A 54,878-nucleotide genomic window follows, 5' to 3' on the forward strand; every position below is an offset into this window, starting at 1 on the left:
GGGGCCGTGGTCGCCTACCGCCAGCCGGCCCCTACGCCGGTCCGCGCCGCGCCGGCCTCCGAGCCTGCCCGTCTGCGGCAGCTCGCCGAGGCCGCCTTCGTCCAGACCCGGGCACCGGCGGCAGCGCCGCGCGCTCCGGCCCCGGCGCCGATCCCGCGCGCCCCGGCCAAGAAGGTCGCCAACGGCCATAACGATACCGGCTGGGAAGAGTTCTGAGCGGCGTAACCGCCCAACCCGAGATCGACCGGGGCCTGGACCGCGACGCGGTTCAGGCCCCGGTCATGTCGAGGCCAGTGCCGCGGGGCACCTAGCGGGGCAGTTCGGCCCTGATCATGGCATCGGTCTCGTCCGCATCGACCCGCCTCCGCTCGAACAGCGCTCTGGCGATGGCCTTCTGTGCAGCGAGCATACGGGGATCATACAGGATCGCGGTGGCGGCCCTTGCGCAACGGTCGCGAAAGGCCGCCTGGTCCTGCGGACGCAGGAAGGCGAGATAGGGCCGCATCTGCTCCAGGTCGTCATGGTGAGACTGGATCTCGCCTGGATACCATTTCAGGCCCTCGCCGGCGTTCCAGTAGATCATCTCGCCGCAATAGCCAGCTGAGAGGATCACCACCTCCACCTCGGCACGGACGGCATCCTCCTTCCGCCCGGGCTGGAAGCCGCGCTGGTAGGGCAGGAAACAGGTCTCGCCCGTGATGCCGTGAGGTGGGCGCAGCCAGGCATGAGTGATGTAGCGCCGGTGATGCCAGCCGACGACGATATGGCCGGCCTCGTGATGAGCGCAGGCGGCCCGGCGGATCTCGACCGGTATGGCGTCCAGGTCGATGTGCGCTCTCATGCCCTCTCCTGCCCCCTCGCGACCTCGGCGGCCGGCCTTGCCGTTTTGCCGCCGGGCGCGCCGACTCAAGCCAGTCAGGATCGAGATTTACGGCGGCGCGCGCCGCTTGCGAAGGCGGGACGCTGCGGCGGCCGGCGATGTCCGATTGGAGAGGGGCCTGCGATGGTATAAGGTGACGGCCAAAGGCTGCGCGGCTCCGTCGCCGGTCTGCCGGAAAGATCGCCTCCAGATGAGAGGGGAGATATCCGATGGCGCGTTGGACCGTGCTCGCCCTGTCGCTGCTTGCGACAGGTCCCCTTCCAGCCCAAGCGGCCGGAGACCCCGCCGCGGGCGAGAAGGTCTTCCTGAAATGTCGCGCCTGCCACCAGATCGGCGAGACGGCTAAAAACGGCGTCGGGCCGAAGCTGAACGGCCTGCTCGGTCGCCATTCCGGTTCGGTCGAAGGCTACAGCTATTCGGCCGCCAACAAGAATTCGGGGCTCATCTGGGACGAGGCCACGTTCCGCGATTACATCAAGGCGCCGCAAGCCAAGATCGTCGGCACCAAGATGGTGTTTCCGGGCCTCAAATCCGATACGGAAATCGACGACGTCCTCGCCTTCCTCAAACAGTTTGACGCCGACGGAAAGAAAACACAGCCGTAAAGTCGCATGATCTTAGATTGCGTTCATCCGGCCGTGGTCCGGCTTCAATTGACAACGATCGCGAGCAGGGCGACAACATTCGACGACTGAGACTGAAAGCCGCGAATGCATCGCGGCGGATGTGCGTGCTTACGACCCGATCGGTCATCCAGGCGAGCCGAGGTTCGGCGATGGCTAGGAGAAAGCAACGTTCGAAACCTGCGGGCGCGCTCAACCGAGCATGCGCCCCACGGCCTTCATGCGCCGCGTCCCCCCTCGTCATTCCCCCCCTTGTTCCCGGCGGGCTCCAGCGCAGGCCGGCCTGCTTTAACGTTCTCATGCCGGCTGGGAGTTCGTTCCCATAGCGTAGCGTCGCGACGCGGCCTCCGTGCCGCGACGATCCATGGTTTCCGTCCGTCACCGCCCCTGGGAAGGATGACAGAGGATGGCTATCGCGGTCGCACTGGCTCTGGTGGTCGTAGGCTCGGTGGTGTTCCACCTGGTGAGCCCGTGGTGGTGGACGCCGATTGCCTCCAATTGGGGCTATATCGACGACACCCTGATCATTACCTTCTGGATCACCGGCGTCGTCTTCGCCGCCGTGGTGCTCTTCATGGCCTATTGTGTGCTCCGCTTCCGCCATCGCGAGGGCCAGCGCGCCGCCTATGAGCCCGAGAACAAGCGGCTCGAGTGTTGGCTCGCGATCGGCACCGGCATCGGCGTCATCGCCATGCTGGCTCCCGGTCTCGTCGTCTGGAAACAGTTCGTCACGGTGCCGGACGATGCCGCGACCGTCGAGATCGTCGGCCAGCAATGGCAGTGGAGCTACCGCCTTCCCGGCGCCGACGGGCGGCTCGGTGCGACCGATGTCGCCCATGTCACCCCGGAGAATCCGCTGGGCCTCGCCCCGAACGATCCGCACGGCCAGGACGACGTGATCATCCAGGGCGACCAGCTGCATCTGCCGCTCGGCAAGCCAGTCAAGCTGCTGCTGCGCTCGCTCGATGTCCTGCACAATTTCTACGTGCCGGAGTTCCGCGCCAAGATGGACATGATCCCGGGCGTGGTGACCTATTACTGGCTGACGCCGACCCGCAACGGCACTTTCGAGGCGCTTTGCGCCGAACTCTGCAGCATCGGCCACGCCTTCATGCGCGGCGGCGTCGTGGTCGAGCCGGCCAGCAACTACCAGGCCTGGCTGCAGCAACAGAAAACCTTCGCCCAACTGCAAGCGCCATCGAGGACGCAGGCGAGGAACTAGGGAGGGGTCGGGGTCGGTCCCGCTGCGGGCCGCCCGATCCGACGAGGAGCGGAAGGATGCCCTGATGGCGGACGTGGCGCATGGCGTGGCCGGCCCGGCTCCCGCGGCGGAGCACGACGATGTCGAGCTCTATCACCCGAAGAGCTGGGTGACGAAGTACGTCTTCTCGCAGGACGCCAAGGTCATCGCCATCCAGTATTCGCTCACGGCGCTGGCGATCGGGCTGGTCGCACTCGTCCTGTCCTGGCTGATGCGGATGCAGCTCGCCTTTCCAGGCTTCCTCACCTTCATCGACGCGAATTTCTACTACCGGCTCATCACCATGCACGGGATGATCATGGTGATCTATCTCCTGACCGCGCTCTTCCTCGGCGGCTTCGGGAACTACCTGATTCCGCTGATGCTGGGCGCGCGGGACATGGTGTTCCCGTATGTGAACATGCTGAGCTTCTGGATCTATTTCCTCGCGGTCATGGTCCTCGTCGCCGGCTTCTTCGCGCCGGGCGGGCCGACAGGCGCGGGCTGGACGCTCTACCCACCGCAGGCGATCCTCGCCGCCACGCCCGGCCAGCAATGGGGCATCGTCATCATGCTGGCCTCGCTGATGCTCTTCATCATCGGCTTCACCATGGGCGGGCTCAACTATGTCGTGACCGTGCTGCAGGGGCGCTGCCGGGGCATGACCCTGATGCGCATGCCGCTGACGATCTGGGGCATCTTCACCGCGACCGTGATGGCGCTGCTGGCGTTCCCCGCGCTCTTCGTCGGCGCCGTGATGATGACGCTCGACCGGCTCGTCGGGACAAGCTTCTTCATGCCCTCGATCATCGCGATGGGCGAGCGACTGGCCCACAAGGGCGGCAGCCCGATCCTGTTCCAGCACCTGTTCTGGTTCTTCGGCCATCCGGAGGTCTACATCGTCGCGCTGCCGGCCTTCGGCATCGTCTCCGATCTGATCAGCACCCATGCCCGCAAGAACATCTTCGGCTACCGGATGATGGTCTGGGCGCTGGTCGCGATCGGGGCGCTCAGCTTCGTGGTCTGGGCGCACCACATGTATGTCAGCGGCATGCATCCGGCCTTCGGCTTCTTCTTCGCCACGACGACGCTGATCATCGCCATCCCGACCGCGATCAAGGTCTACAACTGGATCCTGACCCTCTGGCGCGGCGACATTCACCTGACGGTGCCGATGCTGTTCGCACTCGGCTTCATCGTCACCTTCGTCAATGGCGGTCTGACCGGGCTCTTCCTCGGCAATGTCGTGGTCGACGTGCCGCTCTCCGACACGATGTTCGTCGTCGCGCATTTTCACATGGTGATGGGGGTCGCGCCGATCCTCGTCGTCTTCGGCGCGATCTATCACTGGTATCCGAAGATCACCGGCCGGATGCTCAATGAGCCCCTCGGCAAGCTGCACTTCTGGGTCACCTTCCTCGGCGCCTACGCGATCTTCTTCCCGATGCATTACATCGGGCTGATGGGCGTGCCGCGGCGCTATCACGAGATGGGGGCGATGGCCTTCGTGCCGCCCTCGACCGTCGACCTGAACATCTTCATCACCGTGGTCGCGCTGATCGTCGGCGCGGCGCAACTCGTCTTCCTATTCAACCTGTTCTGGAGCCTGAGACGCGGCCGGCCCTCCGGCGGCAATCCCTGGCGCGCAACGACGCTCGAATGGCAGACGCCCGAGACGCCGCCCGCCCATGGCAACTGGGGCAAGGAGCTGCCGGTGGTCTATCGCTGGGCCTATGACTACAGCGTGCCGGGGGCCGCGCAGGACTTCCTGCCGCAGAACCAGCCGCCCGAGCCGGGAGTGACGGAGGGCGTGCGGGCATGATCGTGATCCTCACCTTCATGGTCGTGTTGGCGGGCTTCGGCGGCTGGTGGCTGCTGCGCCAGGGCCTGGCCAGCAAGCCCTGGCTCGAGGTTGGCATCCCCGGCGAGGCCGACTGGAGCGGCCCGGCGCCGCGCCCCACCGCCAGGCTCGGCCTCGCCGCCTTCCTCACTGTGGCCGGTTCGCTCTTCGCCCTGCTCGTCAGCGCCTATTTCATGCGGATGGGCATGGCGGATTGGCGCGCGCTGCCAATGCCGATCGTGCTGTGGTTCAGCACCGGCCTGCTGATGCTGAGCAGCCTCGCGCTGCAGACGACGGTCAGCGCCGCCCGCCGTAGCGAGCTCGACGGCATCCGCTCCGGACTGCTGGCGGCTGGGGTGTCGGCGCTGGCCTTCCTCGCCGGCCAGATGCTGGCCTGGCGCGAGCTTGCCGAGGCCGGCTATTTCGCCGCGTCGAACCCGGCCGGCGCCTTCTTCTGCTTGGTCACCGCGATCCACGGCCTGCACATGCTGGGCGGGCTCGTGGCGCTCTACCGCACGACGGTCAGAGCCTTCGCCATTCCGATGGGCAGCACGCCCCAGGCAATCGGCGCCCTGCGGCTCAGCGTCGAGCTCTGCGCCACATATTGGCACTTCCTGCTCGTGGTCTGGCTCGCGCTGTTTGCCCTGCTGATGCGCTGGGCGGACGAATTGATCGAGATCTGTCGGGGATTGCTGACTTAGATCCAGGGATTGAGAGCGATGAACGAGGTCCTGCCCTCCACCATGCATGGCGAAGCCGCTTCCTCCTCAGGCTTGCCCGGCCTCGTCTCGGACTGGTCGTCGGATCGGCGCGCGTTCAAGGACGTCTCCTGGGGGAAGGCCATGATGTGGGTCTTCCTGCTCAGCGACACCTTCGTCTTCGCCACCTTCCTGATATCCTACATGACCGCGCGGATGTCGACGATCGTGCCCTGGCCCAATCCGAGCGAGGTCTTCGCGCTCGAGATCGGCGGCCACCACCTGCCGCTGATCCTGATTGCGATCATGACCTTCGTTCTGATCAGCAGCAGCGGCACGATGGCGATGGCGGTCAATTTCGGCTACCGGCGCGACCGCCGGAAGACGGCGATCCTGATGCTGGCGACCGCCCTGCTCGGCGCGACCTTCGTCGGCATGCAGGCCTTCGAATGGAGCAAGCTGATCTCGGAAGGCGTCCGCCCCTGGGGCAACCCCTGGGGCGCGGAACAGTTCGGCGCGAGCTTCTTCATGATCACCGGCTTCCACGGCACCCATGTCACGATCGGCGTGATCTTTCTCCTCATCATCGCCCGCAAGGTCTGGCGCGGGGATTTCGACGACGGCCGGCGCGGCTTCTTCACCAGCCGCAGGGGGCGTTACGAGATCGTCGAGATCACCGGGCTGTACTGGCACTTCGTCGATCTCGTCTGGGTCTTCATCTTCGCGCTGTTCTATCTCTGGTGAGCGAGGCCGCCATGTCGCAACGGACGAGCCATTCCGACATCCAGCCAACCGTGCAGGCGGAAGCCCAGCACCATCCGATCAGGCTCTATCTCGTGGTCTGGATCTGGCTGTTCATCCTCAGCGCCTGCTCCTATCTGGTCGATTACTTCCATGTCGCCGGATTGCTGCGCTGGTCGCTGATCCTGATCTTCATGGCACTGAAGGCCGGGCTGATCATCGCCGTGTTCATGCACATGGCCTGGGAGCGGCTGGCGCTGAGCTACGCGATCCTGCTGCCGCCGACGGTGCTGCTGGTCTTCGTGGGCATCATGATCCTGGAATCCGACTACACGCTCCTGTCCCGCGTGACGTTCTTCACAGGCGGTTCGTGAGCCGGCGATGTTTCGGGAATGGCCATGACACCGCGGCGCGCCATATCGGCCGTCCGACCATGTCCGGAGAGTCTGCGTCCGTCAGAGGAGGGTTCGACCCATGGCTGCCAAGGAGCTGAAATTCTCGTCGGAAGCGCGCGACAAGATGCTGCGCGGCGTGGAGATCCTCGCCAATGCCGTCAAGGTCACCCTCGGCCCGAAAGGCCGCAACGTCGTGATCGAGAAGAGCTTCGGAGCCCCTCGCATCACCAAGGACGGTGTGGCGGTCGCCAGAGAGATCGAACTGTCCGACAAGTTCGAGAACATGGGCGCGCAGATGGTGCGCGAGGTCGCCGCGAAGCAGCATGACGCCGCCGGCGACGGCACCACGACCGCGACCGTGCTGGCCCATGCCATCGTCCGGGAGGGCGCCAAGGCGGTCGCCGCCGGCATGAACCCGATGGACCTGAAGCGTGGCATCGACATGGCCGTCGACGCCGTGGTCGCCGATTTCAGGAAGAACGCCAAGGCGGTAACGGCCAATAGCGAGATCGCCCAGATCGGCACCATCTCGGCCAATGGCGACACCGAGATCGGCCGGATGATCGCCGCCGCGATGAAGAAGGTCGGCAATGAAGGCGTGATCACTGTCGAGGAGGCCAGGACTGCGGAGACCGAGCTCGACATCGTCGAGGGCATGCAGTTCGACCGCGGCTACATCTCGCCCTACTTCATTACCGATGCGGAGAAGCTGCGCGTCGAGCTGGAAGACGCCTATGTCCTGATCCACGAGAAGAAGCTCTCCTCCCTGCAGACCCTGTTGCCGCTGCTCGAGGCGGCGATGCAGTCCGGCAAGCCGCTGCTGATCATCGCCGAGGACGTCGAGGGCGAGGCGCTGGCGACGCTCGTCGTCAACAAGCTGCGCGCGGGCCTGAAGATCGCCGCCGTCAAGGCACCAGGCTTCGGCGATCGCCGCAAGGCCATGCTCGAGGACATCGCGATCCTGACCGCCGGCCAGATGATCTCGGAAGACCTCGGCATCAAGCTCGACACCGTCTCGCTCCAGATGCTCGGCCGCGCCAAGAAGGTCTCGATCGAGAAGGAGACCACGACCATCGTCGGCGGGGCCGGCAAAAAGAAGGACATCGCGGACCGCGTCGCCCAGATCAAGGCGCAGATCGAAGAGACCTCGTCCGACTACGACCGCGAGAAACTCCAGGAGCGCCTGGCCAAGCTCGCCGGCGGCGTCGCGGTCATCCGCGTCGGCGGCGCGACCGAGGTCGAGGTCAAGGAGAAGAAGGATCGCGTCGACGACGCCATGCATGCGACGCGTGCAGCCGTCGAGGAAGGGATCCTGCCCGGGGGCGGCGTGCCGCTGCTGAGAGCGTTGCAGTCGCTCGGCAGCCTCAAGCCGGCCAATGGCGACCAAAAGACCGGTATCGACATCGTGCGCCGCGCCCTACAGGCCCCGGCACGGCAGATCATCGAGAATGCCGGCGGCGACAGCGCGGTCATCGTCGGCAAGCTCATCGAGGCCAACGACTACAACTGGGGCTACAATTCCGCGACGGGCGAGTATCAGGACCTGGTGGCGAACGGCGTGATCGACCCGGCCAAGGTCGTGCGTACCGCGCTCGAGGACGCCGCCTCGATCGCCTCGCTGCTGATCACCACCGAGGCGCTGGTCGCGGAACTGCCGAAGAAGGAAACGCCGCCGGCGATGCCGGGAGGCATGGACTACTAGCGCCCGCCGGTTCGATGGCGGAACCAGATCATCCGGCCTGATCACCGGACGGTCAGGATTTTTCGGCCTCCAACCCTTCAAGCAGGATCTGGAGCGCCGCCTCGGCTGCATGATCCGACCTGACCGTGTCGGGCCCCAGCAGGCCGTCCATCGTCAGGAGCGTGACGCCATGCAGATGCGCCCAGCCGGCGCTGGTCTGCTCGTAGACCTCTCTTCTGCGCAGCCAGCCGGTTCCCTGTCCCTCCTCGATCAGTTCGACAAGCACCGCCAGCGCCGCCTCGCCGCGCTCCTTGAGCCGCAGGCTGGCAGCAGCGCGTGCGTCCGCGCTGAACATCAGCCGATAGAGGTTCGGATTGGCCGTACCGAACCGCACATAGGCGCGCGACATTTCCAGGAATTGCTCCCGTAAGGTCGCCGGTGCCGGCGGGCGCGCGGCGAGCAGCGCAACGCGCAGCCGGTCCATCCCGATCAGCGCCAACTCCGCGAGCAGCGCCGCCTTGTCCGGGAAGTGCTTGTAGGAAGCGGTGTGGCTCACACCCGCCCGGCGCGCCAGCTCGCGCAAGGTGAACTGCCAGCCATTGTCCTCGGCCAGCATCTCCATGGCGGTGTCGAGCATGGCGCGCCGCAGGTCGCCGTGATGATAGCGTTTGGGTTCGTCGTTCATAGCGCAAAGTTAGCGGCGGAAACATATGTTGACAATAGTAACTTCATCGCCTATTTCGACTCGAAGTGACCACTGGTCACATTTTTGAACGAAAAGGAATGAACCATGCGATTGAACAACAAGACCGTGCTTGTCACCGGCGCCGCGAGCGGCATCGGTTACGCCATCACCCAGCTCTTCGCCGAACAGGGGGCGACCGTCTTCGCCAGCGATGTCAAGGCGCCGGCGCAGCCCTATGCCGACGGTATCCAGGCGCTTGATCTCGACGTCGCGAGCGAGGCGGCCTGGAAGGCGGCGGTCGACACGGTCGTCGCCAAAACCGGTCGGCTCGACGTTCTCGTCAACAATGCCGGCATCATCGCCTATGAGCCGCTGCACGAGCTCGGCATCGAGGCTTGGAACCGGATGATCGCGATCGACCAGACCGGCGTCTTCCTCGGCATGCGCGAGGCGGTGCGCGTGATGCGGCCGCGGAGGTCGGGCTCGATCATCAACATCTCCTCGATCTGGGGCAGCGCGGCGGTCGCCGGCGCGCACAGCTACCACGCCGCCAAGGGCGCGGTGCGCAACATGTCGAAGAATGCTGCGATCACCTATGTCGGCGACGGCATCCGCGTGAACTCGGTACATCCCGGCTTCATCGCGACGCCGCTGACCGACGCACAGGCGCCCGACCTCAACGAGGCCACCGTCGGTGCGACGCCGATGAAGCGCGCCGGGCAGCCGATCGAGATCGCCTATGGCGCGCTGTACCTGGCCTCCGACGAGTCCAGCTACGTGACCGGAACCGAGCTGGTGATCGACGGCGGCTATCTCGCGCAGTAATGACTGCCCACCCGGCCGGCCGCAGCCGGCCGGGTGGGGCCCGCACGACCTGCATGGCGACGGTCATCTCAGCTCGATCGTCGTCTCGACGACATGCTGCAGCGCCGGCTCGTCCTCCGAGGTCAGCGTCATCCGGAGGCGCAGCTTGCGCCCATCCGGCGCGCCCGCCCGCGCGACACGCTCGATCTCACGCTGCGAGGTGACCCCGACCTCCTTCAGGAACTTGCGGACAGCCATGTTGAAACGGTCCTCATCCATGATCGGTCTCCCAGGGTTGCCATCGGTTCGCCAAGTGCCGGCCGGGACCGGAGCGATCGGTTCCCAGCATCAGGCGTAGCGGCGGATCTCAGCGGCGATGTCGGGGCGATGCCGATCGAGCCATGCGGTCGCCCCGTTTCCATCGACGCGGCACTCGAACGTTGCCCAGGACGGGTCTTCCCGCGTCTCCATCTCCAGTCGATCCCGCGCGTAGCGGATCAGCTCGTGAAGCGCCTCATAGCCCGGGCGCGCCTCCAGGCCGTCCGCAACCCAGGGCACCGACCAATTCTTCCTGCTCAGCAAGACGATCGTGCGCGCATCGGCCGTCTCGAACCAGGGGGTCGCGTCGAATTCGACCTGCATTGCTTCATCGGCCGTGTGGCACTCCGCCCGGATCATGTTCCGCCCCTTCCCATGTCCCGCGCCGTCGCGCCGCCTGAGCGGCGTCAGGCGACCCGAAAAAGTCTGACCTCGTCGTCGATCCCCTTCAGGGAGCAGGGCCCGAACTCGACGAAGCGGATACCGGAGCCGGCGACGAGATCGCGCACCGTCGCCGAGACGAGCACCTCCCCGGCGCCGGCCAGCGACGACACCCGGGCCGCCGTGTTCACCGCGATGCCGGTGATGTCGTCGCCCTTGACCTCGACCTCCCCCGTATGCAGCCCGCTGCGCAGCTCGAGCCCAAGCGAGCGGACGGCATCGCCGATCGCCCCGGCGCAGCGGATGGCACGGGCCGGCCCGTCGAAGGTCACGACGAAGCCGTCGCCAAGCGTCTTGACCTCGCGCCCCCGGTAGCGGGCGATCTCCTGCCGCGCGATATGGTCGTGCCGCTCGATCAGACCCTTCCAGGCGTTGTCGCCCAGCTCGGCCAGGCGCCTGGTCGAGTCGACGATATCGGTGAAGAGCACCGTCGTCAGGACGCGGTCGCTCTCGACATGCGAGCGCGATCCGGTGAGGAACTCCTCGATCGCACCCGCCGCGGCATCGACGTCCGCAGCCCAGAGGACGTGGTCGTTCCCCGGCAGCTCGAGGTAGCGCGCGCCATTGATGCCCTGAGCGAGGTTCCTGCCGCCTTCGACATTGACGCGGGTATCGCCGACCCGATGCAGAACCAGCGTCGGGGTGCGGATGATCGGCAGGACGTGACGGACATCGATCTCGGTATTCATCCGCATCAGCGCGATCACGGCGGAGGGGCTAGCGCCCAGGCGCTCGAAGCGCGCCCACCAGGCGGTAAAGCGTTCGTCGCCGACCCTGCTCGGAGCGAAGGCCGCGAGGCTGGCGCCCGATCCCCAACGCTCGTCGACCCGGGTAACGAAAGCCTCGAAACGATCGGGCGGCAGGACGTAGGAGAAGAAGTGCGCGTAGGTGCCGTAGAGGGCGAGAGCCACACAGCGCTCGGGGTAGGTCGCGGCGAATAGCAGGCTCATCGCGCCGCCCTCCGATACGCCGAAGATCGCCGCGCGCTTGCTTCCGGCAGCGTCCATGACGGCGCGGACGTCGTCCATCCTTTCCTCGAGGGTGGGCAGGTTCCCGACCCTGTCCGAGAGACCGGTGCCGCGCTTGTCGAACAGGATCAACCGGCTGAAGCTGGCGAGGCGCATCAAAAAGTGCGTAAGGGTCGGCTCGTCCCAATAATGGTCGAGGTTCGAGATGAAGCCCGGCACGAAGACGAGATCGAGCGGCCCGTTCCCCAGGACCTGATAGGCGATCCGGACCTCTCCGCTCTTCGCATAGTGCGTCTCAGGCGGCATCGCGCCCTCCGACCTCGCCATGGGATGGTCGGAGACTGTGGTCCCGTTGCCCCGTGCAGGTCAATCAGCCCGGGCCGGAGCGCGCTCGCGCCTAGGCCTTGTCGAAGAGCCCGGCCGAAATCAGCTTCTCGTAGGCGGTGAAGACATGTTCCGGCACGGCTTGCGGGCCGTCCTCGCCATAAGCGTATCGCCGGCTCAGATAGCCGCGCGCGCCCATCAGCACATGGACGATGACCTCAAGCTCCTCGTCAGTGTAATCGCCGACCCGCCCCGGTCCCCGCGCGCGCTTGAGCAGCCTCACATAGGCGGTCGAGATGTTGTCGAGATGGTGCTGATAGCCGGTCGGCGCGTAGACCTCGGCCTCGTTCAGGATGCGGAGGAATTCCGGCGTCTCCTTCAGGAAGTCGAAGAAGGCGCGGAAGCGCGTCACCTCCCTCTCCACCTCTGAGTTCGCCTGGTCGATCCGCGTGCGGATGAAGGCGACCATCTGCTGGCCGATCACCGGCAGCAACTGGTCCAGCAGCTCCTGCCGGTTCTCGAAGTGATTGTAGAAGGTGCCCTGCGCCACGCCGGCAGCATCGGTGATGCGTGCGACCGAAGCGTCGGCATAGCCGTAGCGACCGACCATCTTGGCGGCGGCCCCGAACAGCCGACGCTTGACGTCGTCGTTCTTCTCGCTGCGCGTCAGTTTCACGGGGCGCTTGGCGGTCGCCGTCTTGGATGTGCTGATGACCATGCGCGTCAAAGGCTCGCTTGTCGTGACACTGCTTGAATTAAGACCGGAATTCGTCCCGGAGAAGTCTTTTCAGAATCTTTCCGGAGGGGTTTCGCGGCAGGCTTTCGCGAACGACGATGTCGCGCGGCGCCTTGAAGGCCGCCAACTTCGTCCGGCAATGACTCCGCAAGGCCTCCAGCGAGAGTGCGGCGCCGGGCTCAAGCACGACGAAAGCGACGGGCTTCTCGCCCCAGCGCTCGTCGGGGGCGCCGATGACCGCGACCTCGCGCACCTGCGGCAACTCGAAGATCACGCGCTCGACCTCCGACGAGGCGATGTTCTCGCCGCCCGAGATGATCATGTCCTTCAGCCGATCGGTCAGGAAGAGAAAGCCGTCGGCGTCGAGATAGCCCATATCGCCGCTGCGGAACCAGTCACCGTAGAAGGCCGCCTCGGTCTTGGCCGGATCGTTCCAGTAGCCGCGGGTGATCTTGGGTCCGCGCAGGCAGATCTCGCCGGGCTCGCCGGCCGGCAGCTCACGGCCCTGCTCGTCGCGGATCGCGATCTCGACATGCGCCAGCGCCCGCCCGACCGAGCCGATCTTCTCGATCTCGCGCCCGGCTTCCATCAGGGTGTCGCCGCTGCAGGTCTCAGTCAGCCCATAAGCGTCGATGTAGCGGGCCTTGGGGAAGCTCTCGCCGAAGCTGCGGATGCGGACTTCCGGCGTGCGCTCGCCGCCGCCGATGACCCAGCGCAGGCTGGTCAGGTCGAGCCCGCTCGCCGGCGCCGCCGCCAGCATGGCGCTGGTCATCACCGGTGCGAGCCAGGCACAATCGAGCCGCTCGCCGGCGATCGCAGCCAGCGCCGCCTCGGCGGAGAAATCGCGCAGGATGCAGAGCATGCCTCCGACCCAGAGCACTGCCATACCCGGCAAATCAAAGGCCCCGACATGGTAGAGCGGCCCGGTGACGAGCAGGCGGTTCCCGGCGTTCAGCCCGAGCGCGACGACATGGTCGCTGCACTTCCAGTAGAAGTTCTCATAGCTGTGCATCACTCCCTTCGGACGGTCTGTGGTGCCGGAGGTGTACATCAGCCGGTACAGATCGCCCGGCTTGCGCGGGACACGCGGCACGGGCGCCGCTCCGGGGCCGAGCCGCGTGCTGTCAGACTGGGCTGCCGCATCGAGCAGCACTGTGTCGGCGACCAATTCTGCGGCGCTCGCGAGTTCCTGATCCGCGATCAGCAGCTTGGCGCCTGAATTCTCGACGATGTAGCGGACCTCGTCCGCCGAGAGCCGGAAGTTGATCGGCAGGAACACGGCGCCGATATGCCCAACCGCAATCGCGATCTCGACGAACGCGGCGCTGTTCTTCATCAGCACCGCCACGACATCGCCTTCGCCGATGCCGCGCTCGCTGAGCCAGCCACCGGTCGTCGCAACCCGGCGAGCGAGCGCGGCGTAGCTGATCTGGGCATCGCCGAAAACGATCGCGATGCGCTCCGGCGTCCGACTGGCGTGGAAGTCGATGAAGCTCGAAAGATTGATCATTCCCGTCCGCTGCCCGTCCCGTATCCGCCCTTGCGCCAGCCCGTCGCGAGAGCCGGTCAGATCGTTTTCTGGTTTATGACTCGTAATTCATTTTTTTCTTGACGTCACCACCCGCCGTCACGACTATCGCCGGCAACAGGGCCGATGGAAACGACCGCGGCCAATAAGGCATGCCCACCGCACAGTCGGAAAGGGCCAGGCGGAACCAGGGAGAGAATGATGACCAAGACGTCGTGGACCTCGATGAACCGGCGCGGCTTCCTCGCCGCAGGAGCGGCCGCCGCAGGCACGGTCTCGATGCCCTGGGTGGCAAGCGCGCAGGCCAAGACCATCAAGGTCGGCTTCCCGACCATTCTGTCCGGGCGTGTCGCCCAGCTCGGCACCTCCTCGCGCAACGCCGCTCAGATGGAGGTCGAGAAGGTCAATGCCGCCGGCGGCATCGGCGGACGCGCGATCGAACTCGTTGTCCGCGACACCAAGGGCCAGCCGCAGGAAGCCGCTCGCGTCGCCCGCGAGCTGGTCAATTCGGACGGATGCGAGCTGCTGATCGACGCCGAAGCCTCGACCGGTGCCTTCGCCGTGCACGAGGTGGCACGCGATCTCGGCATCCTCTGCATCCACACCAATTCGGAAACCTCCTCGCTCAGCGCGGATCCCAAGCTCAAGCTGCCGAACGCCTTCCGCTGCGCCCGACAGGGCATCCACGACTCGGTCGTCGGCGGCACCTATGCGGCCGAAATCGCCAATGCGAAGAACCTGACGCGCTGGGCCACCTGCTCGCCGGACTATGCCTACGGGCGCGACACCACCGCCGAGTTCGTGATGTACCTGAAGCAGTTCGCGCCGAAGGTCGAGGTGATCAGCGAGGCCTGGCCGAAGATCTTCCAGCCCGACTACACCGAGGCCATCACCAAGATCCTGCAGGCCAAGCCGCAGGCGCTCTACTCCTGCCTCTGGGGCGGCGACCTGACCTCCTTCATCGACCAGGCCGCGATTTACGCGCTGTTCACTCAGATGCAGTTCTACGCCGTCAACATGGCCGACTACACGGCCCTGACCGCAGTCAAGAACCTGCCGGCCGGCATCCATTCGGGCAACCGCTACATCAAGACCTTCCCGGCCACGCCGGAGAACGCCGCCTGGGGCGACGCCTACAAGGCCAAGTATGGCGAGTTTCCGACGAACTGGGCCTGGCAGAACGCGCTGGGCGTCAACTTCCTCGCCGAGGCCGCGAAGAAGGCCAATTCGGCCGACGGCAAGAAGATCGCCGAGGCGCTGCGCGGCCTGACCATCAAGTCGCCCTTCGGCGCCGACGGCACGGTCACGATGCGCGCCGAGGACCAGACCATCGTCGGCTACGCCGTCGGCTGGGGCACGACCATCCCGAAGGAGCCCTATGTGCCGGAGATGAAGAGCGTGCCGTGGCAGCGCATCTTCGAGCTCGAGGCCGCATGGAAGAAGTCGAAGGGCTTCGCCTGAGACCTCGGCCGCGGCGGTGCCGACCGCCGCCTCCCCTCCCGCATCAGCCGGGCCGCGTTCTCACGCGGCCTGAACGCCCCTTGTCGATGAGCGCGCGATGGATCTCAACGCCCTGACCGAATGCCTGGTCTCGACCTCCTGCATGGTGACGCAGGTGACGAGCGGCTTCATCATCGGAATGCTGCTCTTCCTGGTCGCGATCGGGCTCACGCTCATCTTCGGCGTGATGAAGATCGTGAACTTCACGCATGGCGCGTTCTACATGATCGGCGCCTATCTCGCGATGACGGTGTTCCAGGCAACAGGCAGCTACACGCTGGCCCTGCTCGGCGCTGCCATCGGCGCCTGCCTGTTCGGCGTCGTGGTCGAGCGCTTCTTCATGCAGCGCATCTATGGCGGCAACGTCCTGATGCAGCTCCTGGTCTGCTACGCGCTCGTCCTCATCCTCGACGACCTCGTGCGCATCGTCTGGGGCCCCGAATTCAAGTCGATGGGCATGCCGGACGCCTTCCGCGTGCCGCCGCTCTTCATCCTGGGAGGCATCGTCCCGCCCTTCTACCTGTTCCTCATCGCGGCTGCGCTCGCCATTGCGGTCGTCGTCGGGCTCGCCATCGCCCGTACGCGCTTCGGCAAGACGATCCGGGCCGCGGCCCACAACCCGGCGATGGTCTCGGTGCTCGGCATCAACACCGGCCTGCTCTTCACCGGCGTCTTCGCGCTGGGCTGCCTCCTGGCCGGCCTCGCTGGCGGGCTGGCGGCGCCCGTGCGTTCGCTGACGCCGGGCATGGGCTTCTCCATCCTGATCGAGAGCTTCATCGTCACCGTCATCGGCGGCATGGGCTCGATCCTCGGCGCGCTGGTCGGAGCCGTGCTGATCGGCCTGATCCGCACCTTCGGCGCGCTGGGCTTCCCGCTTTTCACGGAGGCGTTGATGTACCTCGCCATGGCGGTCGTGCTGATCGTCAAGCCGTCGGGTCTGTTCGGTCGCGAGGCAGCCTGAGATGAAGAGCCCCGCCCTTCGCGACGTCCTCTTCGGCCTCGCCGCCTTCCTGGTCCTCGCTGCCCTGCCGCTCGTCACCACGAGCAGCGCCTTGATCGACTTCGTCATCCGCTGCGCTGCGCTCGGCCTGTTCGCGACCTCGCTGAACCTGCTGGTGGGCTATGGCGGGATGGTCTCCTTCGGCCACGGCCTGTTCTTCGGAATGGGCGCCTACAGCTTCGGCATCATCATGCAGCGGACGGGCATGCCGATCCCGCTCGCCATCCTCCTGACGATGGCAGTCGCAGCGCTGGTCGCGCTGGTCGTCGGCGCCATCTGCGTTCGCCTGAAGGAGATCTATTTTGCTTTCGTCACGCTAGCCTTCCAGATGCTGGTGCACAGCGTGATCATTGCCTGGACACCGGTCACCGGCGGCGACCAGGGCCTGCGCGGCGGCATTCCGCGGCCCTCCTTCCTCGGCAGCAACCTCGCCGACCAGAAGCAGCTCTATCTCTTCGCCGCCGCCCTGCTGGTGCTCGGGCTGCTGGCCATGCGCCACATCGTCTCCTCGCCCTTCGGCTACACGCTGCGCATGGTGCGCGACAACCCGACCCGCGCCGGCTTCCTCGGCGTCGACGTCTATCGCACGCGCCTCACCGCCTTCGTCCTGGCCGGTGTCTTCGCCAGCCTCGGCGGCGTCGTGATGAGCCTGTTCGTCTCGGGCGCCTATCCGGAGTTCGCCTTCTGGACGATGTCCGGCGAGGCGGTCTTCATCGTCATGCTCGGAGGCACCGCCGCCTTCCTCGGCCCGATGGTCGGCACCGTGCTGCTGCTCCTGCTGAACGACTTCGTGACCCGCATTGCGGAGCATCACGGGCTGGTCCTCGGAGCGGTGATCCTGCTCTTCGCGCTCGGCCTACGGAAGGGCTTGCTGGACTTCGTCCTGGATTGGCGCGCCGCGCGGCGGACCCGCGCCGAGGCGGTCGCCGGCACGGTCGTCGGCGCGGACAAGATGGAAAGGATTGCGACATGAGCGACGCGATGATCGCCGTCGTCACCGGCGGCGCCAGCGGCATCGGGGCGGCCTGCTGCCGCGACCTGGCCAGGCGTGGACACAAGGTCGTCGTGCTCGACCGCGACATAGCGAGGGCCGAGGCCGTCGCCGCCGAGATCGGCGGCCACGCCCTGTTCGGCGACGTCGGCGACGAGGCCGGGCTCAAGGCCGTCGCGGCTCGTATCGAGAGCGAGATCGGGCCGGTCGGGGTCGTCGTCAACAGCGCCGGCGTGCTGCAGCCGCCGCTGCGGCCGACCGAGCTGCCGATGTCGGTCTGGGACCATGTCGTCCATATCGACCAGCGCGGCACCTATCTCGGCTGCGTCGTCTTCGGTGCGGCGATGCTCGCGCGGCGCAGCGGCAGCATCGTCAACATCGCCTCGATCGCCGGTTCGCGCTCGATGGCTCTGCATGCCTATGCCCCGGCCAAGGCCGCGGTGATCTCGATCACGCGCTGCCTCGCCGCCGAATGGGGCCCGGCCGGCGTCCGCGTCAACTCGGTCTCGCCCGGCTTCACCCGGACGCCCGCCTTGCAGGAGGCGATCGACAAGGGCGAGCGCGACGTCACCAATCTCGTCGGCAGCGTGCCGATGGGCCGGCTGGTCGAGCCCGACGAGATCGCCCGCGTCGTCGGCTTCGTCGCATCGCCGGAAGCCTCGGCCCTTTCGGGCATCGACGTGCCCGTCGACTGCGGCTGGATGGCCGGAACCTCCTGGCACACCTATGGCGGCTTCCGCGATCCCGGGAACGGACCGCATGCTTGAGATCACCAACCTCGTGAAGTCCTTCGGCGGCGTCCGCGCCACCGACGACGTCACCATGACCTTCGCCACCGGCTCGCTCACGGCGATCATCGGCCCGAATGGCGCCGGCAAGAGCACCTTCTTCAACCTGCTCTCGGGCGCGTTCCGCCCCGACAGCGGCGACATCCGGCTCGACGGCCAGTCGATCATAGGCCTGAGTATCGGCGAGATCGTGCGGCGAGGCATCGGCCGGGCCTTCCAGGTCGCCAGCATCTTCCCGTCGCTGACCGTCGAGGAGACGATGCTGGCCGCGGTCAACGCGCATCACCGCCAGTCCGGCCGGCTCGGCGCGCGTTTTCCGCTGCCCTCGACGCGCGAGCATGCCGCCCACTGCATCGAGATGGTTGGGCTGACCGGCAAGCGCGACACGCTCTCGGCGAACCTCTCTCATGGCGACCAGAAGCTTCTCGACATCGCGCTGGCCCTCGTCCTCGAGCCGAAGGTACTGCTGCTCGACGAGCCGACCGCCGGAATGGGCCCCGAGGAGCGCTGGCGCGTGATCGAGAAGGTGCGCGAGCTCTGGGAGCGCCAGAAGATTACCGTCGTCTTCATCGAGCACGACATGGACATCGTCTTCCGGATCGCGCCCTCGATCCGCGTGCTGAGCTATGGCCGCGTCCTCGCCGAGGGCACGCCGCAGGAGATCCGCACCAACCCCGCTGTGATTGAGGCCTATCTCGGCACCGAGCATGAGGCCGCGGCATGAGCACCCGGACGGTCATCGAAGTCGCCGGCATCGACGTGTTCTACGGCGCGAGCCAGATCCTGTTCGGCGTCGATTTCGCCATCCAGGAAGGCCAGACCATGGCCCTGCTCGGGCGCAATGGCGCAGGCAAAAGCACCACGATGAAGGCCATCGCCGGCCTCGCCCCGCCGAAGCGCGGCACGGTCAAGCTGTTCGGCAACGACCGCACCCGCCAGAAGCCCTACGAGATGGCGCGCGCCGGTCTCGGCTTCGTGCCCGAGGACCGGCAGGTCTTCCCTGAGCACAGCGTCGAGGACAATCTCCTGATCGCGCGCAAGCCCGGGCCGGACGGGCGCGACGAATGGAGCCTGGAGCGGATCTACGAGGTCTTCCCGCTGCTGACGCCGCTGCGCCAGCGCATGGCGGGCAGGCTCTCCGGCGGCGAGCAGCAGATGCTGGCGATCGCGCGCATGCTGATGGGCAATCCGTCGGTGCTGCTGCTCGACGAGCCGAGCGAAGGCCTCGCCCCGATCATCGTGCAGCGCATCGGCGAACTGATCCGCACCTTGCGCAAGACCGGGGTCACGATCCTGATCGCCGAGCAGAACATGCATTTCTGCCTCGGCCTCGCCAGCGACGCGACCGTGATCGACAAGGGCCAGATCGTCTTCCGCGGCTCGATCGCGGACCTCAAGGCCAATGACGACGTTCGCCAGCGCTACCTCGCGCTCTGACCTTCGAGGGAGTCCTGCCATGCCGACACTCACCCAGGAAATCGCCCGCTTCGTCGCCGGGCTCGACGCGAAGACGCTTCCGGCCGAGATCGCCGACAAAGCGCGCGCCTGCCTCGTCAACGCACTGGGCATGGCCGTCAACGGCTTCGACACGCCGTATGCGCCGGTGGCGCGCAAGGCCGCTATCGCGCTCGACGGCGAAGTTCCGACCGGCGCGACGCTTTTCGGCGACGGCCGGAAGAGCACGATAGGCGCCGCCTGCCTCGCCAACAGCGCGCTGTTCCACGGCCGCGCCCAGGAGGACACCTGCGGCGCAGCCCATTTCGGCACCATCCTGATCCCGATGCTCCTCGCCATGACCGAGGCACGCGGCTATCCGCTGTCGCGGCTGATCCCGGCCCTCGTCGCCGGCTACGAGACCGGCGGGCTGTTCGAGAACGCTTTCGCCGGTAACACCACGCCCGCGGGGTTCCGCTCCTCGGCCACCTATGGCTGCATCGCGGCCGCAGCGGCGGCCGGCAAGCTGATGGAACTGGACGAGGGCCTGCTCGCCGCTGCGCTCGCCAATGCCGTGTCCTTCACCGGAGGCGTCCTACAATCCTTCGCCGACGGCACCGACGAATGGCGCTACCAGGTCGGCGTCGTCGCCCGCAACGGCCTGATCGCGGCCGAGCTGGCCGCAGCGGGCTCGGTCTCGGCGCCGCACGCCTTCGAGGGACGCGCCGGCTTCGTCCGCTGCTTTGCCGGCGCCGAGATCCCGGCCGACCTCGCCTCCCGCCTCGGCCACGACTGGTCGATCCTGCGCGTGACCTTCAAACCGTATCCAGTCTGCGCCTTCAACCAGACGCCGGTGACCGGCGCGCTGGCTCTGCGCGAGACGCTGACAGGCCGGGAGATAAAGGCCGTCCGAGTGCGGATGAACCCCTATGAGACCGGCTATGCCGGCATGGATGCGACCGGACCGTTCAGCTCGATCTCCGGCACGCTGATGAGCATCCCGTTCTGCATCGCGACGACGCTCCTTCGGGGCGTGCCGAGCACGCGGCACATGACGACCTATGACGACGCCACCGTGAACGGGTTGGTCGCGCGGATCACGTTGGTCACCGATCCCGCCGTCCCGATCCTCAGCGCCGTGATCGAGGCAGATACCGCCGAGGGCGACACGATCGTCCACGAGCAGCGCATGACGCCGGCCGACTACACCTTCGACCGCGCGACCTTGCGCGAATTGCTCACCCGGACTGGCGCCGAACAGGGCCTTCCCGCCGAGCTGTTCGAGCGCATCGAGAGCGCCGCCGATGCGCTCCCCGGCGGCCGGATCGAGGATTTCGTCGCGCTGTTCACGGCTATCGAACCGAGACGCGCTGCCGCCTGATCGCCCCTCCGGATCAGGCGGAGCAGTGCACGGCCGCACTCCGCCTTGAATAAAATGAATCATGACTCATAAATCATGTCATGCTAGTGTTGCCGCATCGGGATCGAGAGCGTCATGAGCGAGCAAGCAACATCGAGGACAGCGCGAGGCGGGGCCGGCACCGGCCATAACGCGGCAGCCGAACTGCTCGCGCTCTACCGCTCGCTCGTGCTGATCCGGCGCAGCGAGGAGCGGCTGAGCAAGATGTTCGCCGATGGCGAGGTGCCCGGCTTCATCCATCTCAGCATCGGGCAGGAGGCCGTCTCGGCCGGCGTCATGTCGGCGCTGACGCCGCAGGACACCATCGCCTCGACGCATCGCGGCCATGGCCACGCCATTGCCAAGGGCCTATCGCTCGACGGCTTCTTCGCCGAATTGCTGGCACGCGAGACCGGGCTCTGCCGCGGCCGCGGCGGCTCGATGCATGTGGCGGACATGTCGGTCGGCATGCTCGGCGCCAACGGCATCGTCGGCGCAGGCGCCTCCATCGCGCTCGGCAGTGCACTTGCGCACAAGACGCAGAAGAACGGCGCCATCGCGGTCGCCTTCTTTGGCGACGGGGCGCTTGCCGAAGGGCTGATGCATGAATGCCTGAACTTGGCGGCGCTGTGGAAGCTGCCACTGCTCTTCGTCTGCGAGAACAATGGCTGGGGCGAATTCCTGCCGACCTCGAAGCAGCTCGCCTTCAAGCTCGTCGACCTCGCCGCCGCCTATCGCATCCCGCATGTCTTGATCGACGGCAACGACGTCGCCGTCGTCGCCGAGCATGCGGCACGCATTGTCGCCGAGGTGCGCCATGACGGACCGCGCGTGCTCGAATGCATGACGACGCGTGTCCGCGGCCATTTCGAGGGCGACGCGCAGAAATACCGGGACGCGGATGAGATCGCAGCATTGAGTGCGCGCGATCCGCTCGCGGTCGCAGCCGGCCAGCTCAAGGCGCTCGGAGTCGGCGAAAGCGCGCTTGCCGAGATCGCCGACGAGATCGCCGCGCGGATCGAAGCGGCGGTGGAAGCGGCCCGCGCCGCACCGATGCCGAGCTTCGACGCGGCCAGGGCCGACGTCTACACCGGCGCAGTCGCCATGCAGGAGCGTGCCTGATGGCCGAGATGCGTTATCTGCGCGCGATCAACCAGGCGCTGGCCGATGCGATGGCGGCCGATCCGACGGTGATCCTGCTCGGCGAGGATGTCGGCGAGGCCGGCGGCTCCTTCGGCGTGAGCCGCGGCCTGCGCGACCGCTTCGGCGCCGAGCGGGTGCTCGACACGCCGATCTCGGAGGCGGCCCTTGCGGGTGCTGCCGTCGGCGCCGCGCTGAGCGGCCTGCGGCCGGTCGCAGAGATCATGTTCATGGATTTCACCACGCTGGTGATGGACGCGCTGGTGAACCAGGCGGCCAAGGCCCGCTTCATGTTCGGCGGCCAGCGCTCGGTGCCGATGGTGCTGCGCACGCCCCATGGCGGCGGGCTCGGCGCCGGCCCCCAGCATTCGCAATGCCTCGAAGCCTGGTTCGCCCATGTGCCGGGTCTCAAGGTCGTGTGCCCGTCCGACCCCGCCAGCGCCTATGGCCTGCTGCGCGCGGCCATCGCCGATCCGGATCCGGTCGTCTTCATCGAGCACAAGGCGCTCTATGCGATGAAGGGCGAGGTGCCGGACGCTCCGCCAATCCTTCCGCTCGGCCGCGCCGCCATCCTGCGCGAAGGCCGCGACGCCACGATCGTCGCCTATGGCGCCGCCGTCCACACTGCGCTGAGCGCAGCCGCGCAGCTCGCCGAGGAAGGCATCTCGGCCGAAATCGTCGACCTGCGCAGCATTCAGCCCTGGGACGAGGAAACCGTCCTGGCCTCCCTGTCCCGGACTCATCGGCTCGTCGTCGTGCATGAGGCGGTCGAGGCCTTCGGCGTCGGCGCCGAGATCGTCGCCCGCATGGCCGATATCGGCTTCGACGAGCTCGACGGGCCGATCCTGCGCGTCGCCGCGCCGTTCATGCCGGTGCCGTTCTCCAAGGGGCTCGAGACGGCCTACCTGCCCTCGCCGGAGCGCGTCGCCGCCGCCGTGCGCCGCACGCTCGCCTGAAGGAACCCGTCGTGACTGGAAAGCCCGAAATGTCGGACAGCATCCTCTACGAACGCCGCAACGCCGTGGCGCTGATCACGATCAACCGCCCCTCGACGCTGAACGCCCTCGACATGGCGACGCTGGCCGCGCTCGACGAGGCCGTCGTGCGCGCCGCTGCGGACGATCAGGTCCGGGTCATCGTCTTCACCGGGACGGGCGAGCGCGCCTTCGTCGCCGGCGGCGACATCGCCGATCTCGACAGCCGCCAGGGGCTGCCGCACTACCTCGAACTGGGCGAGCGCCTGCACAGCGTCTTCCGCCGGATCGAGACGCTGGACAAGCCGACCATCGCCGCCGTCAACGGCTGGGCGCTGGGCGGCGGCACCGAGCTTCTGCTCTGCATCGACATCCGCATCGCCGCAGCCTCCGCCAAGCTCGGCCTGCCGGAGATCAATCTCGGGCTCTTCCCGGGCGCCGGCGGCTCGCAGCGCCTGATCCGCCAGATCCCGCTCTGCAAGGCCAAGGAGCTGATGTTCACCGGCTCGCGCATCGATGCCGCCGAGGCGGAGAAGCTCGGTCTGATCAACCGCGTCGTGCCCGACGCCGAGGTACTGCCACAGGCTCTCGCGCTGGCCGAGACGATCGCGGCCAAGTCGCCGCTGGTGCTGAAGTTGCTCAAGCGCACGATGTCGGACGGGCTCGACATGCCGCTGCCCTCCTCGCTGCGCCATGAGCAGGCGATGATCGGCCTCGTGCTCGATACACAGGATGCCCATGAGGGCTGCCAAGCCTTCCTGCAGAAGCGCCCAGCCCAGTTCAAGGGGGCCTGAGATGAGCGCCTCTGCCGCGATCGTCATGCCCAAGCTCGGTCTGACCATGACCGAGGGCCTGCTCGCCTCGTGGCGGGTCGGAGCGGGCGACACGGTCGCGACCGGCGACGTGCTCTTCGTCATCGAGACCGAGAAGATCGCGACCGAGATCGAGGCGGAGCGCGCCGGCCGGATCGGCACAATCCTAGTCCCGGAGGGCGAGACCGTGCCGGTCGGCGCCACGCTCGCGACCTGGGCGGATGGCAAGGCGGCGCCCGCAATGGGCACGACGCCGGCGGCCGAGGTTCGACCACAGCCGGCCCCGGCCGCTGACCGGACGGCAGAGCCCGCGCGCGTCGGCATGGGCACGCGCCTCATCGCCACGCCTCTCGCCCGGCGCGTCGCTCGGCAGAACGGCATCGCGCTCGATCGCGTTGCCGGCTCGGGACCGCATGGCCGCATCAAGCTGAAGGATGTCGAGGCCGCGCTCGCCACTGCCCCGCCCGCCAGCGCCGCACCTCTTCGCAAGACCGACAGCCAGCGCCGGCCAGCCACGCCGATCGAGCAGGTGGTGGCGCGACGGCTCTCGCAGGCGAAGCAGACGATCCCGCATTTCTACGTGATGGCGGAGGCCGACATCACCGGCCTCTTGGCGATGCGGGAGGAGCTGAACGCAGCCGGCCTGCCGCAGCGCCTCAGCATCACCCATTTCATCATGGCGGCGGTGGGCCGTGCCTTGCTGGCCCAACCCGAGATCAATGCGGTCTGGGACGAGGGCGACATCGTCACGCTCGCCGGCAGCGATGTCGGCATCGCGGTGGATAGTCCGCGAGGACTTATGGTGCCGGTTCTGCGCGATGCAGGAGCCCGGCACCTCGACGCCGTCGCGTCCTCCTGCGCCGGGCTCGTGGTCAGGGCGCGCGATGGCCGCCTGACCGCAGCCGACTGCGAGGGCGGCGCGATCAGCGTCTCCAATGTCGGCATGTACGGGGCCTCGCACCTCGTCTCGATCATCAATCCCGGACAATCCGCGATCCTCGGCGTGGCGGCGGTGAAGCCCGTCTTCCGGCCGGATGCGCAAGGCCAGCCGACGCTTCGGCAGGAGCTCGGCCTCGTCCTGTCCTGCGACCACCGCGTCATCGACGGCGTGCGCGCCGCCCGCTTCCTCGACCTCGTCGTGAAGACGCTCGAACACCCATTGCCGCTGCTGCGCCAACCGGCGCCCCAAGGGAGCCAGACATGAATTTCGACCGCAGCGACGAGCAGACCATGCTCATCGAGACCGCGCGACGGGTCGGCGAAAAGTTCGGCCTCGACTACTGGCGCGAACTCGACGCCGAGAAGGCCTTTCCCTCGGCGATCTGGCAGGAGATCTGCGACGCCGGACTCTGCGGCATCGCGATCCCCGAGGAATATGGCGGGGCCGGCCTCGGCATGACCGAGGTCGCCATGGCGATCGAGGCGCTCTGTGCGGCCGGAGGCGGCTCGACGCTCAGCCAGATGTTCATGTGCAATCCCGTCTTCGGCGGCGTCACGATCAGCAATTTCGGCACCGAGGCGATGAAGCACGAATTGCTGCCAGCGCTCGTCGCCGGCCAGGCGATGTTCGCGATGGCCCTGACCGAGCCGGATGCGGGCACCAACTCGCTCGCCATCAAGACCTTCGCGAAGGCCGATGGCGATGGCTGGCGGATCAGCGGCCAGAAGATCTGGATCACGGCCGTGCCGCAGGCCAGCAAGATCCTGATCGTCGCCCGTACGAGGAAGCTCGAGGAGGTCAGCCGCAAGACCGACGGCATCAGCCTCTTCCTGATCGATGTCGAGCGCGAGGGACTGACCCATCAGGCGATCGACAAGGTCGGTACCAATACCCTGCCCTCCAGCTCCGTCTTTCTCGACAATGTCCGGGTCGAGCCGCATGAACTGGTCGGCACGCTCGACGGCGGCTTCCGCCAGCTGCTCGACGTCCTGAACACCGAGCGCATCGTCACCACCGCCGGCCTGGTCGCAACGGCCGAACTTTCGATCAGGCTCGCCGCCGACTACGCCCGTGAGCGCAAGGTCTTCAACAACGCCCCGATCGGCGCCTATCAGGGCATCCAGTTCCCGCTGGCCGAGGCGCAGATCCAGCTCGAATGCGCGCGGCTGATGAACCACAAGGCCGCGACGCTCTACGATCAGGGCAAGCCCTACGGCACCGAGGCCAACATGGCGAAGTACATGGCCGGGCACGCCGCCGGCCTCGCCACCGACCGCGCGATCCAGACCCTAGGCGGCATGGGCTACGCCAAGGAATACCATGTCGAGCGGCTGTGGAGGGACGCCCGGCTGTTCAGGGTCGCGCCCGTCTCCGAGGAGATGATCCTGAACTACGTCGCCCAGCACGATCTCGGCCTGCCGCGGTCCTATTGATGACGGCCGCCGTGCTCGCAGGCGAGGCGGCCCCCGCCCTGCCACTGCTGCTGCAACCGCTCGTCTTGCGCGGTTTGGAGCTCAGGAACCGCATCGTCGTCGCGCCGATGGCGACCTACAGCGCCGATGACGGGATGCCGAGCGACTTCCACCTCGTGCATCTCGGCCGCTTCGCGCTGGGAGGCGCCGGGCTGGTGATGACCGAGGCTACGGCCGTGACCGAGCAGGGCAAGATCACCCCCGGCTGCCTCGGTCTTTGGCGGGACGAGCAGATCGCGCCCTTCCGGCGCCTGACGGATTTCCTCCACGCGCAGGGTGCGGCGGCGGGAATCCAGCTCGGCCATAGCGGGGCGAAGGGCGCGAGCCAGCGGCCCTGGCACGGCTACGGCCCGCTCGGCGAGAGCGACCTTGCGGCACGTGGCGAGGTGCCGTGGCCGCTGGTTGCGGCGACAGACGAGGCTTTCGAGACCGGCTATCAGACGCCGACTGCCCTCGATGAGGCCGGCATGGAGGCCCTGATCGCTCAGTATTGCGCGGCTGCTCAGCGCGCGGAGGCCGCCGGCTTCGACGTGCTGGAGCTGCACTGCGCCCATGGCTATCTGCTGCACGGCTTTCTCTCGCCGCTCGGCAACAAGCGGGACGACCAGTATGGCGGCTCGCTCGAGAACCGCATGCGCTTCCCGCTGAGGCTCGCGCAGGCATTGCGGCAGGCCTGGCCCGGCGGCAGGCCGATGTTCGTCCGTGTCTCGGCGATCGACGGCGTCGACTATGGCTGGGACCTCGCGGATACGGTCGCCTTCGCCAAAGCGCTGAAAGGCGTCGGCGTCGACCTTGTCGACTGCTCGACCGGTGGCATGCGGGTGCCGCGCGAATACAGCCTGCCGGCCCGCGCGCCCGGCTTCCAGGTGCCGTTCTCGGACGGCGTCCGCAAACAGGCCGGCATCGCGACCATGGCAGTCGGCCTGATCCGGGACCCCGCGCAGGCGGAGGCTATCCTGCAGGCAGGAGCCGCAGACCTGATCGCACTCGGGCGCGAGATGCTGTTCGACCCCAACTGGGCGGCCAAGGCGACGGTCGCGCTGGCGGGCGAGACGGGCTGGAACACTTGGCCTCAGGCTTTCGGCTGGTGGCTCCAGCGCCGCGCCCGCCTCGACCGGCCGAAATCGGGAGCCTGAGCGATGCGCAAGATCGTGACCCTCGTGAAGCGGGCTCCGGGCCTCTCGGTGCTGGAGTTCCAGGGACGCTGGGCGCAGGACCACGGCCCGCTCGCCGCCGCTGCCCCCGGCGTGCGTCGCTATGTCCAGTCCCATGCGCTGGAAAAGGGCTACGCCAAGGGCGAGCTGCTGTTCGACGGGATCAGCGAAGCCTGGTTCGACGATGACGCTGCCGTCGCGACCTACGACGCAAGCGAGGCCGCCCGCCGGGTCGCAGCGGATCTGCTGCCACTCGTCGAGCCGTCACGGCTGGTGCGGATGGCCGTCGACGTCCATGTCATCAAGGACGGCCCGGTGCCGGAACCTGCCGTCAAGAACATCGAATTCGTCAACCGCCGATCCGGCATGCCCCTGGCGCCCTTCCGCGACTACTGGCGCTACGTGCACGGCCCGCTCGCCGCGACGATCCCCGTGCTGCGACGCTACGAGCAGAACCACCTCGCTCTGTCGCAATACGAGGCGGGCGAGCCGGTCTATGACGGGCTGGCGATCACCTGGTTCGAGTCCACCGCCGACATGAAGGCCGGTACGCTAACCTCGGAATATGTCGCGACCCGCGCCGACGAGCCGAACTTCCTGCCCGACGGCCATCTGCCGATCATCATCACCCGCGAGGTCTTCTTCGCCGGGTGATCGGGCCGGTGACGTCGCACCGCGCCCCTTCAGCGGTCGCGCGTACGCGGGTCCGAGGCGTCGCGCAGGGCATCGCCCAGCAGGTTCAGCGCCAGTACCGTCGCCAGGATGGCGAGGCTCGGGAAGACGGCGAGCCACCAGGCGTCGAGGATGTTCTCGAAGCCTTCGCGGATCATGCCGCCCCAGGTCGCAGCCGGCGGCGGGACGCCGAGGCCGATGAAGCTGAGCGAGGCTTCCGTGCGGATGGCCGAGGCGAGCCAGAGCGAGCTCATCACCACCACGTCAGAGAGCATGTTGGGCAGGATGTGCCGGAACATGATGCGCAGGGGACCGCAGCCATAGGAGCGGCTAGCCTCGACGAAATCGCGCTGGCGCAGCGTGATCGTCGGAGCGCGGGCGACGCGGGCGAAGGGCGCGACCTCGGTCACCGCGATGGCGATGATGAGGTTCTCGAGACTGGCGCCGAGCATGGCGGCGATCATCAGGCCGAGCAGCAGCGTCGGGAAGGCGAGCAGCACGTCAAGCACGCCCATGACGATCTGGTCGAAGAGCCCGCCGATATAGCCGGCGATGACGCCGATCGTCGTGCCGACCACCATCGCGATCAGGATCGCGACGAAGCCGACGAAGAGCGAGATGCGCGCGCCATAGATCAACCGCGAGAGCACGTCGCGCCCATAGGAGTCGGTGCCGAGCAAGAATTCGGCGGATGGCGGTTCGAGCCGCGCGACGATGTTCTGCTCGAGCGGATCGTGCGGCGCCAGCCAGGGCGCGAAGATGGCGACGAAGACGATCAGTGCCAGCAGGACGAGCCCAACCCACGCGATCTTGTTGTGACGGAAGGCGAGCCAGAGGCCGCCCGGCCGCATGTCGACGGTCGTGGAGGCGACGGCGCTCATGAGTACTTCACCCTCGGATCGACCAGGCCATAGGCGAGGTCGGTCAATGTGTTCACGACGATGACGCAGACCGCGAAGATGATCATCAGCCCCTGGAGCAGCGTGTAGTCGCGCGAGTTGAGCGCACCGATGATCAGCTTGCCCAGGCCCGGGCGGTTGAAGATGATCTCGGTCAGCACCGAATTGCCGATCAGCGTACCGAAATAGAGCCCGACCACGGTGATGATCGGAATCAGGCTGTTGCGCAGCGCATGCGTCACGATGAGCTGCCGGCGGGTCACGCCCTTGGCGCGCGCGGTGCGGATATAGTCCTCCGTCAGCACGCCGAGCATCGCCGCCCGCGTCACGCGCATCACATAGGCCGTCATGATGATGCCGAGGTTCAGGGCCGGTAACGCAAGGGCCCGCATCTGGGCGCCGAAATCGCCCGAGCCGCTGGTGTTGCCCAGAACCGGGAACCAGCCGAGCTGGATTGCGAAGACGATCAACATGAGGATGCCGGAGACGAAGGCCGGGAAGGACAGGCCGACCAGCGAGACGACGCGCGAGACATAGTCGACCCAACCATTGCGGCTGAGCGCGGCGGCGACTCCGAGCGGCAGGCCGAAGAGGAGTCCGATCGTGATCGCGGCGATCGTGAGTTCGATTGTCGACGGCAGGACCCGCAGGACTTCCGCTATGACGCTGTGGCCGGTGCTGAGCGACTGGCCGAGGTCGCCGGTCACGACCTTGCCGATGAAGGTGAGGTATTGGACATGCACCGGCTGGTCGAGGCCGAGCTTCTCGCGCAAGGCGGCAAGCGAGGCCGCGCTCGCCTGATCACCCAGGATCACCGAGGCGGCGTCGCCCGGCACCAGCCGCACCAGCACGAAGATCGCCGTCAGCATGACGAACAGCGTCGGTATGGCGAGCAGCAGCCGCCTCAGAACGAACCCCATCATGCCGCGACCCTCTCCTGCATCAGGCGCCCTGGCGCGAAGGCGGCGATCTCGCGGCGCGTCGTCCCCGCCGTCACGAGATCGGTCAGAATGGCGCCGACGACCGGGACGAGCTGGAAGCCGTGCCCGGAGAAGCCGAAGGCATGGAACAGGCCAGAGGCGTTCGGCGAGGCGCCGATGACCGGCAGGTGGTCTGATGTCTGCGCCTCGATGCCGGTCCAGCAGCGCGCGACACGAACCCCGCGCACGATCGGGAAGAGGTCGCTTGCCGCGCGAGCGCCCTTGGCGAGTTCGGTGAAGTTCACCGTACTGCTCTCACCCTCGACATCGGCGGCGCCCTGCAGGCCGCCGCCGATCACCAGCGTGCCTTGGTCGGACTGCTTGAAGGAGAGCGCTCGACCGACCACGCTGACGACGGGGGCAAGCAGCGGCGCGAGCCGTTCCGTCACCATCATCATCGAGGCGCGGACACCGAGCGCGATCTCGTCGCCGAAGAGCGCAGCCAGCCGGCCAGCCCAGGCGCCGGCGGCGTTGACCACGACCGGCGCGCGGAAGCGGCGCGCTCCGCAGGCAAGAAGCCAGCCCTCGCCCTGGCGTTCGACCGCCTCCACCCCGCAGCCCTCGGCGATGACGACGCCTTCGGCCTCGCAGGCGCGGCGGAAAGCGAGGATCGTGCGATGCGGGTCGGCCGCGCCATCGTTTCGCGCAATGAGTGCGCCAATGCAGTGAGGACTCAGCGCCGGCACGAGGCGGCGCAAATCGGCCGCGTCGATCATCTCCTCATGCTCGTAGCCGAGGGACCGCATTTTCGCCTCGCGCTGCATCAGGGCGGGCATGTGCTCGTCGCGTTCGGCGATGCGCATCTGGCCATGGGCATGGAAACCGCAATCATCGCCGACGATGCTGGCGATGCGGTGCCACATCGCCATGGCCTCGAGCGAGATCGGAACCTCGGCGATGTCGCGGTTGAGCGTGCGTACGCCGGCGGCCGTGGCGCCCGAGGCATGTCGCCCTGTCCAGCGCCGCTCGATCACCGCTACGCGCCGGCCGGCCCGAGCCAGATGCAGAGCGGCGGAAAGCCCGTGAAGACCGCCGCCAACCACCGCGACGTCGAACTCCTCGACGCTCATGCCGCCGGCGCCTGTTCGTCGAGGCTGGCGAGTTCGCCGAGCGTAACAGGCTTCAGCGGCGGGCGGATGCGGTAGAAGCCGACATCCTCGACGGGGCGGCCCTGCGCGGCAGCGACGATATGGGCCATGGTGTAGCCGCATTGGCGACCCTGGCAGGGCCCCATGCCGGCGCGGGTGAAGGCCTTGAGCTGGTTCGGGCCGGGCCGCCCCTGTACGGCGCGCGCGCGCAGCTCGCCGGCGGTGACCTCCTCACAGCGGCAGACCACCGTCTCGTCGGCCGGCGCGAAGACCTCTGGACGAGGCGCATAGAGAGCGTCGAGGAAGGGGCGCAGCGCGAGCGCGCGGGCGAGCGTCGCCCGTTCCCGCCCGGCGGTGTTCTCTGCCTCCGAGTCGCTCAGCTTGCCGAGCCTCGCCGCGATGCGCACCGCTGCGAGCCGGCCACGCGGCTCGGCCGCCTCGGCCCCGCCGATGCCGGCGCCGTCGCCCGCCACGAAGACGTTCGCCTGCGTGGTCTCTCCCCACGCATCGAGTTCCGGCACATAGCAATGCTGCGAAGCATTCCAGGTCACGCCGCAGCCGAGTGCGAGCGGGGCATGGATGTTCGGCACCACGCCCTCATGCACCAGCAGCACCTCCGCTGGCGCCGTGCCTTCGCGCCCCTCCGCAGTGCTGTAATGCAGACGCTGGAGCTTGCCGTCGCCTTCGGCACGGATCTCCGCGACATGGCGAATGATAGGGAAGCCTGCCCGTCCCAGCGAAAAAGACCAACCCAGCCCCTTGGCGAGATCGCCGAGCCGACCGAGAGCCTGGGGCAGATGCTTCAACGCGGATGTCATGCGGCCGCGCGGGGTCGTGTCGAGGAAGCCGGCGATCTTGCCGCCCGCGGCCAGGAGCTGCGTCATGTAGAGCAGCGGCAGCGGTCCGCAGCCGGCGATCCAGACCGGGCTCGACGGCACGGAATCCGCGGTCTTCAGCAGGATCTGCGCCGCGCCGACCGTCAGCACGCCGGGTAGAGTCCAGCCTGGGAACGGCACCGGCCGCTCCTGCGCACCGGTGGCGAGAATGATCGCGTCTGCCGTGACGCTGCGAGCCTTGCCGTCGCGCGTCAGGAAGGCACGGAAGCCGGGCTCGATCTGCCAGAGCTGGCTCTGCGGCTCGTACCCGGCGCCGCAGGCACGGAAGGCTGCGGCCCGCGCCGCGCCGGCGCCATAGGCTGCGCCGAGACGCGCCAGCCGCGGCGTGGCGGCGACAGTCTCGATGGCGCGCCAAATCTGGCCGCCAGGCGCGGGCTGGTCATCGATCACGCGGACGCTCAGCCCGTGCTTGCGGGCGGTCACGGCGGCCGCCATGCCGGCCGGGCCGGCGCCGACGATCAGCAGATCGGTGTGGGTCTGGCTCATGCCGAGAGGCTCCTGCGGCCCTGCTGGCGGGTGATGCGCATGCCGTCACGCACCGGCGTCAGGCAGCCCTGCACGGAGCCCTGCCCGTCGACCTCGACGAGGCATTCGAAGCAGACGCCCATCATGCAATACGGTGCGCGCGGGCTCTGCGAGACCGGCGTCGTACGGTTCCAGCCCTCGGCCTGGCGCAGCAGCACGGCGGCGACGCTCTCGCCGACTTCGGCGGCGACGGGGTGACCGTCGATGAGAATGGTGACGGCCGACGGCCCGGGATCATGCAGCTTGCGGAACATCGAAACGACTCTGGTGGAACGGTGACAATGAGTCGGGCAGTGCTCCGGCCGCGATGGCGCTGGCCAGAACCTCGGAATGGAACGCCGCCAGCGTCACGCCCGAATGGCAGAGGGCGACGAAGGCGCCCGGCCGCGTGAGCGACTGGGCATAGATCGGATAGCTGTCCGGCGTCATGATGCGCAGCCCAGCCCATTGCCGGACGAGGCGAACATCGGCGAGCGCAGGCACGATCCGCACCGTCTTGCGGCTGAGCCCGGCCGCGGCATCCGCCGTCGCCGAGACATCGAAGCCGCTGTTGTCCTTGGTCGCCCCGATCATCACCGTGCCTTCGCCGGTCTGGCGCAGCCCGCTCGCCGGCAGCGGCAGGAACGGCGCGAGACGCTCGGTGACCAGCACCTGCCCACGCTCCGGACGAACCGGCACGTCCAGCCCGACCTGACTGGCGAGGGCGGGCGAGCCGAGGCCCGCGGCAATGACGATGCGCGGCGCGACCAGCGTCTCACCCGCAAAATGTAGGCGGAACTCGCTCCCGGCTGCGTCGATGCGCTCGACCCGCGCCTTGTGGCGGATGCTGCCGCCATGGCGCAGCAGTGCGCCGTGGAGGGCGGCGAGCAGCCGCAGCGGATTGACGTGGCCGTCGCGCCGCCCGTAGCTCGCCCCCGAGACGTCAGGGCCGAGGCCGGCTCTGGGCATCAGCTTCTGAAGGGCCGCGCGGTCCAACATCTCCCAATCGGGCTCACCCTCGCCGCGCTGATTGTGCAGGCGCATCAGGTCGAGGCGGCGCTTCTCGAAGCCGTCCTCACCGAAGCAGAAGGCCAACCCGCCATTCTGCTCGTAGACGAGGTTCGTCTGCTCGGAGGCCTCGAGCTCGTCGCAGAAGCCGCGCCAGAGATCGATGCTGCGCCGGGTCAGGCCCTGATAGGCCGGCATGCCGGGCCCCTTGCCCTGCAACCAGACCAACCCGAAATTCGCCTGGGCCGCGCGGAAGTCGCCATCGTCGCCGTCGAGCAGCAGCACCTTCTCGCGCCGCTTCGCCAGCCCATAGGCGATGGCCGCCCCGACCGTGCCTCCCCCGATGACGATGATGTCCGGCCGCATGTGAATTTCCCTTGCCGGCTTTGACGTTAGGAGGGCTTATTGTATTTCGTCAAAGTCATCTTTTTCTCGGGTCTATTCCTCAGGGTTATGCGATGGTGCGGCGGCTCAACCTGCGTCAGGTCGAGGCCTTCAAGGCTGTGATCGAGTTCGGCACGGTGAGCCGCGCCGCCGAGATGATGAATGTCTCGCAGCCGGCGATGAGCAAGCTGATCGCCCATCTCGAGGAGGATACCGGCCTCAGGCTGTTCGACCGGATCAAGGGCCGGCTCGTGCTGACCCGGCGCGGCATGCGGCTCTACGAGGAAATCGACCGCATCTTCGCCGGCCTGCGCCAGGTCGAGAACGCGGTCGACGCGATCCGCCGCGACGAACAGAGCCGGCTGCTGATCGGCGTCATGCCCGCGCTGTCGGGGCCCTTCATCCAGCAGGCGACCACGCGCTTCCTGGCGAGCCAGCCCAACGTCTTCTGCTCGGTGCAGTCGCGCAGCTCGCAATGGATCGCCGACGGGCTCGTGACGCGAAAGCTCGATGTCGGACTGATCATCGTGCCGGTCGACAACCCCTACATCATCGCCGAGCCGCTGCTGGCGCGCCCGGTCGTCTGCGCGCTGCCGCTCGACCATCGCCTCGCGGGAAAGGACGTGATCACGCCAAAGGATCTCGATGGCGTGCCCTTCATCTCCTTCGAGCCCGAGAGCCATACGCACCGGCGCGTATCCCAATTGCTCGAAGGCCATGGCGTGGTGCCGAACGTGGTGATGAGCGTGAACGTGGCGCCGACCTTGTGCGAATTCGTCGCCGCCGGCGTCGGGGTTTCGCTGGTCCACCCGCTCATCGTCGGAGGCCTGAAGGACCGGGTGGCGATCCGCCCCTTCGAGCCCGCGCTCCAGCTCGACTTCCAGCTCTGCCGGATCCGCGACAGCCGCAATGCAAGGCTGGTCGATGCATTCCTCTCGAGCGCACGGGAGGCCGCTGCGGAGATCTCGCGAACGATCGTCAGCCCTGTCCGAGCCTGATCTCGGCAAGGGCCGCGAAAAAGGGCATATGATCGCCGGCACGCAGACGGCGTAGCGCGTCGAGCAAGCGTTCCTGCTGTGCCGGCGTCGCGACGATGCGGCTCGCGCGGCGCAGCTTGTCCTCCAGATCCTCCCATGACGGCGCGGCGGAGGCCTCTCCGCTTGGGGCGGTGACCGGCGAGACGAAGCTCTGCCCCGCCGCGCGGACGGTGACGCGCGACAGGGTCTCAGCCGGGAACCTGGCATCAAGTTCGGGGTCGAGCCGCAAAGCGACCTTCTCCGCGAGAGCGATCACATCGAGACGATCGACCGCCGAGTCGGCCAGCGGCATCAACGCCTCGATGCCGTCCAGCGCGACGAGGCCGAGGCAATAGGGAATCGAGAACTGGATGTCGGTGAAGCTCTGCGGGCGCGGCCGGTTGGCCAGCCTCAGTGCGCCGCTATAGGTCGCGACCTCGATCGCCTCGATATGGTGAGGATCGATCGCGTTCCGCGTCATCACCCCGAGCAGCGCCTCGACCGGCGCATGGCAATGCCGGCAGCAGGCCAGGAACTTCATGTAGTTGCGCGTGATGTAATGCTGTCGGCCGAGCCCATCGGCGAGGCCCTCGAGCCGGAAATGCTCGTCATTGTCGAGCAGCCCGAGGGGGCCGGTATGCCCGGCCTCGGCCATCAGCAGCCCGCCGGCCGCCGTGACGCTGGACCAGGGAATGCCCTCCTTCACGTCGCTGCCCTCCTGCGCGCGGAAGGCGGGGCCTGCGCCGGCGTGGAGCTGGTTGGGCGCGCCGATGCCGGCAATCGCGAAGGCGTGCGCCAGCTGCTCCGGCGGAGTGCGCCGCAGGAAGCCGAGTGCGGCGACGACGCCATAGCCCGACCACATCCCGGTATTGGCATAGAAGCGGCGCGCTGCGCCGACCGAAACGCCGACCTCGTAGCCGACGACGATCGCCTGCAGCAGCTCCTCCGTCGTCGCGCTGGCCTGCTGCGCCACCGCCAGAACTGCAGGGATGACGGCGGCTCCGGGGTGTCCGCGGGCGATGCGGTGGCCGTCGTCAAGATCGAGGGCTGCCGCGGCGGACGCGTTGCACCAGATCGCGCCGGCAAGGCCAGACGTCCGGCCGGCGAACCAGACCGGCAGATCGCCGCCGGCCATCGTCGCATCCACCACCTGCCGAACCGCGCGCGGACCGGGCGCGGCGATGCCGGCGGCGGCCGCGGCGACGAGATCGAGCACCGCGCGGCTCGCCGCCTCGCGCAGATCGGCGCTCAACGGCTGGTCGCGAGCCTCGGCGACATAGGCCGCGAGCCGGCGCACGATCTCCACGGCGGCGCTCCGGACCCGACTCAGCGCTTCAGCGTGGTCGCCTCGGTGAGCATCGGGGCGAGATTCATCGCGCCCTTGAGGTCATAGCCGAAGTCGAGCTTGTCACTGCGGGCCCAGACCTGGCGCAGCTCGAACAGCGGCACGGCGCAGACATCCGCCATGATCTTCGCCTGCGCCTCCTTCCAGAGCGCCTTCTGCGTGGCGGAATCGGCAGCGGTGCGCGCGCCCTCGATCTCCTTGTCGGCGATCGCGCAATGCGAGAAGTTCGTCGCGGCCGTCGGCGTGCCGACGATGGCGCGCGAGTGGAAGAACTCGCTCAGATAGGTGTCCGCGATCGGGAAACGCGCCGCGCCATAGAACACCAGCCCGCTCAGATCCTTGCGTGTCTGGCTCTGATAGGTGGCGTGGTCGACGACCTGCATCTCGAGCTTGATGCCGGCCTTGGCGAGCTGGGCCTGGATGATCTCCATGAAAGGCTGTTGCGCCGAGATGTTGGAGACGATCGCCTTGACGGTGATGCCGTCCTTGTGACCGGCCTCGGCCAGCAGTGCCTTGGCCTTGGCGAGATCGAAGGCATAGCGCGCGGTACAATCCTCGCCGAGATAGCCGGGCGGCACCACGGAGCAGCCCTTCGGCCCGACATCCTTGCCGACGAAACGGACGAGGTCGTCGACATTGATCGCGGCGGCGATGGCGCGGCGTACACGGACATCGTCCAGCGGCGGCTGGCTGCGGTTGATGTGCAGCAGGCGGAACTCGCCGGGCTGGAAGATCTCGACATTGAAGCCGGGGCGCTTGCGGGCGGAGTCGACCCAGCGCTGCTCGCGCTTGCCATACATCAAGTCGAGTTCGCCTGAGGTGAAGGCGAGCTCGCGCGCGCTGTCCGACGGGATGACCCGGATGTTGATCGTGTCGATCTTGGGCTTGCCGCGGAAATAGCCGGGATGGGCGGCGAGCTTCACATATTGCTGGGTCACCTGCTCGACGAAGCTGAACGGGCCAGTACCGACCGGCCGCGTACCGAACTTGTCGCCCAGTTCCTCCGCCGCCTTGCGGCTGACGATGTGGCCGCCGTGGTAGTTGGAGACGCGGCCGAGGAAGTTCACGTCAGGATATTTCAGCGTGATGCGGACGGTGAGGTCGTCGACCTTCTCGACCTTTTCGATGGCGGCGAAGTCAGAAGAGAAGGTCGAGCGCTTCGGATCGGCCGAGCGCTGCAGTGAGTAGACCACGTCGTCGGCGCTGAGCGTGCCCCAGTCGCCGTGGAACTTCACGTCCTTGCGCAGCTGGAAGGTCCAGACCTTGCCGTCGGGCGAGGTTTCCCAGCGCTCGGCGAGGTCTGGCTCGATTTCCTGCGGGTCGGCGCTGCCGGGCTTGAAGCGGACGAGACCGTTATAGATCCAGCCGACCACGGTCTTGTCGTTGGTGGCGCTGGCGCGATGGGCGTCGAGCGTCGAGACATCGCCATTGCCGGCGACGCGCAGCACGCTTTCCTGGGCGAGCGCGGCGCCCGACAGGCAGGCGACGGCCAGCAGGCCGGCAAGGCCCAGGACGGAGTTCTTCATCAGTCGATCCCCTCAGATCAGAAGCTTTGGCCCATTCTGCCGAGAAGCTTTCCAGGCTGTCCAAGTCGGAATCGGCTGCGCCGTATTCGCAGCGGTTATGGGCCGAGGGTGTACCGAGCGTCCTGAAAACCTCCGTCGCTGTTCATCGGCCTGCTGGCTGCAGGCGCGGCCGTCAGTTCGGCCTGGCCCTGATCAGGTCCGCCATGCGCTCCGCGATCATGATCACCGGGAGGTTGAGGTTCGCTCGCGGCGCGGTCGGCATGACCGACGCATCGACGACGCTGAGGCCGCCAACGCCGTGGACGCGGCCCGTAGCGCCATCGACGACCGCGTCGGGATCATCCGCCGCGCCCATGCTGCAGGTGCCGCAGCAGTGCCATTGGCCGAAGGCATGCGCCTTGACATAGGCCTCCAGGATGTCCGGCTCGCCGAGCAGCGATTGCAGGCTGATGCCGCTGGAGACGGCGCGCTGGAAGAAGAGCCTGCGCAGCGGCGGAAGGGCGTCGATAGCGAGCGCGATCGGCGCGGTGATCAGATAGTTGCGCACGGTCTGCCGGCCAAGCGACTTGGCAAAGCCGCTATAGCTCGAGGCCCCAGGCATCTCGACGATGTCGGCCAGCGGGCGCGCGGCGAACAGCTTCGCGATCAGGTGCACGGCCGCACCCATGCGCTGGAGATCGCGATAATCGGAGAGATAGTTGAAGTCGGCCGTCGGCTCCTTGCGCGGATCCGACGAGACCAGCCGCACTTCTCCCCGCGAATGCGCCTTGTTGATCCAGGAAATGATCGTGCCGATCCGGGGCCCGAGCGGATGCCAGGCCGACTTCGCCGCGACCATCAGGAACATGTCCGACGGCCCGCAGTCGTCGATGCCGGAGGAGTAGCGCATGCCGACATGGATGTGGCGGCGCGTCGAATTGCCGAGGCGGGCCGCCGGTTTGATGTAGCCCGAGAGCGAGATGCCGGGATGCTCCTGCAGGTTGGCGCCGACACCGCGCAGGTCAGCGCGCACCTCGACGCCGAGCGAGCGCAGATCTCCGCCCGGCCCGATGCCGGAGCGCATCAGCAGGGCCGGTGAATGCATGGCCCCCGAGGAGACCACGACCTCGCGCGCCGCCAGCCGCTCCTGCCCGCTCCCCCTGGCGATATCGACGCCGACGACCTGCCGGTACTCCATCGCCAATGCAAGGACCTGGGTGTCGGCCATGATCGTCAGATTGGGCCTGCGCCGGGTCTCGGCATCGAGATAGGCCATGGCGGTCGAAACGCGATGCTGGCCCTGGTTGTTCGACAGAGTCATCGCGAAATGGCCGTCGCCGAAGGCGCCATTCTGGTCCTTGATGTCGGGAAAGCCCTGCGCTTCCATCGCGGCCTCGGCGGCGATGGAGAAGGCCGGCCAGCGCTCGCGCGGAATCCGGTGGATCGGGATCGGCCCGCTCTTGCCGTGCAAAGGCCCGGCATAGTCGAGGTCGGTTTCCGCCTTGATGAAATAGGGCAGCACGGAGTTCCAGTCCCAGCCCGCGGCGCCGGCCCGCCCCCATTCATCGTAGTCGTCCGGCGTGCCGCGATTGGCGATCTGGCCGTTGATGCTGGAGCCGCCGCCGATCAGCATTGGCTGTTCGTAGCGCTTCGGCGGCGGCCGGTTCGTCGCATTGTGCAGATGCGGCTGCGTCTGGACCATCAGGTCCGGCCAGTGGTTCTGCGGATCGAACGCCGCCTTGCCGGGATAGGTGTCGAGGATCGCCGCGCCCTCCTCACCCGGCTTGAGGTCACGCCCGGCCTCGATCAGCAGGACCTTGCGCGAGGGATCGGCGGAGAGGCGATTGGCCAGGACGCAGCCGGCCGAGCCGCCGCCCACGATGATGATATCCCACATGACTTGGCTCACGTTGCTTGGGTAGATGATGGGTGGGCGCGGATCAGGCCGAGAGGCAGAGCGCCTCGAAGGCGGTGGCCCCGGCTTCGGCGACCTGCTGATCCTGGACGGTCGAGCCCGAGCTCACGCCAATGGCGCCGACAACCTGGCCCCCAACACGCAGCGGTATCCCGCCCGCAAGCGTGGTGAAGCGGCCGCCATGCAGGTTCTGGAGGCCGAAGCCGGGTTCGCCCGGCAGCGTGCGCGCGGCGATCGCCCTCGTCTCGACCTGTGCACCGGAAGCCGAAAAGGCCTTTGCGAGGGCGATCTCGATCGAGGTGAACTTGGCGCCGTCCATGCGCCGGAACGCAACGAGATGGCCGACGGCATCGACGATCGCGATGTTCTGCGGAACCCCCATTCGCGCCGCTTCGGCGGCGGCGGCGGCGATGACGGCTTCGGCTTCGTCGCAGCCGATATTGAGGACGCTCAGCATGACTCAGCCCTTGACCGATCCCTTGGTCAGGCCGGACACGATCAGGCGGCTGAGCAGGGCGAATGCGACGAGGATGGGGAGGATGGCGAGCGTGGCGGATGCCGTGAGCGGCCCCCATTCGCGCCCGAAATAACCGATGAAGTTGTAGATCGCCGGCTGGATCGGCCGCAGCTCCGGGGTGTCGATCATCACCGAGCCGGCAACGAATTCATTCCAGCAGGAGACGAAGGTCAGCACGCCCGCCGCGCCCAGCGCCGGGCGCGTCAGGGGCAGCATGACGCGCGTGAGGATCTGGAAATGGGTGGCACCGTCGATGATCGCGGCCTCGTCGAGCTCACGCGGTATGCTCTCGAGCGAGCCCTTGACGATCCAGATCGCCATCGGAAGCTGATAGGCCGTGTAGATCAGCGGCAGCGTGAACACGGAATTGGTCAGGCCCAACCGCGTGAAATACAGGTAGTTCGGGATCAGCAGAGCGGCCGCGCCGAGCGACAGCGGAATGCTCGCGACCACGAGCATGAACAGCGCCCGGCGCAGCGGGAAATCGAAGCGATCGAACGCATAGGCAGCCGGCAGTGCCAGTATCAGCACGCTCGCCACGGTGAGCACGCTGTAGAACACGCTGATCCGCATGTTGCCGAGAAAGCCGCTGTCGACGACGCGCTGGTAGTTCTCCGCGGTCGGAACGAAGTCGAACAGGACCGGAGGCGTCCTGAACAGGTCCGGCTGTGACTTCAGAGAGGTCAGCACGCCCCAGAACAGAGGCAGCAGGTTGAGACCGGCCAGGACCGTGAACAGGCCGGCGATGACGAGACCCAACGCGCTCGGCAGGGCGATGCGGGATCGGGCCGGCACGGCGGCGTGCTGCGCGGAGACCGGCCTGGGATGTGCGGCGGATGTCGCGGCGCTCATCACGTCTTCCACTTCGCAAGACGCACATAGGCGAGGACGAGAAGAATGTTGCCGGCAAACATGACCAGCGCGAGCGCGGTGGCCGAGCCGAGGTCGAAATTGACGAAGGCGCGATCGAAGACCTCGATCGGCAGGATGCGCGTCGCGTCACCCGGCCCGCCGCCGGTCAGGACAAGGGGCGTTTCGACGGTGTTGAGATTGGACAGGGTCAGAACGATCGTCACCAGCAGCAGCGGCGTCTTCAGCAAGGGCAGGACGATGAGCCAGAAGATCTGCCAGCGATTGGCGCCGTCGATCTTGGCGGCCTCCTCATAATCCTCGGGGATGCCCTTGAGCCCAGCGAGCAGGATGATGACGGCGTAGCCGAGACGCTTCCAGACGGAGACGCCGATCAGCAGGGCCATGGCGCTGCCGGGACTGTTGAGGAGTTGCACGTCGGGCGTGCCCGCCATCCGGATCAGCGATCCCGCCAGACCGATATCGCTGACGAACACCCAGCGGAACAGCAGCGTGGCAACAACCGTCGAGATGATCCAGGGCAGGATGACGATCATCTGGACCACGAAGCCAAGTCGCTGTCCGAGTCGGTTGATCCAGACCGCCAGGGCGAGCGCGATGACCAGCGTCAGCGCGACGGCGGCGCAGGTGAACAGCGCGCTGCGCTCGAGCGTGGCCGCAAGGCCGGGGTCGTCGAGCAGTCGTGCATAGTTCTCCAGGCCGGCGAAATCGGTCGGTGCGCCATACTGGATGCGAAACAGGCTAAACCAGAAGCCGTAGAGCACCGGCGAGAACAGCACCAGCATCAGCAGCGACATCGCAGGCAGCACGTATTGGACGCCGGTCAGGCGCGAATACATCGTCATCAAGAGCGATCCCTGATCGAAGGGCGGAGCCGCTCCGGCTCCGCCCGGGTTAGGTCAGCGATTGTTCTGGCGATTGAAGCGGGTTTCGGCCTCTTCGAGGGCCGCCTTGACCGCGATGCCGTCGACGAGAATGCGCTGGGTCGCCTTGTTCAGTGCCTGGCGATAGCCGCCGACATTGAACTCGATCGGGGTCAGCCAGCCATATTTGCTCGCCCCTTCGGCCGCGACCCGGATGTAGCCGTTGCCGGGCTGGTCGACGAAGGAGGCGACGGCCTTGGCGGTCGATGCCATCAGCGGCGACTGCCCGCCGACTGTGACCCAGATCTTCTCGGATTCCGCACCGAGCAGGTAATCGACAAACTTGCCGGCCTCTTCCTTCTGCGGGCCCTTTGACCAGACGCCCACGGCCCAGCCGGCCATCACCGCCGGAGAGTGAGCGACCTTTCCATTTCCGGGCCAGAGCATCTGGCCGACATTCTCCTTGCCGATCTTCGCCTGCAGCGACGAGACGCGCACGCTCGGCCCCTGGATCATCGCGACGCGATCAGAGGAGAATTGCTCGAACAGGTCGTCGACCGTCCAGGTCGCCGATTGCGGCGGCGAAACGTTGTGCTTCTTGATCAGATCAGTCGCGAAGGTCATTGCCGCGACGCCGGCCGGGCTGGCGAAATTGGCCTTGCCGTCCGGCCTGAAGAGCTTCTCACCCTCCCCGAGCAGATAGGGGATCATCATGTGCGGGTCGGCCTGCTGCTCGCTGAAGCCCTGCGCGAAGCCGTAGCGCGTCACCTGCCCTGCGGCGTTTCTCACCGTCAGCTTCTCCGCGGCGACCCGGAGATCCTCCCAGGTCTTGATCGAGGCCGGGTCGATGCCGGCGGCCTTCAGCAGGTCCGCCCGGTAGAGGATTGAGATGTAGTTCGGCGAGGCGAACATCGCATATTGCTTGTCGACCTTCGTCGTCAGGTCCCAGTAGGCGCTGGCATGATCCTTGACCTGCTCGGCCGGCCACTTCTTGATGAACAGTTCGTTGAGGTCAGCCAGCGCGCCGGAGCCGATCGCATCGCCCAGGAAGTCGGTCACGACCCAACTGATGTCGGGCGCATTGCCGGCACGGTGGGCGGCGAGGAATTTCGGCGTCATCTGGTCCCAGACCTGCGTCTCGACGACAATCTTGGTGCCGGGATTGGCGGCCTCGTAGTTCTTGATGATCTGCGCCAGCGCGACCTCGCGCGGCGAAGTCCCCGTCGCGCTCAGGAACGTCCACATGCGGATCGTTTTCGCCTGCGCCAAGGCGGGGGCCTGCGGGAGCAACGCACCCGCAAGCACGCAGCCGAAGGCCGCGAGCGAACTCAAAAGCTGACGTCTCTTCATGATGTTTTCCTCCCCGGGATTGCGGCCGATTAGCTTCGGCTCTGCGTGAGTTCCTCGATCAGATTGCGGGCCTTGAGATCCGCCTGGGCATCCTTGAGCGAGCGGGCCAGATGGGCGCGCACGGCCTTGGCGTAGTCGTCCGGGCTGCGGTCTCGCAGCGCCTTGATGATGGCATTGTGCTCGACGGCCTCGGATGCGTGGCGCAGGCGCCAGGACTCGATGCCGCGCTGGATCCAGGCGTTGAGCACCTGCATCTGGATCCCGCGATAGGTCGAAAGCAGCAAGTCGTTGCCGCTGAACTCCACGATCTTGTGGTGGAAGCTGCCATTCAGTTCGTGGCGATCCTTGTGCGAGATCGCATGCGGCTCGACGGCGAGGCGCTGCTGGATGACCTCGATCTCGGCGACCGCCGTTTCGGGCAGCGTGCCGGCCTCCAGCCGCTCGATCATCAGCTCGCCGGCCATGAGCTCGATCGCGAGACGCACCTGCCAGAGGTCGAGCACCTGCTTGGCGTCGGGATCGCGAATGTGGTAGCCGCGCCGCTGGATGACCTCGATGAAGCCCTCTGCCGCGAGCCGCATCAGAGCCTCGCGCACCGGGGTCAGGCTGACATTGAAATGCTCGGCGAGCTTCTCGGGATAGAGCCGCGTACCCCGCTCGAAATAGCCGAACACGATCATGTCGAGCAGCGTCCGGCGCAGGGTCTCGGCCAGCGTCTCGCCGGGCTTGCCGACGAGCTCGCCCAGGTCGCCGGGGCTACGCACCAATATGGACATCGGCCCGCTCCTCTTTCTCCCCCAGGCCATTGACGGCATAGCGGGCCAGGCGCCCGAGATCCGGCTCGCCGCCATGACCGGGGACGTTCCGGGCGACGAGTTGCCCGCCTTCGGTGATGAGCGGGCGCAGCGCCATGTTGTCTCGCAGCGGGTTGAGCAGCCGGTTCGCCTCATAGGCGTGGAAGGCGGGCGCTGCCCGGCAGGTATGCACCGCGGCCGAGACCGCGACGCAGGTTCCGACCCCATGAGGCGCCATGCGGATGCCGGAGCGCTCGCAGAGCGCGCCGATCGCCATCAGGCCGGACACGCCACCGGCGCGCGAGATGTTCGGCTGCAGGAAGTCGACCGCATCGGCGGCAACGAGCTTGGCATGAGCGCTGAGCGTGAAGTCGTTCTCACCGGCAGCGATCGGCACGGGCGAGGCCTTGCGGACCTCCGCCAGCGCCTGCGGATCATCGGGCGGCACGGGCTCCTCGAACCAGCCGACGTTGTAGGGCGTCAGCGCCTTCGCGACCGCGATCGCCGTCACCACGTCATAGGCGCAATTCGCGTCGAGATAGAGCGGCGCATCGGGACCCATCTCGCTGCGCACCGCAGCGATGTGATCGATGTCGATCGCCAGGCCGCGGCCGACCTTGAGCTTGATGGCCGTGTAGCCCTGGTCGAGAAAGGCGCGCGCAGCGCGCGCCGACTTGTCGGGATGATCCTGGAATCCGACAGGGCTGACATAGGTCGCTACCGGCCCTGGCGAACCGCCAAGCAAGGTCGCCAGAGGCAGTCCCGCAGCGCGCGCCTTGAGATCCCACAGGGCGATGTCGACCCCGCTGAGGGCTTCGATCGCCGGGCCCCGCGTGCTGCCCATCGCCGTGAAGTAGCGCTCGAGATCGCCCAGCATCTCCTTGGGATCGGCGATGGTCGCGCCGATCAGTGCCGGCGCGACGACCCCGTTAATGATTGCGGTGGCGGCTCCGGCGTGAGGCAGGCCGAAAGCCTCGCCATAACCGATGGCGCCATCGTCGCTCTCCACGATAACGAGCGTCGAGACCTGGCCGGTGCGCGGGATGCGCCGAAAGTGGGCGGCAGGGGTCAGCAGTTCCGCCGGCACCTTGTCGATGCCGCCGAACACATCAGCGAACCGTGCTTCGAGCTGGATCGCCCTCAGTCGAGAAACCTTCAACGTCGCCCCTCCGAAATTATAAATTATAATTTATTTTCTGATCGCCCGCGTCAAGGGGCAAATTCGCCTGCAAGCACCGGGCAACGTCCGCGTCTTCGGATGAGCGCCAGGAATGCTCGCCAAGGCGGGCTTTCCTCGGTAACGTTCGGTTCAATCATCGGTCGAGGGTTTCCCAATGACTGAGATTGAGCGGGCCGTGATAGGTGGCGTCTGCATCGGTCTGACCGGAGGCATGATGCTCTACAGCATCCTGCGATCGTTCGGCTTCGGCGATGGCGCAATGATGGTGCTCGGAGGCGTCGTCTTCCTCACCGGTGGGTTGCTCCTCACCGTTCTGGGCGCCTAGGAAGAGCTGCCTCGCTTGCCTGGAAAGTGGACCTGACCGGTGCCCACCGGCGCGGCCACCGGCGCTTATTGCGCGCAACCATCGGCTCCCGCCCATTCGCGCGAGACCTCGGCCGGACTTCACGGGTTCTCCACGCAGCGCGCCCGCGCCGGAAACGAGCCCCTGATAAAGCTGGCGAGCCGGCGAGTGTCGTGCAAACCTGCCGACCCACACCCATCACACCGCCCTATCGCAGGCCTTCGACGTGTCGGATCAACCGCGGAGATCGGACAGGCATAGCTTCTCCAGGCAACGCAAGGGCGTACTGCGGGCCGCGATGCTCCTCGTCGCCTCGGCGATCCTGGCGGCCCTCGCACTGTCCTACAGCAGCGTTCGAGAGTATGGCGCTTTCCGCGCATCGATCCTGACGGGCTCGGCAGGTGGCGCCTATCACGCCCTGGCATCCGATCTGGCCAGGCTGGCGAGGCGCGATGGCGGGCGGCTCGAAGTGCTTGCGACCGCAGGCTCGATCGAGAACGCCAATCAGCTCGTGGCCGGTCGCGAGCATTGCGTCGAGAAGTTCGGCTTCGTGCAGGACGGCACTCCGATATCGCTCGACAGCGGCATCGAGTTGCTGGGACGCCTGCCCGAGCCGGAATCGCTGCTGGTGCTGGCACGGCGCGGCCGCACGCTCCGGAACTTCGCCGACCTGCGCGGCATCACAGTCGGCATCGGCCCAGAGGGGTCTGGAACGGCGTTCCTGACGCTCCAGCTGCTCGGCGATCCCGACCTGAAGAAGCTCGGGATCCGGACATCGCATCATGAGCTTGAGGAACAGGCCAGGCTCGTCGCGCGCGGCGATCTCGACCTCGCAGCCTATGTCATGAGAAACGATGCCGAGTTCATGCGCACGATCATCGGCCAGTACGATCTCGACATCATCGAACTGCGCGACCTGAAGGGGCTGATCGATCGCTACCCCTGGCTGAGCCTCGGATATGTCCCGGCCGGCCGGTTCGACCTGATGCGCCAGGTGCCGGAGAGGGACAAGCCGGTGCCTCAGGTCAACACGCTCGTGCTGGCCAGCCCCTGCGCGAAACGCGCCGACCGGATCGAGTTGCTCGTGCTCCTGACCGCGACGCTGCCGACATTCGTGCGCAGCAATCCGCCCAATTCCACGAGCCCGGCGACCGCCTTGCCGCTAGCTGCCGAGGCGAGGCAATTCTTCATTTCCGGCGAGCCCGAATTCGTCGATCGCTACTTCCCATGGCTCGTCAACATCATGTCGCCCGCCTACTGGGTCTACCTCGTCATGGCGGTGACGGCGCTTTTCAATGGGATGAGAGGCATCAGCCATTTCCGCCTTTGGCGGATCGACGCCAACCGCGAAAAGCTCGAGGAACGATCCCGACTTCTCAGAGCCAGCATGCGCGGCGAAGCGTCTGGCGCGGCGCCGAACCCAAGTCCGACCATCGATCACCGCGATACGGAGACAGGTATCTCCGACGTCCTGCATCAGCTCACGAAGCTGCGCGCCAGATGCAGAAGCTACGTCAATTCATTCGTCACCCCGATGGGAGACGAGATGTTCTATCGCTACCAGCAGTCCCTCATCGACATTGCGATCGCCGAGTTGAAGGAAGCGCGCGGTCCGGAGGCAAGCAGCGCTGCGGCGCTGGCTTCCTGAGTGCAGGAGGCCTGCCAGCCTCCGGCTAGCCACATCCTGCATGCTCGAACCAGAGCTCGGTCGCATCGGCCAGGGCCGGCCAGGCACGCTGCAGCGAGCGGAAGGCCGGCAGGTTCTTCCGGAGCAGGGAGCGCAACTCCGTCTGACATGCGTCGAGATCGATCCCGGTCGGCTGCCCGGCGCGCACGATGCAGCGCCCGGCGACGAAGACCTCGCGCACGCAGCCGAGATTGCCGCGGGCGAAGAACAGGTCGAGCGGATCGACGGGCATGATCGCGTCGCGGTCGAGCCGGTCGAGATCGAGGATGGTGAAGTCTGCGGGTGCTCCGACGACGAGCGCGCCCGAACCCGGCGCACCGGTTGCCCGGCGCCCATTGCGCACCGCCAACTCCAGGAACTCCGCTCGGCCCCAGTTCCGTCGGAAGCCGAGGCCGTCATGCGCGAGCTGGACGAGACGCATCTCGCGGATGGCATCGTCGTCCTCGTCGAGCGCGGCGCCGTCGACCCCCACCGCGATCGCGCAGCCACGCCGATGCGCTTCGCCGATCGGCCCAAGCCCGGAATGAAGGTGCAGGTTCGAGCTGAAGTTGGTGACGATGGTGGCGCCGGCCTCGGCGATCAGATCGAGCTCATCCGGTCGCGCATGGACGCAGTGGGCCAGCGTCAGTCGCTCGGAGAGCAGGCCGATATCCTTGAGATAGCGCACCATTCCGCCCGGGAAGGCTCGGTCGGCCCAGGCCCGCTGATAGATGGTCTCCAGCAGATGCATATGGACGCGCCGCCCCGTCGCGGCGGAGCGCTCGGCGATGGCTTCGAGCAGCGCCGGCGAGCACCATTGCACGCCGGCCGGGCCGTACTGGACATCGACGAGCGGGCCGGCGATGGCGGCATGGATTTCGTCGACGAGATCGAGATAGGCGGTTGGTGGCGCAGGCGACCTGACGAAGAGGTCTTCGACAGGCTGGCGAGCCTCGGTCGGCAAGGCGTCGAGCACGGCGGCGCTGTCGCCATAGACGAGTGGATTCTGGTCGCGCACGGCCAATGCGAAGGCGATGCGGATACCGACATCGGCTGCTGCCCGCGCGATCTGGCGGGCCTCATCGACGATCGGCATGGTACCGCTGGGGCGCGTGTAGTGAACCATCATGGCGCCGCAGCCGGAGCGGGCGGTGCGCGCCAGCGAGACCGCGGCGGTCAGATAGGGATCCGGCGGCGTGCCAAGGACGGAGCGCAGGATCCAGGTCTCGAGCGGCATGTTGGCCGCGCCGAAGGAGGTCGCGCTCGGCCGGGCATGGTCATGCGCATTGACGAGCGCGGGGACGACCAGCCGCCTCGGGCCGGCTTCCGGAGCCTGGTCAGGCAGGACGGCGTCGATGACGCCGTCCTGGTATCGAAGCGCGGCATTCGCGACGAGGCCCTTGCCGGTGAACAGGCTCGTCGCGAAGGCCGTCTCGGTCATGGCGTGGTCCGCCCCATCAGTTCGCGGTGTAGACGAGCTCGCGCTCACCCTTCGGCGGCAGGAACTGGCGCGAGAAGATTTCCTCCGGCTTCGGGGTCCGCGCAAGCTGGTACCCCTCGACGATGATGCCGATGGCACGGGCCATGCGATCGTCCTTGGTGTCGCCGACGCCGATCTCCTTCATCTCGGGCGAGACGATGAGCTCGTTGAACGAGTATTGCAGGCGCAGCTTCTCGACTTTCTCGTCGACGAGATTGTCGAAATTCATCACCGCCTTCATGCCGAGATTCTGGTCCTTGGCGATCTCGAGCAGAGCCTTGTTGGTGGCGCGCACCAGCCCCGCCACGGCCTTGGGGTTCTCCTTGAGCAGCTTCTGCGAGACCATCAGCCCGTTCGAGTAGAGATCGAGGCCGTAGTCGCCGAACATCAGCCAGTTGAAATCCTTCGCCGGATCCTGGCGGTTGAGCAGCAGGTTGAAGTAGCTGGTGATGTTGAAGATCAGCGCACCGTCGATCTCGCCCTTGATCAGGAGCGGCTCCTGCAGGTTCGGCGCCATGTTCGAGAGCTTGATCTTGCTCATGTCGACGCCGTTCTTGCGGGCGAAGACCTCGAGCAGCCGCGTCGTCGGCGTCCCCTGGGAACCGCCCAACGTCTTGCCTTCGAGATCCTTCGGCTTGGTGATGTTGGTCGCCTTCTTGCTCGAGATGGCGAAGGGCGGGCGGTTCCAGATCATGTAGACCATGACCGGGTTCTCGCCGGGCTTGCCGGCGGCGTTCTGGATGATGGCATTGACGTCGCCGAAGCCGGCATCGTAGGCGCCGCCCATGATGCGGGTCACGGTCGCGCCGGAGCCCTCGCCCTGGTCGATCACGACGTTCAGCCCCTCGGCCTTGTAGTAGCCCTTGTCGCGGGCGAGGAAGAAGGCGGCGTCGGAGCCCTGGGTCTTCCAACCAAGCGTGAACTTGATGTTCGTTTCCTGCGCCAGGGCCGATCCGGCCAGGGCCAGCCCTGCGAGCAGCGTGGCGGCAAAGGTCTTCAGCATCGTCTTGTCCCCTCTTGTTGACGTGATGTGATCAGGCGGCGGCGAAATCGTTCTTGCGGTTGGCCCAGCCGGTGACGCGCATCTCGATCAGCGAGAAGGCGACGTAGAGCGCCACTCCCAAGCCGGCGAGGATGAACAGCCCGGCAAAGACCAGCGGGACGTTGAAGTTGGAGGAGGCCGACATCATCACGTTGCCGATGCCGCGGTTGGAGGCGACGGTCTCGGCCAGGACGGTGCCGACGAAGGCATAGGTGATCGCGACCTTCAGCGAGGCGAAGAAGAACGGCATCGTGCGCGGCAGGCCGACATTCCAGAGGATGTCGAGCTTGGAGGCGCCGAGCGCCTTCAACACGTCCTCCATTTCCGGCTCGGTCGTGGCGAGGCCGGTCGCGATGTTGACCGCGATCGGGAAGAAGCAGATCGCCAGCGAGGTCAGCACAGCCGGCACCGTGCCCGAACCGAACCAGAGCACGAAGATCGGCACCACGGCCACCTTCGGGATCGAGGAGAAGCCGATCAGCAGCGGATAGACCGTGTCATAGGCGGTGCGCGAAACGCCGATCATCGCACCGAGGAAGACGCCGAGCAGCACGCCGAGCGCGAAGCCGAGCATCGTCGTGGCCAAGGTCTGCAGGATGTGCGGCCAGAGGATCGGGAACCGCTGCACCAGCGTCGCGAGGACCTGGCTCGGACGCGGCAGGATCAGGTCCGACATGCCAGAGAGCAGGCAGAACAGCTCCCATGACAGGAAGAACAGCACGATCAGTGCGGCCGCCCAGAACTTGCGCTTGAGATCGGTCATATCAAGCTCCATGGGCGCCCGCGCCGGTGCGGGCATCGACGATCAGGTCGCGCAGGCGCTGGTTCAGCGCGACGAAATCCGGTTCGAAGGTCATGGCGATGCTGCGCGGCCGGGCGAAGCCGATCTCGCTGTCGTCGAGGATGCGGCCGGGTCGCGCGCTCATCACGCAGATGCGGCTGGCGAGAAAGCCGGCTTCGCGCAGGTCGTGGGTCACCAGCAGAACGGTTGGCCGGTGTGTCAGCCACAGCTCCTGAAGGATTGCCCAGAGTTCCTCGCGGGTGAACTGGTCGAGCGCGCCGAAGGGCTCGTCGAGCAGCAGCAGGCGCGGCTCGTGGATCAAGGCGCGGCAGAGATTGGCGCGCTGGAGCATGCCGCCCGAGAGCTGCCAGGGATATTTGCCGGCGAAATCCTTGAGCCCGACCTGGGCGAGCAGCGCATGGGCCTTGTCGCGGAAGGCACCGCGCTTCTCGCGGCCATAATCGGCACGGAAGGGCTGCACGATCTTCAGCGGCAGCATGACGTTCCGCTCGATCGTCAGCCAGGGGAGCATGGTCGGGTTCTGGAAGGCCATGCCGATCCTGAGCGCCTTGGCGGCAACCTCGCGCCCCCCGACGATGACTGCGCCGGTCGTCGGCCGCACCAGGCCGCTGGCGAGCTTCAGGATCGTCGACTTGCCGCAGCCGGAAGGCCCTACCAGGGCCAGGAACTCGCCGTCGCGGATCTTGAGCGACGTTTCCGACAGGGCGGGCACGGCGTTTGCTCCGCGCCCGAAGGTCACCGTCGCCTGCGACAGCTCGATCGCCGCCGGCGGGGTTCCCGCCGGGGAGGCGGCCGGAGAAGCGGCAAGCTCGACGGGAACCGAGGCGCCGACGATGGCGAGTTTGGAGTGAACTTGGCTCATGCGGAAAAGTGCATGCAATCATGATGCCATTCTGTATCCCACCGACAGCAACCTGTTGCTGAGCGGCGCGCCGCGGCGTTAAGACGAGGCGTTTGCAACTCCGGAAGCCGGACATGACGCGCGACAAGGCTATCCACGCCTCATCGGACAAGGTCGGGACGATCTGCCGGGCGCTGCGCCGCGCGATCATCGAGCAGGCGCTCGAACCTGGTGCCAAGCTGCCCGAAGATGCGCTCGGAGAACGCTTCGGCGTCAGCCGCACGATCGCGCGCCATGCGCTCGGCCAACTCGCCGCAGAAGGCCTGGTCGAACTGCGCCGCAACCGCATCGCCGTGGTGGCGACCCCGCGCTGGCAGGAGGCGCGCGACACCTTCGACATCCGCATCGGACTCGAACGACTGGTGGTGCGCCAGCTCGCAGGGCGGTTGAGCCGGGTGCAGATCTCGGCATTGAGGGCGCATGTCGACGCAGAGGACGCGGCGCGCGGCGGGCCGGACGCGGTCTCGATCAGGCTCGCAACCGAGTTCCACATCCTGCTGGCGGAGATGACCGAGAGCCCGATCCTGATCCGCTATGTCAGCGAGATCGCCTATCGCTGCTGCCTGACGCTGTCGTTGTTCAGCCGGCCGCACTCCTCGGAATGCGCAATAAGTGAGCACAGGCTGCTCATCGATGCCCTTGAAAGCGGCGATGCGGACAAGGCGATGAGCCTGATGCACCACCATATCGACGCGGTCGCGGAACGGGCGCTCGTGACCCAGGCCAAGCCGCGTGGCCACGACATCATGGCCATCCTGGCGCCCTATGCGGACACGAAGCCGATGCCGGCGGTCGCGGGCAAGCGCAAGCTGGACGCTGCAGAATAGGATTTCAGGCGACGCTCCCGGCATCCGCGCGTGCGTCCGGTGCCTGGAGCGGGAACGCTCCGCAAGATCTGGCTGCCACAAGTGCCGGCCGCGCGGCACACAAACTGCATGCATGTTTAGCCATCAATTGAATGCTATCCTGCAAGCAGACCCATGCCGCCCGCCACCGCTCTCGATCTCGTCTTCCGCCGCGCCGCGATTGCCGGCCATGACCGGCCGATGGATATCGGCGTCGGCGCGGGGCGAATCCTCGCCATCGCTCCCGGCCTCACAGCCGACGTTCCCGAGGTCGATCTCGGCGGGCGCCTCGCGATCCCCGGCTTCGTCGACAGCCATGTCCATCTCGACAAGGCCTGCCTGCTCGGCCGTTGCGGCCATAGCCATGGCGGCCTCGGTGGCGCTATCGCAGCCGTTGCCGCGATGAAGCGCGACTTCACCGAAGCCGACGTCCATGAGCGCGGTGCCCGCGTGCTCGAGAAGGCGATCGCCAAGGGCACGACCCGCATGCGCACTCATGTCGAGGTCGATCCGCGCGCGGGACTGCGCAGTTTTGCCGCGATCAAGTCACTGAAGGCCGACTATGCCTGGGGCCTGGACCTTTCGATCTGCGTCTTCCCGCAGGAGGGACTGACCAACGACCCCGGCACGGAGGAACTCCTGGTCGCGGCCCTGCAGGACGGCGCCGATCTTCTCGGCGGCTGCCCCTATACCGACAGCGATCCCGCGGCGCAGATCGACCGGCTCTTCGACCTCGCCCGGCGATTCGACGTCGATCTCGACTTCCATCTCGATTTCGATCTCGATCCAGGCTGGATGCATCTCGACGAGGTCTGCCGGCAGACTCAGCGCCATGGCTGGGGCGGGCGTGTCGCGATCGGTCATGTCACCAAGCTGTCGATGGTGCCGCCGGACGCGCTGGCGGCAATCGGGCGACGCCTCGCCGATACCGGCATCGCACTGACGGTGCTGCCCGCGACGGATCTCTATCTGATGGGGCGAGATCTCACGCATGCGAGACCGCGCGGCCTGACGCCGGCGCATCTGTTGGCCGACCAGGGCGTCGTCTGCTCGGTCGCGACCAACAACATCCTCAACCCGTTCACGCCCTTCGGAGACGCCTCACTGCTGCGCATGGCCAATCTCTACGCCAATGTCGCGCAGTGCGGGCCGGAAGCATTCGCGCACTGCCTCGATCTGGTCACGGCCCTGCCCGCTCGCCTGATGCGGCTCGACGACTACGGCATCGCCATCGGCCATCCCGCCGACCTGGTGATCCTGGATGCCGCGACGCCCGGCGACGCGCTGGCGGAGATCGCCGAGCCGGTCCTGGGCTTCAAGCGCGGACGCCTGAGCTTCGAGAGGCCTCGAGCACAGCTGAACATGCCGCCTGCGGCGCAGCAGGCCGGCTAACCGGCCTGCTGCGCCGACCTGACCTGAGAGGGCGACCGGCCGAAACGCTTGCGGAAGCTGCGATTGAAATAGGACAGATCGCCGAAGCCGACCTCGAAGGCGATCGCGCTGATCGTCGGGCCCTGCCCCTCCACCGTGACGAGCCGATGCCAGGCGCGCTCGAGCCGGCGCTCCAGCACGTAGTCGGAGAAGGTCCGCGATTCCGTCTCGAACAGCTTCTGAATGGCGCGTGCGCTCAGACCGTGAAGGCTGGACAGCATGTCGATGCCGAGGTCGCGCCGTTCCAGACGCGCCTCGATATCGGCCTTGATCGCCATGAGCCGGCCCGCTCGGCGGTCGGCCGCGGCGACCTGCACCGGCGCGCTGCGATCTGCCAACATGGCTCCGACCAGATCATGGATATGGCCGATGGCGAGATCCTGCAGCGCGGCCGAGTGCAGGGGCAGGAGCCCGCGCAGCAGCAATGCGCCGTAATGGCCCAGCACCTGCAGGCCGCGATTGCCGCGCGCCACCGCTCGCATCAGGGCCCCGGCCGGCGGCTCCGCGAGCAGCGGCAGCCGCGCAACATCGAGCCGGATGAGATCTATCCGGCCAATCTGGACGAGCGAGAAGCGGGTCTCGGCCTCGAGCGCGAGCACGGCGGCTTCCCGTGCCCTCAGGCTCGTTCGGCGGCCGCCCTGCTCGATCAGCACGCGCCCCTCGGCCGGACGGACCAGGATGTGACGTGGCCCATCGGCGCACGCCCCATGCGGCCAGGACCACTGCGCGGCCGGGCTGAAGCAAGACATCAGGCCGATATCCGGCCGCGTCGTCAGCGCGCAGCGCGCAGCGAAAGGCAGGCCTCCGCCGGAGGCCACTGCCTCACGGGCAACGGAACGACCGAGGACCTTGTGCGACAGCGCATTGGCCTCGTCCCGCGCGACGAGATCCGAGACAAGCCAGAACGGAGAGAAGGACTCGCTTTCGCCCGGCCCGCCGCCCCTCGCCTCAGGCTCCACCGCCTCACCGGCGCCCATGCGTGTCGCCGCTGCCACATCCATCGCTTTTGACAGGTCCGTTCGCCCCAGTCCCATGACTCGTTCGCGCAAGTCCAAGATCAAATCCCAACGCGATCG

54 protein-coding genes and 1 pseudogene are annotated in these 54,878 nt (G+C 67.1%); 28 read left to right on the forward strand and 27 right to left on the reverse strand.

Going from position 1 to position 54,878, the window contains the following annotated elements; all coding sequences use genetic code 11:
- Positions 1 to 216 (forward strand): annotated as a pseudogene (locus VGN82_RS02355) (hypothetical protein); the annotation flags it as partial.
- 91 nt (positions 217 to 307) lie between these two features.
- On the opposite strand, the gene VGN82_RS02360 reads toward VGN82_RS02355, so the two are convergent.
- Positions 308 to 841, reverse strand: a complete 534-nt coding sequence (locus tag VGN82_RS02360) for a hypothetical protein (protein WP_327525379.1) — start codon at positions 839 to 841, stop codon at positions 308 to 310.
- A 248-nt stretch (positions 842 to 1,089) separates the two neighbouring features.
- On the opposite strand from VGN82_RS02360, the gene VGN82_RS02365 reads away from it, so the two are divergent.
- The 7 genes from VGN82_RS02365 (at position 1,090) to groL (ending at position 8,119) form a co-directional block, all read left to right on the forward strand.
- Positions 1,090 to 1,485: a c-type cytochrome gene (locus tag VGN82_RS02365; RefSeq protein ID WP_327525380.1), complete on the forward strand. Its 396-nt coding sequence runs from the start codon at positions 1,090 to 1,092 to the stop codon at positions 1,483 to 1,485.
- Between the two features lie 424 nt (positions 1,486 to 1,909).
- Positions 1,910 to 2,725 carry a cytochrome c oxidase subunit II gene (locus VGN82_RS02370; RefSeq protein WP_327525381.1) on the forward strand — a complete coding sequence of 272 codons (816 nt, stop codon included), beginning with the start codon at positions 1,910 to 1,912 and terminating at the stop codon, positions 2,723 to 2,725.
- Positions 2,726 to 2,789: 64 nt separating this feature from the next.
- Positions 2,790 to 4,565 (forward strand): cbb3-type cytochrome c oxidase subunit I, encoded by a 1,776-nt coding sequence (locus VGN82_RS02375; RefSeq protein ID WP_327525382.1) that lies wholly within the window; start codon positions 2,790 to 2,792, stop codon positions 4,563 to 4,565.
- Positions 4,562 to 5,284, forward strand: coding sequence for a cytochrome c oxidase subunit 3 (locus VGN82_RS02380; protein WP_327525383.1), 723 nt, complete (start codon positions 4,562 to 4,564; stop codon positions 5,282 to 5,284). Before VGN82_RS02375 ends, VGN82_RS02380 begins: the two co-directional genes overlap by 4 nt.
- A gap of 42 nt (positions 5,285 to 5,326) precedes the next feature.
- Positions 5,327 to 6,025, forward strand: coding sequence for a heme-copper oxidase subunit III family protein (locus VGN82_RS02385; RefSeq protein ID WP_414644184.1), 699 nt, complete (start codon positions 5,327 to 5,329; stop codon positions 6,023 to 6,025).
- 11 nt (positions 6,026 to 6,036) lie between these two features.
- Positions 6,037 to 6,396 (forward strand): cytochrome C oxidase subunit IV family protein, encoded by a 360-nt coding sequence (locus VGN82_RS02390; RefSeq protein ID WP_327525385.1) that lies wholly within the window; start codon positions 6,037 to 6,039, stop codon positions 6,394 to 6,396.
- A 100-nt stretch (positions 6,397 to 6,496) separates the two neighbouring features.
- Complete coding sequence (groL, locus tag VGN82_RS02395; protein ID WP_327525386.1) at positions 6,497 to 8,119, forward strand: chaperonin GroEL; 1,623 nt, start codon at positions 6,497 to 6,499, stop codon at positions 8,117 to 8,119.
- 52 nt (positions 8,120 to 8,171) lie between these two features.
- On the opposite strand, the gene VGN82_RS02400 is transcribed toward groL, so the two are convergent.
- On the reverse strand, positions 8,172 to 8,783 hold the full coding sequence (locus VGN82_RS02400) for a TetR/AcrR family transcriptional regulator (protein ID WP_327525387.1): 612 nt from the start codon (positions 8,781 to 8,783) through the stop codon (positions 8,172 to 8,174).
- Positions 8,784 to 8,888: 105 nt separating this feature from the next.
- On the opposite strand from VGN82_RS02400, the gene VGN82_RS02405 reads away from it, so the two are divergent.
- On the forward strand, positions 8,889 to 9,608 hold the full coding sequence (locus tag VGN82_RS02405; RefSeq protein WP_327525388.1) for an SDR family oxidoreductase: 720 nt from the start codon (positions 8,889 to 8,891) through the stop codon (positions 9,606 to 9,608).
- A 63-nt stretch (positions 9,609 to 9,671) separates the two neighbouring features.
- Here VGN82_RS02405 and VGN82_RS02410 read toward each other — a convergent pair whose 3' ends face one another.
- The 5 genes from VGN82_RS02410 to VGN82_RS02430 form a co-directional block, all read right to left on the reverse strand.
- Positions 9,672 to 9,866 carry a DUF6494 family protein gene (locus VGN82_RS02410; protein ID WP_327525389.1) on the reverse strand — a complete coding sequence of 65 codons (195 nt, stop codon included), beginning with the start codon at positions 9,864 to 9,866 and terminating at the stop codon, positions 9,672 to 9,674.
- Positions 9,867 to 9,935: 69 nt separating this feature from the next.
- Positions 9,936 to 10,229, reverse strand: coding sequence for a hypothetical protein (locus VGN82_RS02415; RefSeq protein WP_327525390.1), 294 nt, complete (start codon positions 10,227 to 10,229; stop codon positions 9,936 to 9,938).
- Between the two features lie 83 nt (positions 10,230 to 10,312).
- On the reverse strand, positions 10,313 to 11,620 hold the full coding sequence (locus VGN82_RS02420) for an adenylate/guanylate cyclase domain-containing protein (protein WP_327525391.1): 1,308 nt from the start codon (positions 11,618 to 11,620) through the stop codon (positions 10,313 to 10,315).
- Positions 11,621 to 11,711: 91 nt separating this feature from the next.
- Positions 11,712 to 12,356 (reverse strand): TetR/AcrR family transcriptional regulator, encoded by a 645-nt coding sequence (locus tag VGN82_RS02425; protein WP_327525392.1) that lies wholly within the window; start codon positions 12,354 to 12,356, stop codon positions 11,712 to 11,714.
- A 37-nt stretch (positions 12,357 to 12,393) separates the two neighbouring features.
- Positions 12,394 to 13,884 (reverse strand): AMP-binding protein, encoded by a 1,491-nt coding sequence (locus VGN82_RS02430; RefSeq protein WP_327525393.1) that lies wholly within the window; start codon positions 13,882 to 13,884, stop codon positions 12,394 to 12,396.
- A gap of 219 nt (positions 13,885 to 14,103) precedes the next feature.
- Between VGN82_RS02430 and VGN82_RS02435 the strand changes: the two genes are divergently transcribed.
- From VGN82_RS02435 to VGN82_RS02500, 14 genes are all read left to right on the forward strand, one after another.
- Positions 14,104 to 15,363 (forward strand): ABC transporter substrate-binding protein, encoded by a 1,260-nt coding sequence (locus VGN82_RS02435; protein WP_327525394.1) that lies wholly within the window; start codon positions 14,104 to 14,106, stop codon positions 15,361 to 15,363.
- Between the two features lie 97 nt (positions 15,364 to 15,460).
- Positions 15,461 to 16,363, forward strand: coding sequence for a branched-chain amino acid ABC transporter permease (locus VGN82_RS02440; protein WP_327525395.1), 903 nt, complete (start codon positions 15,461 to 15,463; stop codon positions 16,361 to 16,363).
- Between the two features lies 1 nt (position 16,364).
- On the forward strand, positions 16,365 to 17,375 hold the full coding sequence (locus VGN82_RS02445; RefSeq protein ID WP_327525396.1) for a branched-chain amino acid ABC transporter permease: 1,011 nt from the start codon (positions 16,365 to 16,367) through the stop codon (positions 17,373 to 17,375).
- Complete coding sequence (locus tag VGN82_RS02450) at positions 17,372 to 18,160, forward strand: SDR family NAD(P)-dependent oxidoreductase (RefSeq protein ID WP_327525397.1); 789 nt, start codon at positions 17,372 to 17,374, stop codon at positions 18,158 to 18,160. The genes VGN82_RS02445 and VGN82_RS02450 overlap by 4 nt, the downstream gene beginning before the upstream one ends.
- Positions 18,153 to 18,905, forward strand: a complete 753-nt coding sequence (locus VGN82_RS02455) for an ABC transporter ATP-binding protein (RefSeq protein WP_327525398.1) — start codon at positions 18,153 to 18,155, stop codon at positions 18,903 to 18,905. The genes VGN82_RS02450 and VGN82_RS02455 overlap by 8 nt, the downstream gene beginning before the upstream one ends.
- Positions 18,902 to 19,618 (forward strand): ABC transporter ATP-binding protein, encoded by a 717-nt coding sequence (locus VGN82_RS02460; protein ID WP_327525399.1) that lies wholly within the window; start codon positions 18,902 to 18,904, stop codon positions 19,616 to 19,618. Before VGN82_RS02455 ends, VGN82_RS02460 begins: the two co-directional genes overlap by 4 nt.
- Positions 19,619 to 19,637: 19 nt before the next feature.
- Positions 19,638 to 20,996: an MmgE/PrpD family protein gene (locus tag VGN82_RS02465; protein ID WP_327525400.1), complete on the forward strand. Its 1,359-nt coding sequence runs from the start codon at positions 19,638 to 19,640 to the stop codon at positions 20,994 to 20,996.
- A 114-nt stretch (positions 20,997 to 21,110) separates the two neighbouring features.
- Positions 21,111 to 22,136, forward strand: a complete 1,026-nt coding sequence (locus VGN82_RS02470; RefSeq protein WP_327525401.1) for a thiamine pyrophosphate-dependent dehydrogenase E1 component subunit alpha — start codon at positions 21,111 to 21,113, stop codon at positions 22,134 to 22,136.
- Positions 22,136 to 23,110, forward strand: coding sequence for an alpha-ketoacid dehydrogenase subunit beta (locus tag VGN82_RS02475; protein WP_327525402.1), 975 nt, complete (start codon positions 22,136 to 22,138; stop codon positions 23,108 to 23,110). Before VGN82_RS02470 ends, VGN82_RS02475 begins: the two co-directional genes overlap by 1 nt.
- A 29-nt stretch (positions 23,111 to 23,139) precedes the next feature.
- Positions 23,140 to 23,922 (forward strand): enoyl-CoA hydratase/isomerase family protein, encoded by a 783-nt coding sequence (locus VGN82_RS02480; protein WP_327525403.1) that lies wholly within the window; start codon positions 23,140 to 23,142, stop codon positions 23,920 to 23,922.
- A gap of 1 nt (position 23,923) precedes the next feature.
- Complete coding sequence (locus tag VGN82_RS02485; RefSeq protein WP_327525404.1) at positions 23,924 to 25,144, forward strand: dihydrolipoamide acetyltransferase family protein; 1,221 nt, start codon at positions 23,924 to 23,926, stop codon at positions 25,142 to 25,144.
- Positions 25,141 to 26,313, forward strand: a complete 1,173-nt coding sequence (locus VGN82_RS02490; protein WP_327525405.1) for an acyl-CoA dehydrogenase family protein — start codon at positions 25,141 to 25,143, stop codon at positions 26,311 to 26,313. Before VGN82_RS02485 ends, VGN82_RS02490 begins: the two co-directional genes overlap by 4 nt.
- Positions 26,313 to 27,488: an NADH:flavin oxidoreductase/NADH oxidase gene (locus VGN82_RS02495; RefSeq protein ID WP_327525406.1), complete on the forward strand. Its 1,176-nt coding sequence runs from the start codon at positions 26,313 to 26,315 to the stop codon at positions 27,486 to 27,488. Before VGN82_RS02490 ends, VGN82_RS02495 begins: the two co-directional genes overlap by 1 nt.
- A 3-nt stretch (positions 27,489 to 27,491) precedes the next feature.
- Entirely contained in the window at positions 27,492 to 28,160 is a 669-nt protein-coding gene (locus tag VGN82_RS02500; protein WP_327525407.1) for an EthD domain-containing protein, read from the forward strand.
- Positions 28,161 to 28,189: 29 nt separating this feature from the next.
- On the opposite strand, the gene VGN82_RS02505 is transcribed toward VGN82_RS02500, so the two are convergent.
- Genes VGN82_RS02505 through VGN82_RS02530 form a run of 6 tightly spaced genes read right to left on the reverse strand, consistent with a single transcriptional unit; the run spans position 28,190 to position 33,919 of the window.
- A complete protein-coding gene (locus VGN82_RS02505) occupies positions 28,190 to 29,059 on the reverse strand; it encodes an ABC transporter permease (protein ID WP_327525408.1) in 870 nt (289 codons plus the stop codon).
- Entirely contained in the window at positions 29,056 to 30,000 is a 945-nt protein-coding gene (locus VGN82_RS02510) for an ABC transporter permease (RefSeq protein ID WP_327525409.1), read from the reverse strand. The genes VGN82_RS02505 and VGN82_RS02510 overlap by 4 nt, the downstream gene beginning before the upstream one ends.
- Positions 29,997 to 31,127 (reverse strand): NAD(P)/FAD-dependent oxidoreductase, encoded by a 1,131-nt coding sequence (locus VGN82_RS02515; protein ID WP_327525410.1) that lies wholly within the window; start codon positions 31,125 to 31,127, stop codon positions 29,997 to 29,999. The genes VGN82_RS02510 and VGN82_RS02515 overlap by 4 nt, the downstream gene beginning before the upstream one ends.
- Positions 31,124 to 32,527 carry an NAD(P)/FAD-dependent oxidoreductase gene (locus VGN82_RS02520; RefSeq protein WP_327525411.1) on the reverse strand — a complete coding sequence of 468 codons (1,404 nt, stop codon included), beginning with the start codon at positions 32,525 to 32,527 and terminating at the stop codon, positions 31,124 to 31,126. The genes VGN82_RS02515 and VGN82_RS02520 overlap by 4 nt, the downstream gene beginning before the upstream one ends.
- Entirely contained in the window at positions 32,524 to 32,820 is a 297-nt protein-coding gene (locus VGN82_RS02525; protein ID WP_327525412.1) for a (2Fe-2S)-binding protein, read from the reverse strand. Before VGN82_RS02525 ends, VGN82_RS02520 begins: the two co-directional genes overlap by 4 nt.
- Complete coding sequence (locus tag VGN82_RS02530; RefSeq protein WP_327525413.1) at positions 32,801 to 33,919, reverse strand: NAD(P)/FAD-dependent oxidoreductase; 1,119 nt, start codon at positions 33,917 to 33,919, stop codon at positions 32,801 to 32,803. Before VGN82_RS02530 ends, VGN82_RS02525 begins: the two co-directional genes overlap by 20 nt.
- A 92-nt stretch (positions 33,920 to 34,011) precedes the next feature.
- Between VGN82_RS02530 and VGN82_RS02535 the strand changes: the two genes are divergently transcribed.
- A complete protein-coding gene (locus tag VGN82_RS02535) occupies positions 34,012 to 34,935 on the forward strand; it encodes a LysR substrate-binding domain-containing protein (RefSeq protein ID WP_327525414.1) in 924 nt (307 codons plus the stop codon).
- On the opposite strand, the gene VGN82_RS02540 is transcribed toward VGN82_RS02535, so the two are convergent.
- The 9 genes from VGN82_RS02540 to VGN82_RS02580 all read right to left on the reverse strand — a co-directional run bounded on the left by VGN82_RS02540 (position 34,916) and on the right by VGN82_RS02580 (position 45,271).
- On the reverse strand, positions 34,916 to 36,259 hold the full coding sequence (locus tag VGN82_RS02540; protein WP_327525415.1) for an MmgE/PrpD family protein: 1,344 nt from the start codon (positions 36,257 to 36,259) through the stop codon (positions 34,916 to 34,918). The genes VGN82_RS02535 and VGN82_RS02540 overlap by 20 nt on opposite strands.
- A 20-nt stretch (positions 36,260 to 36,279) precedes the next feature.
- Positions 36,280 to 37,824, reverse strand: coding sequence for an ABC transporter substrate-binding protein (locus tag VGN82_RS02545; RefSeq protein ID WP_327525416.1), 1,545 nt, complete (start codon positions 37,822 to 37,824; stop codon positions 36,280 to 36,282).
- A 172-nt stretch (positions 37,825 to 37,996) separates the two neighbouring features.
- A complete protein-coding gene (locus VGN82_RS02550; protein WP_327525417.1) occupies positions 37,997 to 39,700 on the reverse strand; it encodes a GMC family oxidoreductase in 1,704 nt (567 codons plus the stop codon).
- Positions 39,701 to 39,743: 43 nt separating this feature from the next.
- Positions 39,744 to 40,175, reverse strand: coding sequence for a GlcG/HbpS family heme-binding protein (locus tag VGN82_RS02555; protein ID WP_327525418.1), 432 nt, complete (start codon positions 40,173 to 40,175; stop codon positions 39,744 to 39,746).
- Positions 40,176 to 40,178: 3 nt separating this feature from the next.
- Entirely contained in the window at positions 40,179 to 41,087 is a 909-nt protein-coding gene (locus VGN82_RS02560; protein ID WP_327525419.1) for a carbohydrate ABC transporter permease, read from the reverse strand.
- On the reverse strand, positions 41,087 to 41,950 hold the full coding sequence (locus tag VGN82_RS02565; RefSeq protein ID WP_327525420.1) for a carbohydrate ABC transporter permease: 864 nt from the start codon (positions 41,948 to 41,950) through the stop codon (positions 41,087 to 41,089). The genes VGN82_RS02560 and VGN82_RS02565 overlap by 1 nt, the downstream gene beginning before the upstream one ends.
- Before the next feature lie 54 nt (positions 41,951 to 42,004).
- Positions 42,005 to 43,318 (reverse strand): ABC transporter substrate-binding protein, encoded by a 1,314-nt coding sequence (locus VGN82_RS02570; protein ID WP_327525421.1) that lies wholly within the window; start codon positions 43,316 to 43,318, stop codon positions 42,005 to 42,007.
- Positions 43,319 to 43,347: 29 nt separating this feature from the next.
- Positions 43,348 to 44,094 (reverse strand): GntR family transcriptional regulator, encoded by a 747-nt coding sequence (locus VGN82_RS02575; RefSeq protein WP_327525422.1) that lies wholly within the window; start codon positions 44,092 to 44,094, stop codon positions 43,348 to 43,350.
- The gene (locus VGN82_RS02580; RefSeq protein WP_327525423.1) at positions 44,075 to 45,271 is read right to left on the reverse strand and encodes a mandelate racemase/muconate lactonizing enzyme family protein; all 1,197 of its coding nucleotides are present in this window, start codon (positions 45,269 to 45,271) and stop codon (positions 44,075 to 44,077) included. Before VGN82_RS02580 ends, VGN82_RS02575 begins: the two co-directional genes overlap by 20 nt.
- A gap of 175 nt (positions 45,272 to 45,446) precedes the next feature.
- Here VGN82_RS02580 and VGN82_RS02585 point away from each other — a divergent pair, with 175 nt between their 5' ends.
- Together VGN82_RS02585 and VGN82_RS02590 are read left to right on the forward strand one after the other, a co-directional pair.
- The gene (locus VGN82_RS02585) at positions 45,447 to 45,617 is read left to right on the forward strand and encodes a hypothetical protein (RefSeq protein WP_327525424.1); all 171 of its coding nucleotides are present in this window, start codon (positions 45,447 to 45,449) and stop codon (positions 45,615 to 45,617) included.
- A 316-nt stretch (positions 45,618 to 45,933) separates the two neighbouring features.
- The gene (locus VGN82_RS02590) at positions 45,934 to 47,283 is read left to right on the forward strand and encodes a TAXI family TRAP transporter solute-binding subunit (protein ID WP_327525425.1); all 1,350 of its coding nucleotides are present in this window, start codon (positions 45,934 to 45,936) and stop codon (positions 47,281 to 47,283) included.
- Between the two features lie 25 nt (positions 47,284 to 47,308).
- Here the strand turns inward: VGN82_RS02590 and VGN82_RS02595 are convergent, their stop codons facing one another.
- Genes VGN82_RS02595 through VGN82_RS02610 form a run of 4 tightly spaced genes read right to left on the reverse strand, consistent with a single transcriptional unit; the run spans position 47,309 to position 51,487 of the window.
- Positions 47,309 to 48,742, reverse strand: a complete 1,434-nt coding sequence (locus VGN82_RS02595; protein WP_327525426.1) for an amidohydrolase family protein — start codon at positions 48,740 to 48,742, stop codon at positions 47,309 to 47,311.
- A 16-nt stretch (positions 48,743 to 48,758) separates the two neighbouring features.
- The gene (locus VGN82_RS02600) at positions 48,759 to 49,784 is read right to left on the reverse strand and encodes an ABC transporter substrate-binding protein (protein WP_327525427.1); all 1,026 of its coding nucleotides are present in this window, start codon (positions 49,782 to 49,784) and stop codon (positions 48,759 to 48,761) included.
- A gap of 31 nt (positions 49,785 to 49,815) precedes the next feature.
- On the reverse strand, positions 49,816 to 50,586 hold the full coding sequence (locus VGN82_RS02605) for an ABC transporter permease (protein WP_327525428.1): 771 nt from the start codon (positions 50,584 to 50,586) through the stop codon (positions 49,816 to 49,818).
- Position 50,587: 1 nt separating this feature from the next.
- The gene (locus tag VGN82_RS02610; RefSeq protein WP_327525429.1) at positions 50,588 to 51,487 is read right to left on the reverse strand and encodes an ABC transporter ATP-binding protein; all 900 of its coding nucleotides are present in this window, start codon (positions 51,485 to 51,487) and stop codon (positions 50,588 to 50,590) included.
- Between the two features lie 113 nt (positions 51,488 to 51,600).
- Between VGN82_RS02610 and VGN82_RS02615 the strand changes: the two genes are divergently transcribed.
- Positions 51,601 to 52,353: a GntR family transcriptional regulator gene (locus tag VGN82_RS02615; protein ID WP_327525430.1), complete on the forward strand. Its 753-nt coding sequence runs from the start codon at positions 51,601 to 51,603 to the stop codon at positions 52,351 to 52,353.
- A gap of 153 nt (positions 52,354 to 52,506) precedes the next feature.
- Positions 52,507 to 53,763: an amidohydrolase family protein gene (locus VGN82_RS02620; protein ID WP_327525431.1), complete on the forward strand. Its 1,257-nt coding sequence runs from the start codon at positions 52,507 to 52,509 to the stop codon at positions 53,761 to 53,763.
- On the opposite strand, the gene VGN82_RS02625 is transcribed toward VGN82_RS02620, so the two are convergent.
- Positions 53,760 to 54,779, reverse strand: a complete 1,020-nt coding sequence (locus VGN82_RS02625) for a helix-turn-helix transcriptional regulator (protein WP_327525432.1) — start codon at positions 54,777 to 54,779, stop codon at positions 53,760 to 53,762. The genes VGN82_RS02620 and VGN82_RS02625 overlap by 4 nt on opposite strands.
- Positions 54,780 to 54,878: the final 99 nt, after the last annotated feature.

The organism is Allobosea sp. (genome assembly GCF_035999205.1).
Lineage (GTDB): Bacteria > Pseudomonadota > Alphaproteobacteria > Rhizobiales > Beijerinckiaceae > Allobosea.

What these genes read in the sequence shown, in the direction of transcription:
- VGN82_RS02360 (WP_327525379.1), bottom strand. Translation starts at nt 841, where the DNA reads ATGAGAGCGCACATCGACCTGGACGCCATACCGGTCGAGATCCGCCGG.
- VGN82_RS02365 (WP_327525380.1), top strand. Translation starts at nt 1,090, where the DNA reads ATGGCGCGTTGGACCGTGCTCGCCCTGTCGCTGCTTGCGACAGGTCCC.
- VGN82_RS02370 (WP_327525381.1), top strand. Translation starts at nt 1,910, where the DNA reads ATGGCTATCGCGGTCGCACTGGCTCTGGTGGTCGTAGGCTCGGTGGTG.
- VGN82_RS02375 (WP_327525382.1), top strand. Translation starts at nt 2,790, where the DNA reads ATGGCGGACGTGGCGCATGGCGTGGCCGGCCCGGCTCCCGCGGCGGAG.
- VGN82_RS02380 (WP_327525383.1), top strand. Translation starts at nt 4,562, where the DNA reads ATGATCGTGATCCTCACCTTCATGGTCGTGTTGGCGGGCTTCGGCGGC.
- VGN82_RS02385 (WP_414644184.1), top strand. Translation starts at nt 5,327, where the DNA reads ATGCATGGCGAAGCCGCTTCCTCCTCAGGCTTGCCCGGCCTCGTCTCG.
- VGN82_RS02390 (WP_327525385.1), top strand. Translation starts at nt 6,037, where the DNA reads ATGTCGCAACGGACGAGCCATTCCGACATCCAGCCAACCGTGCAGGCG.
- groL (WP_327525386.1), top strand. Translation starts at nt 6,497, where the DNA reads ATGGCTGCCAAGGAGCTGAAATTCTCGTCGGAAGCGCGCGACAAGATG.
- VGN82_RS02400 (WP_327525387.1), bottom strand. Translation starts at nt 8,783, where the DNA reads ATGAACGACGAACCCAAACGCTATCATCACGGCGACCTGCGGCGCGCC.
- VGN82_RS02405 (WP_327525388.1), top strand. Translation starts at nt 8,889, where the DNA reads ATGCGATTGAACAACAAGACCGTGCTTGTCACCGGCGCCGCGAGCGGC.
- VGN82_RS02410 (WP_327525389.1), bottom strand. Translation starts at nt 9,866, where the DNA reads ATGGATGAGGACCGTTTCAACATGGCTGTCCGCAAGTTCCTGAAGGAG.
- VGN82_RS02415 (WP_327525390.1), bottom strand. Translation starts at nt 10,229, where the DNA reads ATGCAGGTCGAATTCGACGCGACCCCCTGGTTCGAGACGGCCGATGCG.
- VGN82_RS02420 (WP_327525391.1), bottom strand. Translation starts at nt 11,620, where the DNA reads ATGCCGCCTGAGACGCACTATGCGAAGAGCGGAGAGGTCCGGATCGCC.
- VGN82_RS02425 (WP_327525392.1), bottom strand. Translation starts at nt 12,356, where the DNA reads ATGGTCATCAGCACATCCAAGACGGCGACCGCCAAGCGCCCCGTGAAA.
- VGN82_RS02430 (WP_327525393.1), bottom strand. Translation starts at nt 13,884, where the DNA reads ATGATCAATCTTTCGAGCTTCATCGACTTCCACGCCAGTCGGACGCCG.
- VGN82_RS02435 (WP_327525394.1), top strand. Translation starts at nt 14,104, where the DNA reads ATGACCAAGACGTCGTGGACCTCGATGAACCGGCGCGGCTTCCTCGCC.
- VGN82_RS02440 (WP_327525395.1), top strand. Translation starts at nt 15,461, where the DNA reads ATGGATCTCAACGCCCTGACCGAATGCCTGGTCTCGACCTCCTGCATG.
- VGN82_RS02445 (WP_327525396.1), top strand. Translation starts at nt 16,365, where the DNA reads ATGAAGAGCCCCGCCCTTCGCGACGTCCTCTTCGGCCTCGCCGCCTTC.
- VGN82_RS02450 (WP_327525397.1), top strand. Translation starts at nt 17,372, where the DNA reads ATGAGCGACGCGATGATCGCCGTCGTCACCGGCGGCGCCAGCGGCATC.
- VGN82_RS02455 (WP_327525398.1), top strand. Translation starts at nt 18,153, where the DNA reads ATGCTTGAGATCACCAACCTCGTGAAGTCCTTCGGCGGCGTCCGCGCC.
- VGN82_RS02460 (WP_327525399.1), top strand. Translation starts at nt 18,902, where the DNA reads ATGAGCACCCGGACGGTCATCGAAGTCGCCGGCATCGACGTGTTCTAC.
- VGN82_RS02465 (WP_327525400.1), top strand. Translation starts at nt 19,638, where the DNA reads ATGCCGACACTCACCCAGGAAATCGCCCGCTTCGTCGCCGGGCTCGAC.
- VGN82_RS02470 (WP_327525401.1), top strand. Translation starts at nt 21,111, where the DNA reads ATGAGCGAGCAAGCAACATCGAGGACAGCGCGAGGCGGGGCCGGCACC.
- VGN82_RS02475 (WP_327525402.1), top strand. Translation starts at nt 22,136, where the DNA reads ATGGCCGAGATGCGTTATCTGCGCGCGATCAACCAGGCGCTGGCCGAT.
- VGN82_RS02480 (WP_327525403.1), top strand. Translation starts at nt 23,140, where the DNA reads ATGTCGGACAGCATCCTCTACGAACGCCGCAACGCCGTGGCGCTGATC.
- VGN82_RS02485 (WP_327525404.1), top strand. Translation starts at nt 23,924, where the DNA reads ATGAGCGCCTCTGCCGCGATCGTCATGCCCAAGCTCGGTCTGACCATG.
- VGN82_RS02490 (WP_327525405.1), top strand. Translation starts at nt 25,141, where the DNA reads ATGAATTTCGACCGCAGCGACGAGCAGACCATGCTCATCGAGACCGCG.
- VGN82_RS02495 (WP_327525406.1), top strand. Translation starts at nt 26,313, where the DNA reads ATGACGGCCGCCGTGCTCGCAGGCGAGGCGGCCCCCGCCCTGCCACTG.
- VGN82_RS02500 (WP_327525407.1), top strand. Translation starts at nt 27,492, where the DNA reads ATGCGCAAGATCGTGACCCTCGTGAAGCGGGCTCCGGGCCTCTCGGTG.
- VGN82_RS02505 (WP_327525408.1), bottom strand. Translation starts at nt 29,059, where the DNA reads ATGAGCGCCGTCGCCTCCACGACCGTCGACATGCGGCCGGGCGGCCTC.
- VGN82_RS02510 (WP_327525409.1), bottom strand. Translation starts at nt 30,000, where the DNA reads ATGATGGGGTTCGTTCTGAGGCGGCTGCTGCTCGCCATACCGACGCTG.
- VGN82_RS02515 (WP_327525410.1), bottom strand. Translation starts at nt 31,127, where the DNA reads ATGAGCGTCGAGGAGTTCGACGTCGCGGTGGTTGGCGGCGGTCTTCAC.
- VGN82_RS02520 (WP_327525411.1), bottom strand. Translation starts at nt 32,527, where the DNA reads ATGAGCCAGACCCACACCGATCTGCTGATCGTCGGCGCCGGCCCGGCC.
- VGN82_RS02525 (WP_327525412.1), bottom strand. Translation starts at nt 32,820, where the DNA reads ATGTTCCGCAAGCTGCATGATCCCGGGCCGTCGGCCGTCACCATTCTC.
- VGN82_RS02530 (WP_327525413.1), bottom strand. Translation starts at nt 33,919, where the DNA reads ATGCGGCCGGACATCATCGTCATCGGGGGAGGCACGGTCGGGGCGGCC.
- VGN82_RS02535 (WP_327525414.1), top strand. Translation starts at nt 34,012, where the DNA reads ATGGTGCGGCGGCTCAACCTGCGTCAGGTCGAGGCCTTCAAGGCTGTG.
- VGN82_RS02545 (WP_327525416.1), bottom strand. Translation starts at nt 37,824, where the DNA reads ATGAAGAACTCCGTCCTGGGCCTTGCCGGCCTGCTGGCCGTCGCCTGC.
- VGN82_RS02550 (WP_327525417.1), bottom strand. Translation starts at nt 39,700, where the DNA reads ATGTGGGATATCATCATCGTGGGCGGCGGCTCGGCCGGCTGCGTCCTG.
- VGN82_RS02555 (WP_327525418.1), bottom strand. Translation starts at nt 40,175, where the DNA reads ATGCTGAGCGTCCTCAATATCGGCTGCGACGAAGCCGAAGCCGTCATC.
- VGN82_RS02560 (WP_327525419.1), bottom strand. Translation starts at nt 41,087, where the DNA reads ATGAGCGCCGCGACATCCGCCGCACATCCCAGGCCGGTCTCCGCGCAG.
- VGN82_RS02565 (WP_327525420.1), bottom strand. Translation starts at nt 41,950, where the DNA reads ATGACGATGTATTCGCGCCTGACCGGCGTCCAATACGTGCTGCCTGCG.
- VGN82_RS02570 (WP_327525421.1), bottom strand. Translation starts at nt 43,318, where the DNA reads ATGAAGAGACGTCAGCTTTTGAGTTCGCTCGCGGCCTTCGGCTGCGTG.
- VGN82_RS02575 (WP_327525422.1), bottom strand. Translation starts at nt 44,094, where the DNA reads ATGTCCATATTGGTGCGTAGCCCCGGCGACCTGGGCGAGCTCGTCGGC.
- VGN82_RS02585 (WP_327525424.1), top strand. Translation starts at nt 45,447, where the DNA reads ATGACTGAGATTGAGCGGGCCGTGATAGGTGGCGTCTGCATCGGTCTG.
- VGN82_RS02590 (WP_327525425.1), top strand. Translation starts at nt 45,934, where the DNA reads ATGCTCCTCGTCGCCTCGGCGATCCTGGCGGCCCTCGCACTGTCCTAC.
- VGN82_RS02595 (WP_327525426.1), bottom strand. Translation starts at nt 48,742, where the DNA reads ATGACCGAGACGGCCTTCGCGACGAGCCTGTTCACCGGCAAGGGCCTC.
- VGN82_RS02600 (WP_327525427.1), bottom strand. Translation starts at nt 49,784, where the DNA reads ATGCTGAAGACCTTTGCCGCCACGCTGCTCGCAGGGCTGGCCCTGGCC.
- VGN82_RS02605 (WP_327525428.1), bottom strand. Translation starts at nt 50,586, where the DNA reads ATGACCGATCTCAAGCGCAAGTTCTGGGCGGCCGCACTGATCGTGCTG.
- VGN82_RS02610 (WP_327525429.1), bottom strand. Translation starts at nt 51,487, where the DNA reads ATGAGCCAAGTTCACTCCAAACTCGCCATCGTCGGCGCCTCGGTTCCC.
- VGN82_RS02615 (WP_327525430.1), top strand. Translation starts at nt 51,601, where the DNA reads ATGACGCGCGACAAGGCTATCCACGCCTCATCGGACAAGGTCGGGACG.
- VGN82_RS02620 (WP_327525431.1), top strand. Translation starts at nt 52,507, where the DNA reads ATGCCGCCCGCCACCGCTCTCGATCTCGTCTTCCGCCGCGCCGCGATT.
- VGN82_RS02625 (WP_327525432.1), bottom strand. Translation starts at nt 54,779, where the DNA reads ATGGGCGCCGGTGAGGCGGTGGAGCCTGAGGCGAGGGGCGGCGGGCCG.